Source organism: Shewanella sp. SM68 (assembly GCF_025653925.1).
Classification (GTDB): domain Bacteria; phylum Pseudomonadota; class Gammaproteobacteria; order Enterobacterales; family Shewanellaceae; genus Shewanella; species Shewanella oncorhynchi.
In genome coordinates this window covers 1-46753 of the sequence record NZ_JAKKRU010000020.1, presented here as the reverse complement: position 1 = coordinate 46753, position 46753 = coordinate 1, and the positions used below count along the sequence as shown (strand labels likewise).

Annotated in this window: 55 protein-coding genes and 3 pseudogenes; 34 read left to right on the top strand and 24 right to left on the bottom strand. The window is 46.2% G+C overall.

Features of this window, described 5'->3' with window-relative positions:
- Nucleotides 1-585, bottom strand: a 585-nt coding sequence (locus L5M40_RS21715) for a RepB family plasmid replication initiator protein (protein ID WP_263257238.1), incomplete at its 3' end; no start/stop codon positions are given.
- Nucleotides 586-2343: 1758 nt separating this feature from the next.
- Here L5M40_RS21715 and L5M40_RS21710 point away from each other — a divergent pair.
- Together L5M40_RS21710 and L5M40_RS21705 are read left to right on the top strand one after the other, a co-directional pair.
- A complete protein-coding gene (locus tag L5M40_RS21710) occupies nt 2344-3213 on the top strand; it encodes a phage integrase N-terminal domain-containing protein (protein WP_263257237.1) in 870 nt (289 codons plus the stop codon).
- Nucleotides 3214-3261: 48 nt separating this feature from the next.
- Nucleotides 3262-3402 (top strand): hypothetical protein, encoded by a 141-nt coding sequence (locus tag L5M40_RS21705; protein ID WP_242326490.1) that lies wholly within the window; start codon nt 3262-3264, stop codon nt 3400-3402.
- Here the strand turns inward: L5M40_RS21705 and L5M40_RS21700 are convergent.
- Nucleotides 3399-3596, bottom strand: a complete 198-nt coding sequence (locus tag L5M40_RS21700) for a hypothetical protein (RefSeq protein WP_263257236.1) — start codon at nt 3594-3596, stop codon at nt 3399-3401. The two genes, L5M40_RS21705 and L5M40_RS21700, sit on opposite strands and share 4 nt — an antisense overlap.
- A 117-nt stretch (nt 3597-3713) precedes the next feature.
- On the opposite strand from L5M40_RS21700, the gene L5M40_RS21695 reads away from it, so the two are divergent.
- The 6 genes from L5M40_RS21695 to tnpC all read left to right on the top strand — a co-directional run bounded on the left by L5M40_RS21695 (nt 3714) and on the right by tnpC (nt 10275).
- Complete coding sequence (locus L5M40_RS21695) at nt 3714-3968, top strand: hypothetical protein (RefSeq protein ID WP_259216245.1); 255 nt, start codon at nt 3714-3716, stop codon at nt 3966-3968.
- A 606-nt stretch (nt 3969-4574) separates the two neighbouring features.
- Nucleotides 4575-4835 carry a type II toxin-antitoxin system Phd/YefM family antitoxin gene (locus tag L5M40_RS21690; protein WP_011787805.1) on the top strand — a complete coding sequence of 87 codons (261 nt, stop codon included), beginning with the start codon at nt 4575-4577 and terminating at the stop codon, nt 4833-4835.
- Nucleotides 4835-5146 (top strand): type II toxin-antitoxin system RelE/ParE family toxin, encoded by a 312-nt coding sequence (locus L5M40_RS21685; protein WP_099458567.1) that lies wholly within the window; start codon nt 4835-4837, stop codon nt 5144-5146. The genes L5M40_RS21690 and L5M40_RS21685 overlap by 1 nt, the downstream gene beginning before the upstream one ends.
- 23 nt (nt 5147-5169) lie before the next feature.
- A complete protein-coding gene (locus L5M40_RS21680; protein WP_011787830.1) occupies nt 5170-8250 on the top strand; it encodes a Tn3 family transposase in 3081 nt (1026 codons plus the stop codon).
- 37 nt (nt 8251-8287) lie between these two features.
- Nucleotides 8288-8623, top strand: a complete 336-nt coding sequence (gene tnpB / locus L5M40_RS21675; protein ID WP_192937895.1) for an IS66 family insertion sequence element accessory protein TnpB — start codon at nt 8288-8290, stop codon at nt 8621-8623.
- A 92-nt stretch (nt 8624-8715) separates the two neighbouring features.
- Nucleotides 8716-10275: an IS66 family transposase gene (gene tnpC, locus L5M40_RS21670; protein WP_099458459.1), complete on the top strand. Its 1560-nt coding sequence runs from the start codon at nt 8716-8718 to the stop codon at nt 10273-10275.
- A gap of 465 nt (nt 10276-10740) precedes the next feature.
- Here the strand turns inward: tnpC and L5M40_RS21665 are convergent.
- The 7 genes and pseudogenes from L5M40_RS21665 to L5M40_RS21635 form a co-directional block, all read right to left on the bottom strand.
- Nucleotides 10741-11010, bottom strand: a pseudogene (locus tag L5M40_RS21665) (IS481 family transposase); the annotation flags it as partial.
- A 15-nt stretch (nt 11011-11025) separates the two neighbouring features.
- Nucleotides 11026-11565, bottom strand: coding sequence for a peptide-methionine (S)-S-oxide reductase (locus L5M40_RS21660; protein ID WP_041413416.1), 540 nt, complete (start codon nt 11563-11565; stop codon nt 11026-11028).
- A 29-nt stretch (nt 11566-11594) separates the two neighbouring features.
- On the bottom strand, nt 11595-12095 hold the full coding sequence (gene msrA / locus L5M40_RS21655; RefSeq protein WP_011711652.1) for a peptide-methionine (S)-S-oxide reductase MsrA: 501 nt from the start codon (nt 12093-12095) through the stop codon (nt 11595-11597).
- A 2-nt stretch (nt 12096-12097) separates the two neighbouring features.
- Complete coding sequence (gene msrB, locus L5M40_RS21650) at nt 12098-12544, bottom strand: peptide-methionine (R)-S-oxide reductase MsrB (protein ID WP_011711653.1); 447 nt, start codon at nt 12542-12544, stop codon at nt 12098-12100.
- Nucleotides 12545-12780: 236 nt separating this feature from the next.
- Nucleotides 12781-13296, bottom strand: coding sequence for a YkgB family protein (locus L5M40_RS21645; RefSeq protein ID WP_011711654.1), 516 nt, complete (start codon nt 13294-13296; stop codon nt 12781-12783).
- Nucleotides 13297-13433: 137 nt separating this feature from the next.
- A complete protein-coding gene (locus tag L5M40_RS21640) occupies nt 13434-13889 on the bottom strand; it encodes a carboxymuconolactone decarboxylase family protein (protein WP_258011845.1) in 456 nt (151 codons plus the stop codon).
- 157 nt (nt 13890-14046) lie between these two features.
- Nucleotides 14047-14208 (bottom strand): peptide-methionine (S)-S-oxide reductase, encoded by a 162-nt coding sequence (locus tag L5M40_RS21635; RefSeq protein ID WP_223290059.1) that lies wholly within the window; start codon nt 14206-14208, stop codon nt 14047-14049.
- An 868-nt stretch (nt 14209-15076) separates the two neighbouring features.
- Between L5M40_RS21635 and L5M40_RS21630 the strand changes: the two genes are divergently transcribed.
- The gene (locus tag L5M40_RS21630; protein ID WP_000257537.1) at nt 15077-16363 is read left to right on the top strand and encodes a GAF domain-containing protein; all 1287 of its coding nucleotides are present in this window, start codon (nt 15077-15079) and stop codon (nt 16361-16363) included.
- 617 nt (nt 16364-16980) lie between these two features.
- Nucleotides 16981-17958 carry a sensor domain-containing diguanylate cyclase gene (locus L5M40_RS21620; protein ID WP_002119794.1) on the top strand — a complete coding sequence of 326 codons (978 nt, stop codon included), beginning with the start codon at nt 16981-16983 and terminating at the stop codon, nt 17956-17958.
- Nucleotides 17959-18177: 219 nt separating this feature from the next.
- On the opposite strand, the gene L5M40_RS21615 is transcribed toward L5M40_RS21620, so the two are convergent.
- The 5 genes from L5M40_RS21615 to msrA (L5M40_RS21595) all read right to left on the bottom strand — a co-directional run bounded on the left by L5M40_RS21615 (nt 18178) and on the right by msrA (L5M40_RS21595) (nt 20570).
- Complete coding sequence (locus tag L5M40_RS21615; RefSeq protein WP_223846397.1) at nt 18178-18825, bottom strand: peptide-methionine (S)-S-oxide reductase MsrA; 648 nt, start codon at nt 18823-18825, stop codon at nt 18178-18180.
- Nucleotides 18826-19045: 220 nt separating this feature from the next.
- Nucleotides 19046-19291 carry a glutaredoxin family protein gene (locus L5M40_RS21610; protein WP_011711656.1) on the bottom strand — a complete coding sequence of 82 codons (246 nt, stop codon included), beginning with the start codon at nt 19289-19291 and terminating at the stop codon, nt 19046-19048.
- Between the two features lie 54 nt (nt 19292-19345).
- Complete coding sequence (gene msrB, locus L5M40_RS21605; protein ID WP_005403705.1) at nt 19346-19786, bottom strand: peptide-methionine (R)-S-oxide reductase MsrB; 441 nt, start codon at nt 19784-19786, stop codon at nt 19346-19348.
- 31 nt (nt 19787-19817) lie between these two features.
- Nucleotides 19818-20078: a glutaredoxin gene (locus tag L5M40_RS21600; RefSeq protein ID WP_005403706.1), complete on the bottom strand. Its 261-nt coding sequence runs from the start codon at nt 20076-20078 to the stop codon at nt 19818-19820.
- A 3-nt stretch (nt 20079-20081) separates the two neighbouring features.
- Nucleotides 20082-20570: a peptide-methionine (S)-S-oxide reductase MsrA gene (gene msrA, locus L5M40_RS21595; RefSeq protein WP_069785042.1), complete on the bottom strand. Its 489-nt coding sequence runs from the start codon at nt 20568-20570 to the stop codon at nt 20082-20084.
- Nucleotides 20571-20692: 122 nt separating this feature from the next.
- Here msrA (L5M40_RS21595) and L5M40_RS21590 point away from each other — a divergent pair, with 122 nt between their 5' ends.
- Both L5M40_RS21590 and L5M40_RS21585 read left to right on the top strand, forming a co-directional pair.
- A complete protein-coding gene (locus L5M40_RS21590) occupies nt 20693-21628 on the top strand; it encodes an AraC family transcriptional regulator (protein WP_002123001.1) in 936 nt (311 codons plus the stop codon).
- A gap of 2 nt (nt 21629-21630) precedes the next feature.
- A complete protein-coding gene (locus L5M40_RS21585; RefSeq protein WP_011711659.1) occupies nt 21631-22371 on the top strand; it encodes a hypothetical protein in 741 nt (246 codons plus the stop codon).
- A gap of 186 nt (nt 22372-22557) precedes the next feature.
- Here L5M40_RS21585 and L5M40_RS21580 read toward each other — a convergent pair whose 3' ends face one another.
- Nucleotides 22558-22845, bottom strand: a complete 288-nt coding sequence (locus tag L5M40_RS21580; protein ID WP_004911214.1) for a hypothetical protein — start codon at nt 22843-22845, stop codon at nt 22558-22560.
- Nucleotides 22846-23211: 366 nt separating this feature from the next.
- Between L5M40_RS21580 and L5M40_RS21575 the strand changes: the two genes are divergently transcribed.
- On the top strand, nt 23212-24240 hold the full coding sequence (locus L5M40_RS21575) for an IS30-like element ISShes10 family transposase (protein WP_011711660.1): 1029 nt from the start codon (nt 23212-23214) through the stop codon (nt 24238-24240).
- Between the two features lie 73 nt (nt 24241-24313).
- Nucleotides 24314-24790, top strand: coding sequence for a DM13 domain-containing protein (locus L5M40_RS21570; protein ID WP_011711661.1), 477 nt, complete (start codon nt 24314-24316; stop codon nt 24788-24790).
- Nucleotides 24791-25197: 407 nt separating this feature from the next.
- On the opposite strand, the gene merR is transcribed toward L5M40_RS21570, so the two are convergent.
- Together merR and L5M40_RS22655 are read right to left on the bottom strand one after the other, a co-directional pair.
- Nucleotides 25198-25653, bottom strand: a complete 456-nt coding sequence (gene merR / locus L5M40_RS21565) for an Hg(II)-responsive transcriptional regulator (protein ID WP_001166628.1) — start codon at nt 25651-25653, stop codon at nt 25198-25200.
- 40 nt (nt 25654-25693) lie between these two features.
- Nucleotides 25694-25840: a pentapeptide repeat-containing protein gene (locus tag L5M40_RS22655; protein ID WP_371131454.1), complete on the bottom strand. Its 147-nt coding sequence runs from the start codon at nt 25838-25840 to the stop codon at nt 25694-25696.
- Here L5M40_RS22655 and merT point away from each other — a divergent pair.
- The 13 genes and pseudogenes from merT to L5M40_RS21500 form a co-directional block, all read left to right on the top strand.
- Nucleotides 25788-26135: pseudogene (merT, locus tag L5M40_RS21560) on the top strand (mercuric ion transporter MerT); the annotation flags it as partial. The gene L5M40_RS22655 and the pseudogene merT sit on opposite strands and share 53 nt — an antisense overlap.
- 15 nt (nt 26136-26150) lie before the next feature.
- Nucleotides 26151-26426 carry a mercury resistance system periplasmic binding protein MerP gene (merP, locus tag L5M40_RS21555; protein WP_000732275.1) on the top strand — a complete coding sequence of 92 codons (276 nt, stop codon included), beginning with the start codon at nt 26151-26153 and terminating at the stop codon, nt 26424-26426.
- Nucleotides 26427-26453: 27 nt separating this feature from the next.
- Nucleotides 26454-26879 carry an organomercurial transporter MerC gene (gene merC / locus L5M40_RS21550; protein WP_000522996.1) on the top strand — a complete coding sequence of 142 codons (426 nt, stop codon included), beginning with the start codon at nt 26454-26456 and terminating at the stop codon, nt 26877-26879.
- 38 nt (nt 26880-26917) lie between these two features.
- On the top strand, nt 26918-28603 hold the full coding sequence (merA, locus tag L5M40_RS21545; protein ID WP_000209296.1) for a mercury(II) reductase: 1686 nt from the start codon (nt 26918-26920) through the stop codon (nt 28601-28603).
- A gap of 17 nt (nt 28604-28620) precedes the next feature.
- On the top strand, nt 28621-28986 hold the full coding sequence (gene merD, locus L5M40_RS21540) for a mercury resistance co-regulator MerD (RefSeq protein WP_001277466.1): 366 nt from the start codon (nt 28621-28623) through the stop codon (nt 28984-28986).
- Nucleotides 28983-29219 carry a broad-spectrum mercury transporter MerE gene (gene merE, locus L5M40_RS21535; RefSeq protein ID WP_001087807.1) on the top strand — a complete coding sequence of 79 codons (237 nt, stop codon included), beginning with the start codon at nt 28983-28985 and terminating at the stop codon, nt 29217-29219. The genes merD and merE overlap by 4 nt, the downstream gene beginning before the upstream one ends.
- 65 nt (nt 29220-29284) lie before the next feature.
- Nucleotides 29285-29497, top strand: a complete 213-nt coding sequence (locus L5M40_RS21530; protein ID WP_000993245.1) for a DUF3330 domain-containing protein — start codon at nt 29285-29287, stop codon at nt 29495-29497.
- Nucleotides 29498-29626: 129 nt separating this feature from the next.
- Nucleotides 29627-30184 (top strand): recombinase family protein, encoded by a 558-nt coding sequence (locus L5M40_RS21525; protein WP_008902871.1) that lies wholly within the window; start codon nt 29627-29629, stop codon nt 30182-30184.
- 2 nt (nt 30185-30186) lie between these two features.
- Nucleotides 30187-33159: a Tn3 family transposase gene (locus L5M40_RS21520; protein ID WP_248114727.1), complete on the top strand. Its 2973-nt coding sequence runs from the start codon at nt 30187-30189 to the stop codon at nt 33157-33159.
- Nucleotides 33160-33197: 38 nt separating this feature from the next.
- Nucleotides 33198-33521, top strand: a complete 324-nt coding sequence (locus tag L5M40_RS21515; protein ID WP_263257235.1) for a recombinase family protein — start codon at nt 33198-33200, stop codon at nt 33519-33521.
- A 1470-nt stretch (nt 33522-34991) separates the two neighbouring features.
- The gene (locus L5M40_RS21510; protein ID WP_263257234.1) at nt 34992-35288 is read left to right on the top strand and encodes a hypothetical protein; all 297 of its coding nucleotides are present in this window, start codon (nt 34992-34994) and stop codon (nt 35286-35288) included.
- A gap of 525 nt (nt 35289-35813) precedes the next feature.
- Nucleotides 35814-36071 (top strand): type II toxin-antitoxin system Phd/YefM family antitoxin, encoded by a 258-nt coding sequence (locus L5M40_RS21505; RefSeq protein ID WP_263257233.1) that lies wholly within the window; start codon nt 35814-35816, stop codon nt 36069-36071.
- Between the two features lies 1 nt (nt 36072).
- Nucleotides 36073-36420 (top strand): type II toxin-antitoxin system RelE/ParE family toxin, encoded by a 348-nt coding sequence (locus L5M40_RS21500; RefSeq protein ID WP_263257232.1) that lies wholly within the window; start codon nt 36073-36075, stop codon nt 36418-36420.
- A 186-nt stretch (nt 36421-36606) separates the two neighbouring features.
- On the opposite strand, the gene dcm is transcribed toward L5M40_RS21500, so the two are convergent.
- The gene (gene dcm, locus L5M40_RS21495; RefSeq protein ID WP_263257230.1) at nt 36607-37893 is read right to left on the bottom strand and encodes a DNA (cytosine-5-)-methyltransferase; all 1287 of its coding nucleotides are present in this window, start codon (nt 37891-37893) and stop codon (nt 36607-36609) included.
- 77 nt (nt 37894-37970) lie between these two features.
- Here dcm and L5M40_RS21490 point away from each other — a divergent pair, with 77 nt between their 5' ends.
- Together L5M40_RS21490 and L5M40_RS21485 are read left to right on the top strand one after the other, a co-directional pair.
- Nucleotides 37971-39467, top strand: a complete 1497-nt coding sequence (locus L5M40_RS21490; RefSeq protein WP_263257229.1) for an AAA family ATPase — start codon at nt 37971-37973, stop codon at nt 39465-39467.
- A 4-nt stretch (nt 39468-39471) separates the two neighbouring features.
- Nucleotides 39472-40761: an LlaJI family restriction endonuclease gene (locus L5M40_RS21485; protein WP_263257228.1), complete on the top strand. Its 1290-nt coding sequence runs from the start codon at nt 39472-39474 to the stop codon at nt 40759-40761.
- On the opposite strand, the gene L5M40_RS21480 is transcribed toward L5M40_RS21485, so the two are convergent.
- On the bottom strand, nt 40754-40957 hold the full coding sequence (locus L5M40_RS21480; RefSeq protein ID WP_263257227.1) for a hypothetical protein: 204 nt from the start codon (nt 40955-40957) through the stop codon (nt 40754-40756). The two genes, L5M40_RS21485 and L5M40_RS21480, sit on opposite strands and share 8 nt — an antisense overlap.
- A 73-nt stretch (nt 40958-41030) precedes the next feature.
- On the bottom strand, nt 41031-41384 hold the full coding sequence (locus L5M40_RS21475; RefSeq protein ID WP_263257225.1) for a hypothetical protein: 354 nt from the start codon (nt 41382-41384) through the stop codon (nt 41031-41033).
- A 455-nt stretch (nt 41385-41839) separates the two neighbouring features.
- On the opposite strand from L5M40_RS21475, the gene L5M40_RS21470 reads away from it, so the two are divergent.
- A complete protein-coding gene (locus L5M40_RS21470; RefSeq protein WP_263257224.1) occupies nt 41840-42400 on the top strand; it encodes a tetratricopeptide repeat protein in 561 nt (186 codons plus the stop codon).
- A gap of 87 nt (nt 42401-42487) precedes the next feature.
- On the opposite strand, the gene L5M40_RS21465 is transcribed toward L5M40_RS21470, so the two are convergent.
- Genes L5M40_RS21465 through L5M40_RS21455 form a run of 3 tightly spaced genes read right to left on the bottom strand, consistent with a single transcriptional unit; the run spans nt 42488 to nt 43489 of the window.
- On the bottom strand, nt 42488-42694 hold the full coding sequence (locus tag L5M40_RS21465) for a hypothetical protein (protein WP_263257223.1): 207 nt from the start codon (nt 42692-42694) through the stop codon (nt 42488-42490).
- 44 nt (nt 42695-42738) lie between these two features.
- Nucleotides 42739-43257: a metal-dependent hydrolase gene (locus L5M40_RS21460; RefSeq protein ID WP_263257222.1), complete on the bottom strand. Its 519-nt coding sequence runs from the start codon at nt 43255-43257 to the stop codon at nt 42739-42741.
- Nucleotides 43244-43489: a hypothetical protein gene (locus tag L5M40_RS21455; protein WP_263257221.1), complete on the bottom strand. Its 246-nt coding sequence runs from the start codon at nt 43487-43489 to the stop codon at nt 43244-43246. The genes L5M40_RS21460 and L5M40_RS21455 overlap by 14 nt, the downstream gene beginning before the upstream one ends.
- Before the next feature lie 490 nt (nt 43490-43979).
- Here L5M40_RS21455 and L5M40_RS21450 point away from each other — a divergent pair, with 490 nt between their 5' ends.
- From L5M40_RS21450 to L5M40_RS21435, 4 genes are all read left to right on the top strand, one after another.
- On the top strand, nt 43980-44378 hold the full coding sequence (locus L5M40_RS21450) for a hypothetical protein (protein WP_263257219.1): 399 nt from the start codon (nt 43980-43982) through the stop codon (nt 44376-44378).
- An 88-nt stretch (nt 44379-44466) separates the two neighbouring features.
- A complete protein-coding gene (locus L5M40_RS21445) occupies nt 44467-45243 on the top strand; it encodes a ParA family protein (protein WP_263257217.1) in 777 nt (258 codons plus the stop codon).
- 17 nt (nt 45244-45260) lie between these two features.
- Nucleotides 45261-45566: a hypothetical protein gene (locus L5M40_RS21440; RefSeq protein ID WP_263257215.1), complete on the top strand. Its 306-nt coding sequence runs from the start codon at nt 45261-45263 to the stop codon at nt 45564-45566.
- 186 nt (nt 45567-45752) lie between these two features.
- Complete coding sequence (locus L5M40_RS21435; RefSeq protein ID WP_263257214.1) at nt 45753-46112, top strand: hypothetical protein; 360 nt, start codon at nt 45753-45755, stop codon at nt 46110-46112.
- 226 nt (nt 46113-46338) lie between these two features.
- On the opposite strand, the pseudogene L5M40_RS21430 reads toward L5M40_RS21435, so the two are convergent.
- Nucleotides 46339-46753, bottom strand: a pseudogene (locus tag L5M40_RS21430) (replication protein RepA); the annotation flags it as partial.

Genomic DNA, 46753 nt, shown 5'->3' with positions numbered 1-46753 from the left:
CAACACTTGATAGTCCAAACGATATAGATCCCACAGGGTTTCATCGGCCATTAACTCAACCAGATCCGCGTCTCCATCGTACATGGCTCGCAATAACATCCCCGTATGCACCGCTTTTTCGGTGTTTTTGCGCCTAAATGACAAACTTTGGCTTTGGATGCGGCCGAGTGAATCACCGATCTGTTTACGCAGGTTTTTATCAAAGCGCCGGCTGGGATAACCACAGTATTTAGCAAACTCTGAAAACGACAGCTTTACCGTATTGGAAGAATAACCGTACTTACTGAAAACCAGCACAATACCGCACCACACCTTAAAATCGGTTTCGATATTCAGCCGTTGGCCCCTGACGGTAACCAGGTCGTAGCCTTCCTTTTGGCAGATATCGAGGCTCACCAGATCGTTACTGAGATCTTGTGCTTTGACATCACTGGCGTTAGTTCTGCGACCTACGGGCGTAAATACGCCTGTTCTGAGGAGAACATTAGGCTGCACACTGGTTGCGCTGCTGATAGTCAGGAGTTTACCGCGGTAAAGCGATTCGGTATCCGTGATGGGTAATAATGCGTTTTCTGATTGTTCCATGTGCGCTACTTATGCCTATAACCCAATTAGAGTACACCATGAAACCCATTTAGAATACACCTAATTGAGGTTTAGTATCGTCGTTTGATTTTTTGTAACGTACATCAAAGATTGCTTTGTAAATCCTTTCGAAACTTGAACTTAAATTCTTTTTGTTGGTGAAAATTTTACCCACTCGGCATACACCGCTGGTTATTTGTTGAACCCACTCGGCATACACCTAACCCCAAATTCACAACCCAATTAGAATACACTTTGGTAGTTTAGAGAGCAAAAAACAGGATATCGTGATCAGTTTTATTGAGCTGTGAGTAACTGCGGCATAGCCTGTGAAACGACCTATTTGTGATTTGCATATAAGTTATTGATTTTTTTATTTAATTTTTTGAAAACTTTGTTCTATGTAAAAAAGGGCTATTTACCCAATTAGCATACACCGCTTACCCAATTAGAATACACCACGAACCCAATTAGCATACACCGCTTACCCAATTAGAATACACCATTTACCCAATTAGAATACACCTACCTCTGCTGTAGCCCTTGGTGCCATTGGGCTATAGCGACTCTTGGATCTCTTTGGATCTTTTTGGATCTTAAAAGATGGATCTTATTGGATCTGAACTGTGCAAAACTTTTTAATTTTGCGGAGTAAAAACCCCTCCTGGGGGCTTCGCCCCCGCCGGCCCTTCCCCTCGCTTTGCTCGTTTCCGGCGTCCCCCAAAAGCAGCGGCTGCGCCGCGACCAAGGGCAAAGCCCTAGGTCGCCTAAAGGCTCCACCCTTACCCAAAAATGCCTCGCCATTTCCTGCCCTTGGCAGGGGCGAGATCTAAAAACACCGCTGTAAGTGAATTTTGTCTTCGACCATTTAACTATCTCAGTGCGGTTAACCCGTTACCCTGCGGGGCTAGTTCGCTACGCTCACGGTCTAGCAGAAAGATAAGGCGAAAGTCGACACTAAGCCTCCTAAATCAAGATTTGCGGCATTTTCCCTTTAAATGCCAATCGTTCTATAAATATCAAGATAACGATGCTTAAAACGCTTCCTAGGCGTTTTGGATGAGGCAGTTATGAAGCGAAAAAATAGGACGAAATCCCTTAAAACACTGCCATGTTTTTAGCGGAGGGTTTGTGATTTTTCTTTGCCGCTGAGTGAATGCCGGCTAGCGAAGTCTGCCGGTATGCGTGAAGTGGCCGGCTTGGGTAAGTTGAAAAAGTTACTAAATCAAATGCCATAAAGAAGCCAACGTAGAGGGGGTATGTCACTCCCTTTTAAGGGAGTGACATACCCCCAGGTGTGCTCCTCATGCGGGGGATGTTGGCTTCTTTTGGCATTTTAAGCGCGTGATAGCGGCCGCCGCTATTGCGTGCGAATTTGGCTTGCGGTAAAGTGACATTTCTTCCAGCGCATCTCTCGATGCTTCAATATTTCCCCTTAAGAAAAACCTTTTTTGCTCCCGTCCAACAGGACGTTTGTAGGATCACTGACTAGCACTCAGACTTGATGGCGGCGCTCAACAGAGACGCATCATTTGTGGCAATTGCCCTTAGCAACACTTGCTCAATACCCTCGTGGGTTCTTACCTGTTCTCGGCAGTAGGAACGAGCATTAACACTAAACTGACTTCCGAAATGGCCGCCTAGCGAATGCTGCAGGCCTATGTGTTGCTAATCCGCTAGAGCAAACTCTTTTCCATTGCTAATGCGCCTATTTGGCGCATTCCCCTTTTTGATTTTGTTACTTTTTCAAGGGGGTTTATGGCTTTCACTTTCTTTTTTCAGGCCAATAAATTTTTAAAGCAACACTGCGCCAGTTCATTCGCAACGAAATCGGAGCGGATTAAAACGATCCGTTTAGTCGATAAGCAATTGAGAGAATTAGGGTTTAAAAATCTGCAGTTGAAAGGGCTAAAGCCAAAACATATTGATGCACTGTTGCAAAAATGGCAGGCGGAAAACTTGTCTGCAGGGACAATTAAAAACCGGATGGTGCATATCCGTTGGCTAACAGAAAAAATAGGCAAAAAGGGCGTGATATCCCCGTCAAATTCGGATTTAGGGATCGATAAACGGGTGTATGTCACCAATGAAAATAAGGGAAAAACGCTTACCGAAGCCCAACTTAATGCGGTGTCAGATCCGTATATAAAAATGTCGCTACAGCTTCAAGCCGCGTTTGGCTTAAGGCGCGAGGAAGCGATGAAGATGATTGTTGATAAGGCCGTTCAAGGTGATCGTTTGCTGTTGGATGCGTCTTGGTGCAAAGGCGGTAGAGATCGCGCGATCCCAATTTTGACGGACGAACAGCGCCAACTATTAACACAAGCGAGCACGTTAACCCGTGGCCGTTCGCTCATTCCGCCGCAGTTAATGTATGTGCAGCAAATGAAACGCTACGAAAATACCTGCCTTAAGATTGGCCTCGATCGGGCGCATGGCTTGCGTCACCGCTACGCGCAGCAGCGCTATGTCGCGTTAACCGGTTTCGAATGTCACGCAGTATCTGGGGTCGCGGCAAGAAGGCTGTCAGAGGCGCACAGGGCGCTAGATAAAATGGCAAGGGCAATCATTACGCAGGAGTTAGGCCATGGCCGGTTGCCGGTCACGGCTGTTTATCTGGGTTCTTAGTGCTGCTACTATCAACTCAGTGCAATATCCAATTGGGAGGCGGGCGCCATGAGTACAATTCAGATTATCGGTTTTTTTCTTATTCTCGCGACCTTTGGCACGCTGATTTATTCGGGATACTTGTTATATACCCATAGCAGCTTACCTGATCAGTCTGGTAAGCCGCGTCTGCGTGGTAAAAAGCGTTAGTGCTTTTTTTCCTTCACTAACATATCGCTGGCGCTGTCATATACCCAATGCTCATTGGGGTCGAGTTGATGCTTTCCTAACATATTCGCAGCCCGAACGAGCCATTCCAGTACCTCGGGGGAATCCATTGTGTGATGACCTGGGAGCGCCAGTAACGCTGCTTTTAACGCTTGCTCTTCAGGAGTGAGTGCCATGTTAAATCCTCTTCATTTGGTCACGATATTATCTTCATCTCGTCACGGTAGTCGTCACTTGATTATGTTACGATTTCAATGTATATTGATTTTGTAACTTAATCAAGGGTGACATTTATGACAGAACAATCCAAGTCAAATAACCATGGTGGCGCTCGCCCTGGTGCGGGTCGTAAAACCAAGTATGAGAAGACGGTCGTGATGCGGGTGCCTGAGAAGTATCAAGAGGTGATCAAGGCGCTGATCACCCACTTAGACGATACCGCTTACCTCAATAGCCATTATAAAAATGGGCAGGGATCTGAGCCGGTGTATCTGCGTTCGCTCGATGACAATAAGCAGAATATTACCTTTAAAACCATGCCGTTCTAAGGAATGGCTGCACTTTTCTACCCCGTGAAACTGCGATGTTAATCGTCATCGATTTTTTGCAATGCAAAAATTTAGGGCTAAATGGGTGGGCAGTATTTGCCGTTTTTTAGCATCATTTTCGAGAGATAATTTTGCAATGCAAAAAACGTGAGCATGATTTCAGCATTAACGGTCATTCATGAGCGGCAAAATTACCCCTTTAGATAAGCATTTTTATCTTAGCGTAAGGGCAATTTGCATTGCTCCTTCATTGGGGGATTGTTAACATTAACAGCGCGGAAGAACATAAACTGCGCAGAGGTATATTATGAGTGAGCTACAACTATGGTCTATCTTGGCTAAATTTGCCCAACGCGCCAAAAGTGTAAAGTTAGATTTATGCACGAGGTAACAACTTGTTTTCAATATCAAATACACCTTAAACCTAAAAATTAAAAATTTGCCATAATCTCTTTAGAGATTTTGATAACCGACTTATGATAGTAGTTTTGATAGGTGATAAATTACTCTATCAAATTGTATACATTTTGATAGGGTGCATTTTTGACTTTTATCGCCCAACTGGTGTAAATTGAGCGAATCGAACGATTCGTTTAAAGGTGATAAATGAACACTCTTTCAGCCAATGAAGCAAAAATTCACTTTGGAGATTTGTTGCTCAAAGCTCAACAAGCTCCAATCCAAATTAATAAAAATGGCAAGCCTGTGGCCGTTGTTATTTCAGCTGATGCATACCAAAGTATCGAGACACTAAAATTACATTTGCTTCAATCCAAAGCGGTGAAAGCCATAACTGACATCAAAATGGGCAATTTGGTTGATGGTAATACCTTTTTTGATGAGCTGGCCGCAGGGCAGTATGACTAATGCCGGTAACTTATCATTTAACGCCCGATGCACAATCTGATCTGATAGGTATTCACCGCTTTACGTTAGCCCAATGGGGAACGACTCAGTCGAAGACCTATTTATCAGGACTTAGACAAACGATTCAACTGCTGGCTGAAACACCCACCCTTGGGAAAAATAGACCCGAGGTACGCATGAATGTGTTTAGCTTCCCTTATTCAAGTCATGTCATCTATTACATCCAACATGAGCATCAATTCGTTGTATTTGGGATCTTACATAAAAGTATGATTCCACTTGCACATCTCGCGGAGCGGGAAATTATTTGATGTAGTGAAATAGGGAGGGCACCATGAAAAATGATGTTCGGCGGCTATCTATTTTGTCAACTGATGAAATAGATGAACTGTTTGGATTACCTCATTTCTCAGATGATGATCGTCGATTATATTTTGACTTAAGTGCTAAAGAGCGCGAGCTATTCGACAATACCCGAACGTTTTCTGTGGCAGCCCATTTAGTATTGCAACTGGGCTATTTCAAAGCCAAACGGCAGTTTTTCAGTTATGAACAAGAATCGTCAGTACTAAATGACTTGGATTACATTGCCGCGCTGTACTTTCCCACCAAAACGCTTTCAAGACTGAAAAGTCCCTCAAGACCGATTAGGGCTGAACAACAACGAGCAATTCTTGATTTATTCCAGTATAAACAATGTGATAATGAGGTAAAAGTTGATTTGGAAGATAAAGCACAGCGGGTTGCGATGTTATCGACACAACCTATCTTTATCTTTCGTGAATTAACCCAATACTTAGCATTACACCGTATTGTCATGCCCAGTTATCGGTATATGCAAGAGATGATTGGTAGAGTGGTGGCTTATGAACGCACCCGTATTGCTCGATTACTTAGCACTTGCATGACTTCACTTATCGATCAGCAATTAGCGGCTTTGCTTCGGGCTGAGTCAGGAGTATTTCGCGTCAGCGCATTAAAACATGAAGCTAAAGATTTCAGTTATAAAGAATTGCGACATGAAGTCGCACGGCGGCAGTTTTTCCAGCCTCTACATGAGTTTGCCAAGCAGTTCCTCATAACAGCGGGGATCTCCAATGAAAGCGGCAAGTATTATGCTTCTATGGTTAAGTTTTATACCACTTATAAACTTCAACGCATGAAAAAAGAGACTGCTCAGTTATATCTGCTGTTTTTTGCTTTTCATCGGTTTCAGCAAATTAATGACAACTTAATTGAAGCATTGCTCCATTGGGTCGATCAATACGAGAAACAGGCCAAGCGTGCCGCTGAAGAAGCAATGAATAATGCGGTTACCAATGCAGCGAAAAATTTACAGGCTGCGGGTCATGTATTGAGCCTGTTTACGGATGACACCATCACCGATGACACACCTTTTTCCATTATTAAAGAAAAAGCCTATGCATTGCTTGAACAAGAGAGATTCCCATTAGTTGCTGATTACTTACGCAATATTGCTTTCGACAAAACGGCATTTGAATGGTCACATTACACAAAATTATCCGCCACATTCAAACGTAACTTAAGGCAACTTTTTACTGATCTGGATTTTGCCGGACGTGTAGAAGACTCTCCTTTGCTTGAAGCTATCGCGTTTTTACAAAACTTATTGCGCACAGAAAAATCACCAAGGCAAACTGACCCTAATTCATTTCCGACTGAGATTATTCCTAAAGGTTTACGCCGATATTTGTTTAGTAAAGAGGGCAAAACATTTAAAACGCTTGATGTAGATCGCTATGAGTTTTTGGTCTATCGCCTACTACGCAACTCACTGGAAGCGGGTGATGTGTACGTTAAACATAGTAATGAATTTCGCCGCTTTGAAGATGACTTAATAAGCGATCTTAGATGGCAGGATAAAGAACGAGTATTGCAAGATATTGGTGCACCCATTTTATTGGCCCCTATCCAAGATACTCTGGCTGTATTTCATACTATGCTAGCAGCACGTTATAGTGCGATTAACCAACATATTTCTGATGGGGTCAACAAACATATTAAAGTAATTGGGGCTGCCGAAAAGCGTCGTTGGAAGCTGCTTTATCCGAGCAGTGATGAATCCGTTAATAGCGATTTTTACAGCCAGTTACCAGGAATTGGTATTGCGGATCTACTGTGGTTTGTTGCGGGTAATACTGGATTTTTAAATGCATTTACCCATGTATTAGATCGTTATGTAAAGCATGAAGCTGATCCCCGTGAAATTTTCGCCTGTATTGTTGCGATGGGAACAAACATGGGGTTAGCAAAAATGGCTGAGGTTTCAGGCCTTAGCTCAGCATCAATGGCGGGGACATCAAGAAATTATCTACGCTTGGAGACATTACGAGCGGCTAATGATGCGATTAGTAATGCGACCAGCCAGCTACCCGCATTTCATCTCTATGATATTCAGGACACACTTCATTCAAGTAGCGATGGTCAGCGGATAGAAACGCAAATTAACACCCTTAACGCTCGATATTCTCCCAAGTATTTTGGTTTACAGAAAGGTGTCAGCGCCTACACGTTGGTTGCAAATCATGTTCCTATAAATGCAAAGATTATTGGGACTCACGAACATGAAAGCCATTACGTTTTCGATTTATTGCATAACAATACCTCTGATATAAAGCCAGAACGGCATTCCACTGACACCCATGGCACCAATCAGGTTAATTTTTGGATTTTGCATGCATTTGGATATCATTTTGCACCTCGTTATCGTGATTTGCATAAGAAAATGGATACGTTAGTCGGCTCACAACATCCCAATGAGTGTGGTGACTGGCTAATAAAGCCTGCCCGAAAAACCAACGATGAATTGATTGAACGTGAATGGCCCAATATTCAACGGATCATGGCATCGCTAGCTCAAAAAGATGTTACTCAAGCCACGATTGTTCGCAAACTCTCGAGCTATTCGCGTCAGAATCAGACCAAGAAAGCATTATGGGAGTTGGAAAACATATGCCGAACGCTATACATTCTCGACTTTGTCGACGATGTTGGCTTACGTCAATGTGTACAAAAAGCATTAAATCGTGGCGAAGCCTATCATCGTCTTAGACGAGCAGTTGCATTTGTTAACGGTGGAAAATTCAGAGTAAAAACAGAAGAGGAGCAGCAAATATGGAATGAATGCTCTCGGCTCATCACCAACGCGGTCATTTACTACAACACAGTGCTGCTATCTCGTGTCTATGAACAGAAGCAAACAGTAGGAGATCAAAATGCACTGGCTCAGCTTCACAGTATTTCGCCCGTTGCATGGCAGCACATCAATATGTATGGCAATTTTGAGTTTAGTCCATCAACCTCAAAAATAGATATCGATGCATTGGTTGCTCGATATGCTGAACCAGAATATTGGAAGCAAGCGCTGATTGAGAACGAGAATTCAAGTGAGTGATTTTAGAATTTAAAGCTAACTTTACATTTTTGGCGCGTTGGGCAAATTTAGCCATAAACAGCCGGTCGACTTTCGTAAATCCATTAATGGCTTATCGTTGCTGGTCGAGCAAGAGATGCAGCTCTCGCCATTTAGCGGCGCACTGTTTGTGTTTTGTAATCAGCAGCGTACCCGGTTAAAAGTACTGTACTGGGATAGCACCGGGTTTTGCCTGTGGTACAAACGGCTTGAAAAAGACAAGTTCCGCTGGCCACGGCAGATGCCTGGCAAAATACTGTCTATTAGCGAGCAGCAATGGCATTGGCTGTTGCAAGGTGTCGATATCCAAAAAATCACCGCCCATCAGCCACTGCATTACCAGAGTGTGGGCTGATATGACGATCGGCTATAAATCCTTATGATCGCATCCAAAACAATCTAAATCTTACCAAGCACTTAGCTAAATTGGCCGTTATAATGGCGGCCATGAAAAAGATACCAGACACCTTACCTGATGACGTTGCACTGCTCAAGAAAATGCTGCTTGAGCAGACGCAAAAGCTTGAGCGCAAACTGGCGCAAAAAGATAAACGCATCGCCAAATTAGAGCGGGTTAACCAGCAACTGTCGGACAAGTTGCAGCAGTTGCTGGAGCGTTACAACCTGAAGAAGTACCAGAAATTTAGCCCCAGCAGTGAAACCTATGAAGGTGAAGGCGAGGTGTTAAATGAGGCCGAACAGCTTATTGAAGACGAGTCAGTAGCGACAGAGCCAGATACTCAGACGACCGAGAGCGCTAAGAAAGCTGCTAAGCCACGCCGCCCACGGATTGCCCCTGAGCTGCCGCGCGTTGATGTTATCCATGACATTGACGATAAAACCTGTGCTTGCTGTGGCCATGCGCTACATCAAATGGGTGAGGAAGTCAGTGAGCAAATCGAGTTCGTACCGGCACAAATCCGGGTGCTCAGAAACGTGCGGCTGAAATACAGCTGCCGGCAGTGTGAAACCACGGACACCAAGGTCGACATTAAAATTGCCGATGTGCCACCGGCGGTTATCCCTAAGAGCATGACCACACCGAGTCTGCTTGCCCAAATCATCAGCAGCAAAATGCACTATGGCTTACCGCTTTATCGTCAGGAGCAGTTGTTTAATCAGGCCGGTATTGAGCTTAGCCGTCAAACGATGAGCCGCTGGCTGATAAGCTGTGCAGAGAAACTGAAACCGTTACTGGCGTTAATGAAAGCTGAGCTTCTGAAACAGCCCGTGCTGTGGGCAGATGAAACCACGGTTAATGTGCTGGATGTTGAGAAAAGCACCTGTTATATGTGGGTATATGGCTGTGGCTTAGAAAAAAGTACCGGCCCCAAGCTCGTGCTGTTTGATTATCAGGATAGTCGCAGCAGTAAACATCCCACCGACTTCCTGGCGGGGTTTAACGGTTATCTGCAGGTCGACGGTTATGCCGGATATGAGAAAACCCACGCAACCTTAGTCGGCTGCTGGGCGCATGCCAGACGCAAGTTCGTCGAAGCCCAAAAAGCGCAGGGCAAAGGCAAAACGGGTAAGGCCGATGTGGCCCTTAACCATATCCAGAAACTCTATGCGCTGGAGAGTAAATTAAAAACTGCGCCGCCTGATAAGAAATATGAAGCCAGGCAAACGCTAGCCAAGCCGTTGCTCGCGCAATTCAAAAGCTGGTTGGATAAATCAAGCGAGAGTGTCACGAAAGAAAGTTTACTGGGAGCGGCTATTACGTATAGCCTGAATCAGTGGCCCAAGCTTGTCCGCTATCTGGATGATGGCTGTCTGAATATCGACAACAATCGTGCGGAGCGCGCCATCAAACCGTTCGTGATTGGTCGCAAGGCGTGGTTGTTCGCTAATACCAAGACGGGAGCACAAGCCAGTGCGGCACTGTACAGCCTGGTCGAGACCTCAAAAATCAACGGACTGGAGCCGTATGATTACCTATGCCGCTTATTAACCGAGCTACCCAAAGCCAACACCCAAGAGAAACTACAGCAACTCCTGCCTTACTGATCACCAGCCACACCGCAAGGTGTGGTTGGCGTTACGCTTACCTCTGGTTGGTGATGATCCGCAGTAGTGCACTTTTCATAAAAATCGCCTGCAAAATATACATTAAATCAATATATATCAGATCAGTGCATATTGGTAGTGTCAAGGTTAAATAATAGGCAATTTTGTACTAGGTAGCGTTTTAATTTGATTATGGACTTTATGCTATACCGATAAATACACAGGAAATTTTTTTCACAAAAGTGTATGAATGTTGATAGAAGCAACAAGCTACCATCGAAGGGCGTTTCCAAAGATATTGGTATAACAGAGCATCGAACAGACTCAGTTGGAAAGGATCTCGCGTAGAAGCTCTATCATCTTCACGGATAACTCGCGTTTCCAACGATAAATTAGTTTGGGATTATGTAGGGTAACGTTGTTGTATCGTTATGTGATTTTACTCACTTAGCGCGGTGTACAGAACTACTGGATCAGATCAGTTTCAACTGACGTTCTGCCGTTGCACATTTTGCCCTGATGAGTTCGTTCATTGTTGTAAGACAGCCACTCATCCTGATCATTTTGCCGCGTCTCCAGCGTTTGATTAACTTGTTGCGAAAAGCCACCTGATAAAACTCGTTCAGGATCGCCTTATCAAACTGCTCGCAGATCCCATTCGTTTGCGGTGACATCGTTTTAGTTTTCGTGTGATCGATGCCACTACTAGAGTTGGTAATCATGACGCTCGAACTTGCAGAGTAGCACAGCCTATATCGATGTTAACTCTACACCTGACTCTGTCAATTTATGCGTATCAACATAGTGGCTGAAACGTGCTAATAAGAAGGTGAGTTTTGGATGAATGTACCTTTGACAAAATGGTCTGTTGGGTGCTGTATAAAAGTAGTCGATAAGCTCAGTTTTATTCGCTTTAAAATCCTTAAAAAAATAAACCTGAGTAATGACTGGCTGCTCAAAATCAGCTCTACAGGCATCTAATATGTTTACAGCCTGGTTATACTGAACCTCATCATAAGCGTATATCGCTGAACGATATTTACCACGCATTGAGTGGTTTGATGTGCTCGCGTGAGTATGTAAATGGATTTCGATCAAGGTTGATAAAGAAATAACAGTCGGATCAAAAACCACTTCAATGGCTTCGCTGAACTGAGCGTTGTCACCAATTGAGGCGATCCAACCTTGATTGACAGTAGCAATGCCAATAAGTGATGAAAATACGCCTTCGGTGCACCAGTGACAACCACCGCCTAAGCCGATTGTATTAAGGGTGGTTGTCGTATGCAAATTGCAAGTCTGTGTGGGCTGCTGCAAACTCATTGAGATGAGGGCAACTTCCAGTCTGGTCTGGGGAAGTGGCAGGTATAGCCATTTGGTCGGAGTTCCAAATAGTCCTGATGCATAGCCTCCGCTTCCCAAAAATCACTTGCAGGTTCGACTTCAGTCACTACTTTTCCAGGCCATAATCCCGAAGCATCCACGTCAGCAATGGTTTTTACTGCCTCAGCATGCTGTGCCTCAGAGGTATAATAAATGGCTGAGCGATAAGATGTGCCCTTGTCATTACCTTGTCTATTTACTGTACTAGGGTCATGAATCTGAAAGAAAAACTCTAAAATTTGTCGATAGCTGGTGATTTCATTATCGAACATTATTTCAATGCCTTCAGCATGGTTACCATGATTGCGGTAGGTAGCATTAGCCACTTCACCACCGGTATAACCTACTCGGGTTGAAGTGATACCGGGACGTTTGCGGATAAGATCCTGCATGCCCCAAAAGCAGCCACCGGCTAATACTGCGCGTTCAATTGCCATAATTAAATGTCCTCTACTTGGTCTAAATACTCTGCGTAACCTTTACTTGCCATTTCTTCCCTAGGAATAAAACGTAATGACGCTGAGTTAATACAATAACGTAGGCCACCCTGGTCTTTGGGACCGTCTGAAAATACATGGCCTAAGTGACTGTCGCCATGAGTTGAGCGCACTTCTGTGCGGGTCATGCCGTGCGACCTATCAGTGATTTCAATTACGTTGACAGAGTCTATCGCTTTGGTAAAGCTCGGCCAACCACACCCTGATTCATACTTGGCAGAAGACGCAAATAAAGGCTCACCTGACACGATATCCACGTAAATGCCGGGCTTGGTGTTCTTTAGCAATTCACCAGTCCCTGGACGCTCTGTACCATTTTCTTGCGTCACCCGATACTGCTCCTTAGTCAGAGCAGAAATCGCATTCATAGATTTTTGATAGGTATTCATAAATGTCCTCTTATAGAGTAGAGCCATGTGCCTTTCAGATTATAAGAGACCTTCTGTTTACAGAATTTATTTCACTTAGGCCGTTAACCCGAAAAAATGATCTGATCCAGTAGTTCTGTACACCGCGCTAAGTGAGTAAAATCACATAACGAGGTGCCTATGACAGCTAAAAAGAACTGCAAGACCTATACCGCAGAATTTAAGGCCCTCTAACTTATAGTTGTTTCGGATGCGGCTTATTTGTTTTTGTGCTCCAGTGCTGTAAGTGATGTGCCTACGATAAATATAGACACGACAAACAAGCCTAAATCTTTTAGCAAAAACTGGCCAGGAACCACAGAGATCGCAGGAAACCCAAGAGATGCCTCAAAAACACCGGGTGTAGTCAGCATGAACGACAATGTCGTAAAAAAGAGTCCGGTTGAAAGTACACCGCCCAAGATTGCGAGCTTAGGGGAGAAAACTCGTGCAGCGATTAACAGGCCAACTGAAATTTCAAGCACACCCAGAAAATTTGAGAATCCTTGAATGCTGAGGAAACTATACATCCATGAAAGCAGAGGGCTATTACTAACAAAACCATGTATACCGTTTGCTTCGTAGCTAGTGAATTTCATACCACCAAACCACAAATATATTATCGTCATGGCAACGTAGATGCCACCTATACCAAACTTAGTGACTTTTGCACCGAGATTATTACTAAGGATATTGGTAGTCTGGACACCATTTTCAATTTCGGGAATAGTCATCTTATATCTCCAATTATTTTTAGCCATGTGGACTCACTCTATGTAGCCCACTAAAATGATATGACTCTTGAGAAAAACTATATGTTTACTCGAGTCGAACCTAACTTAGGTAATTGCTGTAGTTGAGCACCAATGGATTAGACATCAATGCCTAGTGGTTGAACGGCCGGGAAGTCGACCTCGGTCTGTGTCACTTCGTTAACGTAGTTAGTGAAAGTGTTCAGGGCAACAGCCAACAGAATATCCACTACATGTGCATCACTGTAGCCAGCGTTCAGCACCGCTTGGACCTGGTCATTGCTGACTTGCCCGCGCTGGCGGACTACGGCGGCAGCAAAACGCACGGCTGCGTCGGCCTTAGGGTCATTTGATGCACCGCTGCGGTTGGCAGTGAGTTCAGCATCATCAAGCTTGGCCACCTTACGGCCTAGGAAGGAATGGCCAGCAAGGCAATAATCGCAGCCGTTGATCTCAGCGACGGCTAGGGCAATACGCTCAAGAGTCGCTGTACCCAAGCCGCCCTGTGCTGATGCTGCGCTCAATTGCAGGTAGCCAGTCAGCGCAGCAGGGCTGTTGGCAACGACGCGGAACATGTTAGGAACGCGGCCCAGTTGTTTTTCCACAGCCTTGAGTGAGGTATGGGTAGCAGTAGGCGCGGCGTCGATTGTGGTAGGGGTGTTCAAACGTGACATAAATTTCTCCTAGTGATTTGAAAGACAGCACGCTGTATTGGCGTGGAATAAATTGTATTTAAGAAGGTTCTGCTTGATAATCCGTTGCTATCAGACAGCTCATCTTCACGTCTTGCGCAGTCGCCATTTCAGTGCCACTACACACCTTCGTTGACGTCACGCCGTCCTGATTTCTAAGGAGGTCTTCGAGACTCCAAAAACACCCTCCGGCAACGATCACATTATTTATTTTTCATAAAGCCTCCTTGGTTTTTATCTATTTACTAATGGAACTGAATTTACAGCATGTAAAATAGATATAACATGCTCAATAGTTCGTATAATGTGACTTATTAGACAGTTTACGTAGGGGCTATGTATGGATGCAGACTTTGGATATCAGATTAAAAGAGTTGTGAAATTAAGGGTTCACGAAAAACTGCAAATATAGGGCAAATCAGATTGTCTATACCCATAATTTAGAGCGCCCGAGCATCAGGAACTCACTGAAAGCAGACGTTTCTGAAAATAAACAAGGCACAGCGCTTGAAAATTTCGAGACATCAACGTTTTGCCAAAAGGCTAAAAATGCGTGCACTACTCATTTCGCATTTAAAGAGAGCATCGGTTATTAGGCAATAACGATGTGGCCAAAATTTGTCGACCACTACACTATCTCGTAAACGAGTTTGATAGACGTCAACTAGTACGTATTTTTAGTGTAAGGTCATATTAATGCACGATGCTAAACTCTGCTGTGAGCTAGGTAGGATGTATAAATACCATAAATATTTCAATGCTTTACTTTTTAAAGCTCAAGTGAGTTACTCAGTTCCGACTGTTGGTGGCAGATTTGGAATCTCGCGATTTGTCTTAAATGTCAGCCAAGCAAGTCTCTCGCTAATAAAGTGTTGACTATCCCTGACAAAGTAACAATTTCTTGCCATAATCAGACTTAAGCACTTTACTTAGAGTGTATGTGCGCCGCTTAATGCATCAATGCTGCTAATTCCCTGATTGACATCAATCACTTTGTTTCCTGTTTGATACTCTGAGATAAACAAGATCGAATGATGCAAAAGGGGACTATTTAAATACTGAGGGAACAAATGGCAGTAGATTTGAGCATAGAAACCGCTCTGCTCCTAGAGCGCTGGCAAGGCATTGTAAACTCGATGGCTCAAGTCGCGGAAGTGCCTTGTGTGCTGATTAATCGATTAGATAAAAACGAAATTTGTCAGGCTGTTGGCAGTGTGTCAGTACCAACTTTTTATTGCGGTGAACCTGTTCCATTGGCACTTAACACTTATTGTTCCCAAGTCATTTCCAGTAACCAGCCATTACTAGTTGAAAATGCAATCGGTACCCGATATGAAAACAATAACCCAACATTTGCAGCAGGCTTTAGTTATTACTATGGCCTGCCATTGCTTTGGCCTAGCGGAAAAACTTTCGGTACTTTGTGTATGTTGGACTTTTCAAGCCCAGATCGGGCATCACAACACTGTTCCTTACTCACACTTTTTAAGCAGGCCATTGAATACGATTTACAGATGCTTCAACAACAGCAAGATCTGCTAAAGCGTGAGCAACAAGCAGACAAAAAATTTATACAACTATTCAATGAGATGTCAAATAGGATAAGACCGGTAACTAATAATAAGTTGCTTCAATCTGAGTTGTTTGTACTTTTGACAAGCCAATACCAATACTGGCATCAGGAACTGGATAAGCAGCTTAATCAAACCGTCCTGACTGATGAAAACTCCATTCATATAGCGGCACTGGTTCGAATTTGGTCAAATTTGTTGGCGATTGCCCATGAAACAGAATGGTTGAGAGCTACGGCAGTTCTAGAACCTTATAGTTGTGATGCTGTTGCGTCACTGGTCAATGCAACTCCATTATTAGAACAAGCAGTGTATAAAACAGCGCTGACCCTTGGTGCTGATCTCGTTTTGAGGAGTCATTTGCCTAATCCACTGTTACTAAGTGGGAAACCAGAGTTATGGTCTCTGATAGGACTAGCTATCACGAGCTTTTTAGTTGTTGGCGCCAGCGGTACAAGTATAACTATTTTTGTCAGTAACCGATTAAAAGGTAAGTACAGAGTTTTGGAATGGTCCCTTCTTGTAAAAGGCCAGACGATGCCGCTGCGTTTTACCCGCGATAATCAAGCGCTTTATGGTTTTGCAACAGTATGTGCCGAGTTAGCGGGTGCTGTTCTTGAATCTGGTGAGTGGCAATTAACTGAGAGTCTTCAGCAACAGAGTCGTTATCTCAACTCAAATCGTGATCACGTTGACGACATTGAAAGCAGGAATGCTTCAAGAACTGCTAATGGCATAACCAGGCTTATCTGCTTATCGATACCGGTGATGGGAGACGATTTATAAACACTCAGCGATGATCAGCGAAGTTGTGTTTTAGTTTTCTTGTTGGCACTACATCCGGTATGGCGGCCTTTAATCTGAGAGTGACACTTGGGATAACTGAAAAACTGGCTGTGATTCTGCTGAACGGAGCTTGGTGCTAAGCATGTTGGCGTCATTCAAAGCAAGGTCAACACTGCTATTAACGTTTACGATTATCTGACGGACGTGCTGCTGCGCGTCAACCAACATCCAGTAAGCAAGGTACATGAACTAATGCCGAAGTTACGGAAAGCTCAGTTCGAAAGCGCATTACAGCGTTCAGCTCTATTTAGCAATCCCGATGCTTCGGTAAAATAAGCCACGGAAAATGCTCCGGAGGCCGCATGCACACTAAATAGATGACGTTAGACGAAGAGTTGGATTTAAACGAGCAAATTATAGAGCCTGCGACCGGAAAAGCCAAAAGTTTATAAATACAGCTAAAACTCAAATCAAGCAGGCGAATATTGTACAAAACAATACCATTGCTACAGAGATAACTTCAAGTCTGACAGATCTATGCTAGAGTTAAATCAACGATTTAATTCATTTTTCTATGCAGGATCTTTGAAAAATGCAGTAGAAAAACGGAGAAGTACATGACCTTTAGTTTAGCTCAAACAGCTAGTGCAGAAACCACACTAAAAGCACCTGCTGAAGCAGATCAGAACCTGCGGGATATCACTGAACTGGCGTGTTATATCTGTGATGCACCAGTGGCTATGGTGACGCGAACCGATGACACAAAGCTGAATCTAATTGCAAAAGTTGGTATTTCGCGTACCTCTGTATTAATTAAAGAGTCCTTTTGCGTGTATGCAATGGAAACACCTGATGCGGTAATGGTGGTCCCTGACGCTACTTTAGATCACAGATTCAGTACCAATGCTATGGTGATTTCAGGACCTGGCTACCGATTTTATGCTGGCTCGCCGCTGATTGATCCCGAAGGTGCAGTGATTGGTACTATTTGTGTCTATGATCATGTTCCTAAGCAGCTGAACCAGCGGCAGATAAGCTCTTTGCAGGCTCTGTCCAGACAAGTGATCGCCATACTGGAGCTGAAAAAAGTCGGCGAACAATTACATAATACCAGCATGACGGATGCGCTGACAGGGGTGAACAACAGAAGAGCTTTTGACCTCAAGTTTGAAGCTGAATTTGCTCGCTGGCAAAGAACAGGACAATCTTTTGTACTGGCATTGATTGATATTGATCACTTTAAGAGTTTTAACGACAGCTATGGTCATGCCGCAGGAGATGAGGCACTGAGTCAAGTCGCGGCTCTGTTTCAGCGCCATAGCAGGAACTATGACTTTTTCGCCCGTTATGGTGGTGAAGAGTTTGTGCTGATCCTGCCAGGCACAGACACAGCGTCCGCAAATAAAACACTGGAAAAGTTAAGGCTGGTAGTGGCTAACCATGAGTGGTTATTACGACAATTAACGGTCAGCATAGGTTTGGCCAGCGCTGATTTATTTGACGACAAAAAGCAGTTGCTCGAAGTCGCCGATCAGATGTTATACAAAGCTAAAACCCAAGGCCGCAATCAAACCAGTGTGTTCGCCACACTGTAAGAGATCTGTTCATGCTGCGCTGATCTCAAGACCTCATAAAAACTGAGGTCTTGCTTCGGTCGATAAGCTGGTCTGATATTGGCATTATTTATTCCTTTCAAATACATGGGTAATGCGACTTACACAGATTTTTTATGCTCTCTTGGACTCCATGTGAAGGAGATCGTCACATTCTTTACATATAGAAAATAGAGTTCTTTAGCCAGCTGCAATTTCAGATTAACCGATTCGGTAAGCTTTCTGCATTTCCGGAGACAACTTTTTTAGCCAGCTTGAGAGACTGAAGCCTTTTCTATCGGTACTATTTAATTTAGTAAAATACAGATGTTCATCCCAGCGAGGACCGAAATCTACTTCTGCAAGACTTACAAGCTGTTTGTTTCTGCGAAGACGATGCTTTTGATGGTAATCTTCGGCGGGCCAAAAATAACCATTTTGTTCTCCGGCCTCAATCACCTCGGGAGATTTCTCCTTTCCAATCGCTTGAATCAGTTCTTCAGCTACTTGTTTTTGCTCCAGATCAAAAACAAAAAGTATCTGGCGATACTGGCCCTGCTTTCTACCATGAACAGACCATGATTCAAAACTTCCAAGAAGTTCCCTGTAGCTGATTTGGTCTTTATCGTAGATCACTCTGACGACTTCGGCGTGTCCGTTGATGTTGCGGTAACTCGGATCCAGAGTTGATGCTCCAGCGTAGCCAACACGTGTTTGCACTACTCCCTGCGTCCCTCCAAAATTAGAATCCGGTCCCCAAAAGCAACCCATGCCGAAAACCGTTTGACTAAGCTTCCCGATTTTCAATGCTTCTTCGATTGCTTCAGGGGTTGCAAATTCATAGCTTTCAACACCGTCTTCTTTATTCATTTTTAGATCCGACATATTTTTCACCTAACTTTCAAAAATTGAAGCCACTCCCATTCCTCACGCCGTGCAAACGACGATAAGACCACGTTTTCCAACACCAGCTTGATGAAGTATCTTTGCTAAAACTCCGCAGCATGTTTCTTGGTAACACAACTGCGGAAAATTGCTGTAATCATTGATCTTACTGCTTATTAAGTTATTAATAATTCTAAAAAACTCATTATTTCATTGAAGCTTCCAACCACCTGTCAAGGTCCTTGAACTTGGGGTTTCTCAGCTTCTTTGTCCCAACCACTATTGTCGGGAAATTCAGCTTTCCGTTCGAATAGAGGGAGCACAGTTCATCAGCAGCCGCGTCGTCTTCATGAACATCCAAAAAAACAAACTGGCTCCCTTTTTCTTGCAAGTACGAATGGTAAATCTTGGTTTTATGGCAGTCTTTATGACCGAACAGCTTAATCAACACGAACGGCTCCTTTTTTCAAAAGGTTCACTTTCATAAACCCCCTCGATTTAAAAATTATTCTACAAACTTCAATGACTCCGAGTTAATACAGAATCGGACCCCTGATGGCTCAGGACCGTCTGGAAAAGCGTGCCCCAGATGGGCTTCGCACACATTGCATAGCACTTCGATTCTGCGCCCGAAGGTCGTATCCAGTTCATATTGAATTACGTTGTCTGCGACTGGCTCAGAAAAACTCGGCCATCCCGTTCCCGAATCGAACTTTAGGTTCGAGTCAAAGAGTTCGGTGTCGCAGCCCACACAGGCGTACCTTCCAGCTTCATAAAATGAACAGAGTTCTCCGGTGTGCGCGCGTTCGGTGCCTTTCATCCGCATGACCCGAAATTGCGCTGGCGTCAGAATTTCTTTCCACTCTTCCTCGCTCTTTTCTACTTTTTTGGGAGGCGCGGGAGTGCCGTTATCCAGGTAGTTGTAAATGCTTTTCCAATTGAACATATATTTGCTCCTTTATTTTAGGGTTCACTCTTTAGCTATCAATCCACGAGAAGAAGTCTGTAGCACTACCAATGAATTCTCCATCCACAAAAACTTGCGGTACAGTTTGGAGATTTGTTCTTTCCTTCAACTCCAGGTAAGTCTTCGGATCGTCGTCTACGCGAATTTGTTTGAAATCGACCTTTTCAGCAGTTAGGTAATTCTTCACGCGTGCGCAAAATGGACAATGGTCTTTCGTATAAATAACAACATTCTTAAGTGCTTTCATTTTTTCCTCGTTCATTTGGTTCATGATTTAGTCTCTTTCAAAATGGCAAGAGTATCCGCTGGGATTCCTCTGCAAATAGTTTTGGTGATATGCCTCAGCGTCGTAGAATTCTTTTTCCAGGGTGACGGTCGTGACCACTTCATTCTCGAAGCGACCGATCTCATTGACCTCATCAATCACGTTTTCGATAATCGCTTTCTGTGCATCGTCACGATAGAACGCTGCCGAGCGATACGAAGTGCCAACATCATTTCCTTGGCGATTCTTCGTAGTCGGATCATGGATTTTGAAAAAGTAATGTAGAATCTCTTCGAGAGATATTTCGTCTTGGTCGTATTCCACGCGAACCGCTTCGGCGTGCCCCGTTTTCCCTGTTATAATATCGGCGTAGGTAGGATCATCAAAATCTCCGCCAGAGTAGCCCACCTTCGTTGACGTCACACCGTCCAGACTCCTAAGGAGGTCTTCGAGACCCCAAAAACACCCTCCGGCAACGATCACATAATCTAGTTTCATAAAGCCTCCTTAGTTTTCATCCACTTACTGATTAGACTGACTTTACAGCATGTAAAATAGATATAATATGTTCAATAGTTCGTATAACATGACCTATTGGACAGTTTACGTAGGAGCTATATATGGATGTTCTCAGTGAAATTTTAGATAAGGTAGAGCTTACTAGCAGCTACTGGTATAGAACCTCATTTGCGGGAGACTGGGGCATCAGCCTCCCGCAGGAAGAGAATCTAGCGAGATTTCACATCGTGACTCATGGCGAGTTTTGGTATGAGGTGCCAAAACTTAAACTTAAAGCATTGGCGGAGCAGGGCGATATTTTGATCTTTTTCAAAGGGATGGAGCACACCATGGCCAGTGCACCAAAAATCAAGGCCGAGCCTGCGGTCGAATTTAGAGCTAAAGCCAACCTCACCGAAGCTCAAGTTTTGGAATACGGTGATCAGAGCAAGCTCAAAGCCAACGTCGTTTGCGGACATTTTTGTTTTAATGGCGGACCCGATCATCCATTCTTAAATTCGCTGCCAAATGTCGTGCATATCAAGAGTGCTGATAACTCCCACTCGCCTTGGCTTGCCATGCTTTTAAGTATTATAGAGCAGGAAGCAAAATCAGGGCTTCCTGGAAGCAACACGTTAGTCAGAAAGCTGACCGAAATTATCTTCGTGCAAGCGTTAAGAATCCACATGTACAAATCCAATAAAAATGCTGGATTCTTCAAACTGATCGAAAATCCGCAACTCAGCAAAACCTTGGAAGCTATTCATCATAGTCTCGATAAAAAATGGGGTCTTGACGATCTCGCCGGGATTGCGGGGATGTCGCGTACGAACTACAGCGTCAAATTTAAGGAGCTGTCAGGCATGACACCTCTTGATTATTTAACCTATTGTCGGCTTGAAAAAGCAAAGCAGCTGCTTAAAGAATCCGGTAAGTCTGTTCCCGAAGTGAGTGAAGCCATTGGGTATCCGGCACATGAACACTTTCAAAAGTTGTTTAAGAAAAAAATTGGCAAAACTCCTAGCGCGTACAGAAAAGAAAATTCTGAAAAGGTGTAAAAATGAATATCTATAACTCTCCTGTTACCAAAATAGCTTTCTGGGTCATAGTCATTGGTGGTGCGGCTTGCCTGCTTATCCCTTTGTTTGCACCTCTTCTTCCGCTGCAATATTTGAAAGGTTATGGCGAAATAGGAGATGTTCTTGGAGGTATTTCAAGCCCATTTGTACAAATTCTGGGTTCAGTGCTTCTCTTTCTGGTGTTAAAAGCTCAGATTGACGCTAATGGCATCCTCCATCAGCAAATCGAAAAGGAATATACGAAGGAGCAACTGAGGCACGAGTTGAATCAGCTTCACGAACTTTATATGTTCGTCGAAAGAAACATTAAAAATTTTAGCTACGATCAGGAAAAGATGATTGATGGCAAGTCGCAAATGATCCTTTTGCATTCCCGGCGAGCGATTAAATGTTTCATTGAGGATCTAGAGAGCTTAGATGTTGATATTCACAAAGATGACGACATTTTAAGGTTCGACGGGGTTAAAGAAATTATGAGCATTTTGAACAGCGTTGACCTATATTTCGACAAAATCAAAGACAGCGAGATTGCACCTTATCATAAGAGTTTTTATAAAACGCTTATGCAGCACGAACTTCTCTTCAGCGTTTTTCCTTATCAAGATCTCGACAATCAAGCGTACCTAAAACAAGAGCATTGCCCAGAGTGTGGTGAATATCATGCAAATTATCCGCCACTGATTTATGACCGGTTACAGAAAATTAAAAAAAGTTTCTCCTGATGTATTATGGATATTTATTCGGTATCGGTCCTACCAAAAAGCTATTTGTAGTATCTCGAGTACGTGCTGTGGTGTAGTAATTCCAATCTTAGAAAACTCAAAGCTTATTCTGAAACTATCGGAATTGTCGGTTGGGTGAGACTTAGTCGCCCCGTAAAGCCTTATCGGGGCGGCAAAGATAACTTTTTATATCACTGCTATTGATGACGTCCTTTGTTTACTAAAGTTGTAAGCCCTTATTCTTTGTTTTAGACCTTCAACCACTCCGGGCTTGTCACTAGGAGAGTCCCCTTGGCTAACCTTAGCCGTCAGATCGTATTCAGCGATTTCTAGCCGGTCCCCCTGAATCATTTTACGCCAACCGTTCCACAACTTAGGGTCAAGCTCTTCGGTACGCCAACCATCGGTCGGTTCGCTCCGACTCGCTAAAGCCAGATCCCTGATTTGGTTCTGGAGCGTTAGATCGTCAATCATTGTTCAGCGCCGTACAAAAATGCTATTTTGTTCATACTCAATGCGTTTGTGGGTTTGGTTTGTTTGGCGACTGATCTGATCGCGCAAACTGCATTGAGTTCCCTTACCTGAGTGATCTACTATTTCGCACAGTTATTTAGCTTTATCGTAACGCTCAAGAAATTGGGCTTAATGCCGAATACAATAAAATAAAACAGCCAACCCTTGAGGCTCTTATGCGCCAGAATTTACCAGTGACGGGTCGAAACTTAGAACTCCCAAAAGATACCAATATTCTTTCGACTACCTCCCCTCAAAGCCATATCACGCACGGCGGCCGCAAAAACTGAGTGCAACACCTGACCTTTCCGGTACGGTGCTGCCACTATGTCCTATCACGAACTCAGTATCCCCGAACGTGCGACCCTTCAACTCGGCCTTGCCCAAGGTTTCAGCCAGCGGCGAATTGCCCGGATGCTCGGCCGCTCCCCCTCGACCATCAGCCGGGAGCTGCGCCGCAACCGGGCCCCTGGCACCCGCTACCAGGCCTGTGCTGCCCAGCAGCAGATGCAGGTCCGCCGCCAGGTCTGCAGGCCTCAGTGCAAGCTGCTGCCGGGCAGTGAGCGCTTCGAGCTGGTCGTCCATATGCTGCGTGAGGGTTTGTCTCCCGAGCAGATTGCCGGCAAGCTGCGCAGCATGAACATACCCAGCCTCAGAGAGGCCTACGTCTGCCGCGAGACGATCTATAACGCGATCTACGCCCTGCCGGTCGGTGGCCTGCGCAAGGAGCTGATCATCTGCCTGCGCCAGGGCAAGACGAGTCGCAGGCCGCGCTCTGGCGGCGTCGATCGGCGCGGCCAGATCCCTGAAATGCTCAGCATCCACGTGCGCCCGCCGGAGGTCGAAGACCGGCTGATGCCAGGCCATTGGGAGGGCGACCTGATCAAGGGCAAGGCCAATGCCTCGGCGGTGGGCACCTTGGTGGAGCGTACCAGCGGCTACCTGATGCTGATCAAGATGGCCGACGCGACGGCGACCTCGGCGCTGGAGGGCTTCAGTGCGGCGCTCAATGGCATGCCGCTGGCGGTGCGCAAGAGCATGACCTACGACCAGGGCCGGGAGATGGCGCGGCACGCCGAGATCACCCAGCGGACCGGGGTGGCGATCTACTTCTGCGACCCGCACAGCCCCTGGCAACGCGGCAGCAATGAGAACATCAATGGACTGATCCGCCAGTACCTGCCCAAGGGCACGGACTTGTCGGTGCATAGTCAGGAAGCCCTGGACGCCATCGCTTTGCAACTGAATATGCGACCGCGCAAACGCTTCGACTTCAAATGCCCGATCGAGGTGATGGGCGAAGTGATGCAAGAAGCCGTGGTGATGCGGCATGATGCTCCCGCTTCAATTCAATAACCGTGTTGCACTCAGATCCTGCAACCAGCTATTATGATGGACACACCAAATAACTCACTGCATGAGGCAACCCATGAAAAAGCAATTAAAAATAATTCTGCTCGCGTCCCACCTGGCTCTGTTTGGCGCGGGAGTTGGGCTAGGGATCTATATACTTCCGATTTTGACAGCACAAGAAAACGCCACCATCGCCGAAATTGAAGAAGTGCAAAAGGTGGCAAAGTATAGCGGAGAGTTCAAGAAAGATCAGAAAGGCAGCGACGCCCTTCACTGGGCGAATGGACAACTTTTTGTTACGGATAACGAAATTGTATTTAAAGGTGATGTAGCACCTGGTCCAGACTACAAAATTTACCTGACAAAGAAACAAGCCACCGACAAAGAATCGTTTTTGGACATAAAGAAAGAAGCAATTCTGATTGGCGAATTGAAAAACTTCGGGAATTTCAAGAAAACCATTCCTGCAAGCGTCAACGTCAACGAGTTTACAACGGTCCAAATATGGTGCGAGCATTTCTCTAAGTTCATCGGCTCCGCAAAATATCAGTAAACAAGCTTAAACTTGGATCTTGCCTGTTCACGAATAACATGCGCCTCATGCCAATGGAAATTAAAGTCTTGCCGGGCATGAGGCCTCCCCTCCACGTCTAGATTCTTGAAGTCAAAATTGACCTCAACCGACCCTCAGACACTGACTACGATGCCTGCATACCCTGAAGCGGTTCACCAGATGGGCTTGCGACAGAGATAAGTACGCGCCAACCTCAGATGCCGCTAAGGCTCTATACGCCGCCTTATCGGAATGGGTGGAATTTTGCGCGCGAGCGTCTAATGTTATCCAAGAGCGAGGGCTCTGATTAGTCCCGTCTCCCATGAAGATTCGCAGACTAAGACCCCTATTAAATCTGTAACATTTCGCTAGTTGGGGTCGTCTCAGAATTCGGAAAATAAAGCACGCTAAGGCGTAGTCACCCCGTGACTCCCCCGCGCCGATGCAGCGAGCTTCGTTCCGTCTTGCAGTGACGCAATCAGCGGGCAGGAAACGTTCCCTTTCCGCGCATGGCAGGCGCACACCAGTTCAGACAGCACGGCCTCCATGCGTGCCAAGTCGGCCATCTTCTCGCGCACATCCTTGAGCTTGTGCTCGGCCAGGCCGCTGGCTTCCTCGCAATGGGTGCCATCCTCCAGCCGCAGTAGCTCGGCGATTTCGTCCAGGCTAAAGCCCAGCCGCTGGGCCGATTTCACGAACCGCACTCGTGTTACATCCGCCTCGCCATAGCGGCGAATGCTGCCATAGGGCTTGTCTGGCTCCGGCAGCAGGCCCTTGCGCTGGTAGAACCGGATGGTCTCCACATTGACCCCGGCCGCCTTGGCAAAAACGCCAATGGTCAGATTCTCAAAATTAATTTGCATATCGCTTGACTCCGTACATAACTACGGAAGTAAGCTTAAGCTATCCAAACCAAATTTGAAAGGACAAGCGTATGTCTGAACCACAAAAGTCTGAACCACAAAAGTCTGAACCACAAAAGTCTGAACCACAAAAGTCTGAACCACAAAACGGGCGCGGCGCGCTCTTCGCCGGTGGGCTGGCCGCCATTCTTGCGTCGGCCTGCTGCCTGGGGCCGCTGGTTTTGATCGCCTTGGGGTTCAGCGGGGCATGGATCGGCAACCTGACGGTGCTGGAACCCTATCGCCCGATCTTCATCGGCGCAGCGCTGGTCGCGCTGTTTTTCGCCTGGCGGCGCATCTACCGCCCGGCGCAAGCCTGCAAACCGGGTGAGGTCTGCGCGATTCCCCAAGTGCGAGCTACTTACAAGCTCATTTTCTGGATCGTGGCCGCGCTGGTCCTGGTCTCGCTCGGATTTCCCTACGTCATGCCATTTTTCTATTAATCACAGGAGTTCATCATGAAAAAACTGTTTGCCGCCCTCGCCCTCGCTGCCGTTGTTGCCCCCGTGTGGGCCGCCACCCAGACCGTCACGCTGTCCGTGCCTGGCATGACCTGCGCCTCTTGCCCGATCACTGTCAAGCACGCGCTTTCCAAGGTTGAGGGCGTGAGCAAGACCGACGTAAGTTTCGACAAGCGCCAGGCCGTCGTCACCTTCGACGATGCCAAGACCAACGTCCAGAAGTTGACCAAGGCGACCGAGGACGCGGGCTATCCGTCCAGCCTCAAACGCTGATCCGTTAACCGAACTCGGGAGCGACACATGGGACTCATCACGCGCATCGCTGGCAAAACCGGCGCGCTCGGCAGCGTCGTTTCCGCGATGGGCTGCGCCGCCTGTTTTCCTGCCATCGCCAGCTTTGGCGCGGCCATCGGACTGGGCTTCTTGAGCCAGTACGAGGGGCTATTCATTGGCATCCTGCTGCCGATGTTCGCCGGCATCGCGTTACTCGCCAATGCTATCGCTTGGCTCAATCATCGACAGTGGCGACGCACGGCGCTCGGCACGATAGGCCCGATCTTGGTGCTGGCAGCGGTGTTTTTAATGCGGGCTTACGGCTGGCAGAGCGGTGGACTGCTCTATGTCGGCCTGGCCTTGATGGTTGGGGTGTCGGTCTGGGATTTCATCTCGCCAGCACATCGCCGCTGCGGGCCGGACAGCTGTGAATTGCCAGAACAACGTGGCTGACGGCAACAGCCGTAGCCACCACAGAAAAGGAAAAATACATGACCACCCTGAAAATCACCGGGATGACCTGCGACTCGTGCGCGGCTCACGTCAAGGAAGCCTTGGAGAAAGTGCCCGGCGTGCAATCGGCGCTGGTGTCCTATCCGAAGGGCACAGCGCAACTCGCCATTGAGGCGGGCACGTCATCGGATGCGCTGACTACCGCCGTGGCCGGACTGGGCTACGAGGCAACGCTTGCCGATGCGCCACCGACGGACAACCGCGCCGGCCTGCTCGACAAGATGCGCGGCTGGATAGGGGCCGCTGATAAGCCCAGTGGCAACGAACGCCCGTTGCAGGTCGTCGTCATTGGTAGCGGTGGAGCCGCGATGGCGGCAGCACTGAAGGCCGTCGAGCAAGGCGCGCAGGTCACGCTGATTGAGCGCGGCACCATCGGCGGCACCTGCGTCAACGTCGGTTGTGTGCCGTCCAAGATCATGATCCGCGCCGCCCACATCGCCCATCTGCGCCGGGAAAGCCCATTCGACGGCGGCATGCCACCCACACCGCCGACGATCTTGCGCGAGCGGCTGCTGGCCCAGCAGCAGGCCCGTGTCGAAGAACTCCGTCATGCCAAGTACGAAGGCATCCTGGACGGCAATTCAGCCATCACCGTTCTGCACGGTGAAGCGCGTTTCAAGGACGACCAGAGCCTTATCGTTAGTTTGAACGAGGGTGGCGAGCGCGTCGTGATGTTCGACCGCTGCCTGGTCGCCACGGGTGCCAGCCCGGCGGTCCCGCCGATTCCGGGCTTGAAAGAGTCACCCTACTGGACTTCCACCGAGGCCCTGGCGAGCGACACCATTCCCGAACGCCTTGCCGTAATCGGCTCGTCGGTGGTGGCGCTGGAGCTGGCGCAAGCCTTTGCCCGGCTGGGCAGCAAGGTCACGGCCCTGGCGCGCAATACCTTGTTCTTCCGTGAAGACCCGGCCATCGGCGAGGCGGTGACAGCCGCTTTCCGTGCCGAGGGCATCGAGGTGCTGGAGCACACGCAAGCCAGCCAGGTCGCCCATATGGACGGTGAATTCGTGCTGACCACCACGCACGGTGAATTGCGCGCCGACAAGCTGCTGGTCGCCACCGGCCGGACACCGAACACGCGCAGCCTGGCATTGGAAGCGGCGGGGGTAGCCGTCAATGCGCAGGGGGCCATCGTCATCGACAAGGGCATGCGCACCAGTAGCCCGAACATCTACGCGGCCGGCGACTGCACCGACCAGCCGCAGTTCGTCTATGTGGCGGCAGCGGCCGGCACTCGTGCGGCGATCAACATGACTGGCGGCGATGCGGCCCTGGACCTGACCGCAATGCCGGCCGTGGTGTTCACCGACCCGCAGGTCGCCACCGTGGGCTACAGCGAGGCGGAAGCACATCACGACGGGATCGAGACCGACAGTCGCCTGCTAACACTGGATAACGTGCCGCGTGCGCTTGCCAACTTCGACACACGCGGCTTCATCAAGCTGGTCATCGAGGAAGGTAGCGGACGGCTCATCGGCGTGCAAGCGGTGGCCCCGGAAGCGGGTGAACTGATCCAGACGGCGGTGCTCGCCATTCGCAACCGTATGACCGTGCAGGAACTGGCCGACCAATTGTTCCCCTACCTGACCATGGTCGAAGGGCTGAAGCTCGCGGCGCAGACCTTCAGCAAGGACGTGAAGCAGCTTTCGTGCTGCGCCGGATGAGGAAAAGGAGGTGTTCAATGAGCGCCTACACAGTGTCCCGGCTGGCCCTTGATGCCGGGGTGAGCGTGCATATCGTGCGCGACTACCTGCTGCGCGGATTGCTACGGCCGGTCGCGTACACCACGGGCGGCTACGGCTTGTTCGATGACACCGCGTTGCAACGGCTGCGCTTTGTACGGGCTGCCTTCGAAGCGGGTATCGGCCTGGACGCACTGGCGCGGCTGTGCCGGGCGCTGGATGCTGCGGACGGTGACGGTGCGTCTGCGCAGCTTGCCGTGTTGCGGCAACTCGTCGAGCGTCGGCGCGAGGCCCTGGCCAGCCTCGAAATGCAACTGGCCGCCATGCCAACCGAACCGGCACAGCACGCGGAGAGTCTGCCATGAACAGCCCAGAGCACTTGCCGTCTGAGACGCACAAACCGATCACCGGCTACTTGTGGGGCGCGCTGGCCGTGCTCACCTGTCCCTGCCATTTGCCGATTCTCGCCATTGTGCTAGCCGGCACGACGGCCGGCGCGTTCATCGGGGAGCACTGGGGTATTGCAGCCCTCACGCTGACCGGCTTGTTTGTCCTGTCTGTGACGCGGCTGCTGCGGGCCTTCAAGGGAAGATCATGACCGCTTCCCAGCCAGCCGAGAGTGGGCAGCTTTGAGCTTCGCTACCAATCTGGAGGAGTACCACCATGAACGCAAACGCCCCGAACACTGCCAGTTGCACCACCTGCTGCGTATGCTGCAAAGAAATTCCGCTCGATGCCGCCTTCACCCCGGAAGGCGCGGAATACGTCGAACATTTCTGCGGGCTGGATTGCTATGAACGCTTCCAGGCACGCGCCAAGGCCGCGACAGAATCTGACATTGCGCCTGTCCCTGGCGGTTCGCAGCCGTCAGATTGAGGCATACCCTAACCTGATGTCAGATGTTGAGCACAAACAACGTCAGAGTAGAGTATGAATTTATATTTATTGACACATTCAGCCAAGGGTAATAGATTTCATCCTGACATTTTTACCTTTGGAGGCATCTTGCAAGGTCAACGTATCGGCTACGTCCGCGTCAGCAGCTTCGACCAGAATCCTGATCGACAACTGGAACAAATAGAAGTCGGCAAGGTATTCACCGATAAGGCTTCAGGCAAGGACACACAACGTCCCGAACTTGAAAGGCTGCTGGCCTTCGTCCGCGAGGGCGACACCGTGGTGGTGCATAGCATGGACAGGTTGGCACGCAACCTTGATGACCTGCGCCGCATCGTCCAAGGGCTGACACAACGAGGCGTGCGCATGGAGTTCGTCAAAGAAGGGCTGACGTTTACCGGCGAGGACTCACCGATGGCCAATCTGATGCTGTCGGTCATGGGAGCCTTTGCTGAGTTCGAGCGCGCCCTGATCCGCGAACGTCAGCGCGAGGGAATCGTGCTGGCCAAGCAGCGCGGTGCCTACCGGGGACGAAAGAAATCGCTGAACAGCGAACAAATTGCCGAGTTGAAACGGCGAGTTGCAGCAGGCGACCAAAAAACTTTGGTGGCCCGTGACTTCGGCATCAGCCGCGAAACTTTGTACCAGTACCTGCGGGCGGACTGACCATGCCACGCCGCTCAATCCTGTCCGCCACCGAGCGCGAAAGTCTGCTGGCACTGCCAGATGCCAAAGACGAACTGATACGGCACTACACGTTCAACGAAACCGACCTGTCGGTGATCCGTCAGCGTCGCGGTGCCGCGAATCGATTGGGCTTCGCCGTGCAGCTTTGCTACTTGCGATTCCCTGGCATCTTCTTGGGCGTCGATGAACCTCCATTTCCGCCCCTGCTGCGCATGGTGGCCGCACAACTCAAGGTGCCGGTGGAAAGCTGGAACGATTACGGCCAGCGCGAGCAGACACGGCGGGAGCACTTGGTCGAGCTGCAAACGGTGTTTGGATTCAAGCCCTTCACCATGAGTCACTACCGGCAAGCCGTGCATACATTGACCGAACTGGCCTTGCAAACAGACAAAGGCATTGTGCTGGCCAGCACCCTTGTTGAAAACCTGCGGCGGCAGAGCATCATCCTACCCGCCATGAATGCCATCGAGCGCGCAAGCGCCGAGGCCATTACCCGTGCCAACCGGAGCATCCATGCGGCATTGGCCGATTCCTTGATACCTGTCCATCGCCAGCGCCTGGACGAACTGCTCAAGCGCAAGGATGGTAGCAAAATGACGTGGCTAGCGTGGCTGCGCCAATCGCCCGCCAAGCCTAACTCGCGCCACATGCTTGAACACATCGAACGCCTCAAAGCCTGGCAAGCGCTTGACCTACCTGCTGGCATCGAACGGCAGGTACACCAAAACCGCTTGCTCAAGATCGCCCGCGAGGGCGGCCAGATGACGCCCGCCGACCTGGCCAAGTTCGAGTCGCAGCGGCGTTACGCCACCTTGGTAGCACTGGCCATCGAAGGCATGGCCACCGTCACTGATGAAATCATCGACCTTCACGACCGCATCATCGGCAAGCTGTTCAATGCGGCCAAGAACAAGCATCAACAGCAGTTCCAGGCTTCCGGCAAGGCGATCAACGACAAGGTGCGGATGTATGGGCGCATCGGTCAGGCGCTGATTGAAGCCAAACAAAACGGCGGCGATCCGTTCGCCGCCATCGAAGCGGTCATGCCGTGGGACACCTTCGCCGCCAGCGTCACCGAGGCGCAAACGCTGGCGCGGCCTGCAGATTTTGATTTCCTGCACCATATCGGCGAGAGTTACGCCACGCTGCGCCGCTATGCGCCGCAGTTCCTGGACGTGCTCAAACTGCGCGCCGCGCCCACCGCCAAGGGTGTGCTCGATGCCATCGACGTGCTGCGCGGCATGAACAGCGACAGCGCGCGCAAGGTGCCCGCCGATGCGCCAACCGCATTCATCAAGCCGCGCTGGGCAAAGCTGGTTCTGACCGACGAGGGTATTGACCGGCGTTACTACGAATTATGCGCCCTGTCGGAGCTGAAGAACGCACTGCGCTCTGGTGATGTTTGGGTGCAGGGTTCGCGTCAGTTCAAGGACTTCGACGAATACCTGGTGCCGATCGAGAAGTTCGCCACCTTGAAGCTGGCCAGCGAATTGCCACTGGCCGTGGCCACCGACTGCGACCAATATCTGCATGACCGACTGGAATTATTGGAGGCGCAACTCGCCACAGTCAACCGCATGGCGGCGACCAACGACTTACCGGACGCCATCATCACCACTGCATCGGGCCTGAAGATAACGCCGCTGGACGCAGCGGTGCCAGACGCCGCGCAAGCCTTGATTGACCAGTCGGCGATGTTGCTGCCGCACCTCAAGATCACCGAGTTGCTGATGGAGGTCGATGAATGGACGGGCTTCACGCGCCACTTCACACACCTGAAGACCGGCGACACGGCCAAGGACAAAACCTTGCTGATGACGACGATTCTGGCTGATGGTATCAATCTTGGGCTCACCAAGATGGCCGAGTCCTGCCCTGGCACCACCTACGCCAAGCTGTCTTGGCTGCAAGCCTGGCACGTTCGCGACGAAACCTATTCGACGGCGCTGGCCGAGCTGGTGAACGCACAGTATCGACAACCCTTCGCCGGAAACTGGGGCGACGGCACCACGTCATCGTCGGACGGCCAGAACTTCCGAACCGGCAGCAAGGCAGAGAGCACCGGGCATATCAATCCGAAGTATGGAAGTAGCCCTGGGCGGACGTTCTATACCCATATCTCCGACCAATACGCGCCCTTCAGCGCCAAGGTGGTCAACGTCGGCTTGCGCGACTCGACTTATGTGCTCGATGGCCTGCTGTACCACGAGTCTGACTTGCGTATCGAGGAACACTACACCGACACGGCGGGCTTCACCGATCATGTGTTCGGCCTGATGCACTTTCTGGGATTCCGGTTCGCGCCGCGCATCCGCGACCTGGGCGACACCAAGCTGTTCATTCCCAAGGGCGATACTGCCTACGATGCACTCAAGCCGATGATTAGCAGCGACAGGCTGAACATCAAGGCTATTCGCGCTCATTGGGATGAAATCCTACGGCTGGCCACTTCGATCAAGCAGGGCACGGTGACGGCCTCGCTGATGCTGCGCAAGCTCGGCAGCTATCCGCGCCAAAACGGCTTGGCCGTCGCCCTGCGCGAGCTGGGGCGCATCGAGCGCACGCTGTTCATTCTGGATTGGCTGCAAAGCGTGGAGCTGCGCCGCCGCGTCCATGCGGGGCTGAATAAGGGCGAGGCGCGCAACGCGCTGGCCAGGGCGGTCTTCTTCTACCGATTGGGTGAAATCCGCGACCGCAGTTTTGAGCAGCAGCGCTACCGGGCCAGCGGCCTCAATCTGGTGACGGCGGCCATCGTGTTGTGGAACACGGTCTATCTGGAGCGTGCCACCAGTGCTTTGCGTGCCCACGGCATGGCGCTGGACGACACGTTGCTGCAATATCTGTCCCCGCTGGGGTGGGAGCATATCAACCTGACCGGCGATTACCTATGGCGCAGCAGTGCCAAGGTCGGTGCGGGGAAGTTCAGGCCATTGCGACCGCTGCCACCGGCTTAGCGTGCTTTATTTTCCGTTTTCTGAGACGACCCCAAAAAATGATCCTCGATGACTCTATGCAGAGTCGGATCACCGCAACCGTGTTAGGTTTGGCGGCAGAGATTGAGCGCGAGTTTATTTCCCTACGTACCAAAGAGGCATTAGCCGCTCGTAAGGCTGCAGGTATGAAACTGGGCCGCCCTACCGGCCAGGCAGAAAAGACCAAGTTAGATAAGCATCGAAAAGCGATTGAAAGCTATTTAGATAAGGGCTTGAGTATCCGTTCTATTGCCAAGTTGATCGATGAACCGTCAACGACTGTGAATGATTACATCAAGCGCCACAGTTTACGCGAACGCGACCAGCTAGAAATGCGGATCTGACAGTTAACAGGCAGTGATCCTTCATCTTGGTTAGGCGTTAGGATTAATGCGAAGTTGTCTAAATACTAAAAAGTTGGCGATAAATATTACTTGTCAAATCGCATAAATATTAACCGTATCCATATGAACTCTTTAAGTGATTAATTCTACAGGTTAGCCATTACTAACAGTAAGGATTAATCACAAGATATCCACAAGATTTCCCCTGAAACCAGGACTTGCAAATGGTAATAAACCACACTATCTTGTTGTTTGAGTAAGAGCAAGTCACTAGATATAGTGTTCTTACTTGCTAATGGATAGCGACTAAGGAGCATAAACACTGCAATGTTAATGAACCTTAGTCACAGGGATGTACATCGCAAGGCGATTTACTTGTTTTACTTAGAAGGTTAACGGGATCCCGTTGCAGGTACTATAGAATATAGCTTTAGTATCGGCAACACCCTGAACAAGTAATTTGCCTCATAATTATGAATACTAAAATTTATGAGGTATCTGAAATGACTACAATTAAGCCTGGTCAAAACCCTGGTAACAATGGTGGTATTTATCAAGAAATCGGCCCTAGAGGCGGAAGACAAGAAAATTACGCTACCATACCTGATAATCGTATAGCTCCTCCAACAAGCAAACCAGGGCATTCTTGGGAAATAGTTTCTAGAACTCCTAACAGTAAGCGGTAATTGGAATTATTAAGGGACGTATCCCTTAATGCCAAGCGCTCTAAATTGAGCGCTTTTTTTGCTCAATTATTTTATTCAGCTAGACTCTTTTATTCATTTTTGATTTGCAAAGAGTTTTCCGTCGGTAACATCTGAACATCAGCCGCGGGGCTCTCCCATCCTTGAATGCGTATGCCACACCCGAAGCCGGTGGGGCGGCTACCTTCAGCTCTGCATTTCTCTGTTTGTATATTTGATTTTGTAATTTTTTCAAGTGATTTTGACGCAGGTTTTCGCGTTTGCGGTGTGGATCTGTTCGGATCGATGGTCTTGTTCGGGGAAAAGGTGTTTTTTGCTTTTTTTCGTTTTTTGGCGTTCGGAATAAACCTATTTTAAATCGTTTGTTTTGTTCGGGTTATATGGTGGTTTATTTCGTTCGTTTATTGCGGTTTTAAACTGGCGGTAGATCTAGGCCCTCAAAACGTCCCAACCGTTGTAAGGTAGCACCGCCAGCGCGTAAAGCAGCTCGCGCGGGGCAAAAGCTTGGCTTTTGATCCCTTCTTCACCCTCAACACTGTGCCTTTAAAGCAGTGGCAAAGGCTTTGCGGGCTCATACAGTTTTTAACAAAGCAATTAAGAGCCATTCTCAACGTTTGGAATTTCCTGTTCAACGTTGAGTTTCGTGTTTATTAGGTGTGCGTTGCCTACACCTTTATTCAGCATTATCCATAAATTTCCTAATGGTTGTTAAGCTAGAACTCGTGCCCGTTAATCACTCTACATCAGTCTGTTATGGCGGATGATATTGCTTGGTGATGTTGAAACGCAATCAATAGGTAAAGAGCTACAGCATGGTTTTGGGGTGGCAATGGTCACGGCGAATCCTCCGGTACCGCCACATGTAATCAGTCAACTCATGGGGCACACTGACAGCAAGACCACGGAAATCTATCTGCAGGTGCTGAGTGAGGAACGACATAGCTTAGTGATGAATGCTTGGGATGAGTCGTTATTTTTTGCAATGCAAAATTTTTCTGACTGTTTTAGGTTCAATTCGGTGTATATCGATTGGTTTTTTTTGAGTGAAAAGGTGGTGTTTTAGCGATCCCGTTTGACAGAGTTTATTGCTTCAATTTGTACAATGAAATCTGAACAATGAAAGCGTTACAAAGCTTGATGTTTCGCGCTCTAGGTGAAGTTTTTAATTTCACCTAGAGCGCAAGGCGCGGGGGGGGGTTAACAGGGGAGTGCTCGTGATGCGGAGAACCCCCGTGCCGTTGTCTCACCCGAGTGGAAAATAACAGCAAAAAAGGAAAAGAGGACTTGCCACGCATCAACGCCTTGTTTTGAGATGTAATAATGGTGCTTGTTATTGGAATTAACCTGAAACATTTGAACGGGCACTTTTTTGCATTGCAAAAATGCCCGTTCAAAATTTACTATCTAAAAAATAGCGCAATGCTATTAAATTAATTTGAAAGAAGTAACAGTTTCAAGTTGTTCGACTATTTTATATAAACAAAGTCTATATTTGGTCTATATTTAGTCTTTTTGTTTGTCTGTGATATGATTATGACCTAGTCAATATGGCTATCTTATTCCCTGTCAATCAGCCCGGTACAAACCTATGAACATAGAAACTATCAGTTTTTTGAAGAAAAATGCTGCGAGCTTGCCACTCGATGAGCCGATGATTATTACTCAAAATGGTGTCCCTGCTTATGTTATCGAGTCGGTAGCAGATAGAAATCGACGCGATGAAGCGATTGCTTTACTCAAGCTGGTCAGTTTTGCGAAAAGTGACCAACAAAATGGTCGCACAATGTCATCAAGTACTTTCAAGGGACGCTTGGCGGATCGTAAACTCGCTTTAAAGGATAAGTAGTATGTCTATGGTGAAACTTGAATATACCAAGACATTTGAAGACACCGTAGATAGTGCTATATCTCACTATTCTCAATGGAATGAAGAGATTGCGGTTATCGAGAGAATTGAGGCCGTTATTGATGCCTTTGAAGCATCCGTTACGCAAAATCCTCTGAGCCATTCACTATGCCAAGAGTTAGTTGAGCTTGGCGTTACTCACGTAAGACATGCGATAAAAGAGGACTTTAGAATACTGTACGAGGTTAGCTACGTTAGTGGTGAAGCCCTGATTACAGTGTTACTTTTTTTGAGCCAACGACAAAGTATACAGAATCAGTTGATCAATCATTGCTTGGTTTATAAGTAATATTCACTTATTTGTGTATTTCAAATGTAATACTTTTTTATTGAAAAGTATTACATTATTTCGTTTATCTATGGAGTTTTTTAAGAAGAATAATATAAGTATCTTACAATCATTGAAAGAAAAAAGCCTTTTGCAGTCCTCCTCTAAAAGCCTTTTAAGTGGGTGGCAGCAAGACGTGTCGCGGTGTTAATTACCTTCGCACTCAGTCATTGTCTTAACCATCTGCTCTGCGACAGCCTCGATTACTTTCATACAAACAGAGTTACCAAACTGCTTATAAATTTGTCCCTGTGATACAGCATCAACGATAAAGTTTTCAGGGAAGCCTTGTAATCGTGCACACTCCCTTGGTGTTAATTTTCGTGGATTTTTTCCTAAAGTGCTTTGATCTATAAGAATTTCTGAGCCGTCTTTATAGTATCTTGCGCTTATTGTACTGGTATATTCACTTTTATCATTAAACAGTGAATAACCAAATCCATTACCTTTGATTTTATGTTCTTCTTTGCGCTTTTGATGACCAGCCCATAATCTATCTGAAATAGTAAACTTGTCTTGTGATTCGGGTAATTGACTTAAATCTTCAAGAATCTCACCTAATCTTGTCGGTGATTTGGGCGGTGTTGGCCAAGTAAAGGCTTTATCAAAATCGATATGCTTGTAATGATTTTTGTCGAAGCCTACGATAAAAACACGCTCCCTATTTTGTGGGACGCCAAAATCAGCAGCTCTTAATACTCTTACATCAACCCAATAGTTTAATTTTTCAGCTAATGCATGACGGGCATCTGCACTCATAGGTATATCTGTTGGTATATCTTGTGAGTGTTCCCCTCTCAATATTGCCAGGATCGTTTTTAATGTTCTGCCTTTGTCATGTCCTTTAAGTTGCTTCACATTTTCAAGTAGAAATGCTTTAGGTTTTTTGTCCGCAAGTATTCGTTGAATTTCAAAGAACATGGTGCCTCGAGTGTCACTAAATCCTTTTTTTAATCCGGCTTGTGAAAAAGTCTGACAGGGGAAACCACCTAATAAAATATCATGATCAGGAATGTCTTTTGTCGGTATTTGGGTGATATCGCCTTTGGGCATTTCACCGTAGTTGGCTAGATAGGTTTTTTGGGCAAATTTATCCCACTCTGACGTGAACACGCATTTGCCGCCTAATTTTTGAAATGGGAGCCGTATACCGCCAATACCTGCAAAGAGGTCAATAAATTTAAATTTTACCTTTGTTAGGGGATCATGACTGAAAGGGGCTGAATTTAGTTTTTCGTTCATTTTTTGCTCAAGCATTGTGATGTCGAGCCATTTCTTAGGGCTTGGGTTGTGTTCTCCTGATTCCCAGCCTCTTACCGTTCTTTCGCCTGTTGCATTCATTCCCAGTAAATTTGCAAATTCTATTGGATCTAAACCAAGGTTTTTTCTGGTTTTCTTGATATATTCTGCAGTATTAGTTGTATGTTCGTTCATTAGATTTAATTGAGTTATCCGGTTTTATACCCGGATACTAGCAGTATATATGATTACAAACAAGTAATGGAGTCACTATGGCCATGAATGCCACTGAATATATGGATTTTAAAAATAAAGTATTAGCTGCAAATGCTGTTTCAAAATTTAATGTTAAACTTTTTGATTCAGGTGCTTATGCACAGTTGACAAACTCAACAGGTAAAGTACATGACATTGGTTTTGAGTCTTTAAAAAATTTCTTAATTGATTTAAATGATAATGCCAAAGTTAAGAACTATATTGAAATATGTAACAAATTACCGCGTAAGGTGCTGAAAGATAGTTCTGAAACAGTACGTATGAATCGTATTATACATGATACTGAAAATGCGGACTTGTTATTGCCAAGTAAGTGGGTTTATTTTGAAAAGGCTGTACGTGCAATTTGTGATATGCATGTAAAAGATGTTAGAGCGCAAGTATTAGGTTCAGAACAGTCTAAATTATTTTTTAATATTTTATCTAGGTTAAGTCATTATGCTAATAATATTGAAATGAAACCTTCATTAGATGATTCTATGCCATTTAGTGATGGCAATATATTAAAAACAATTAATCTTTTAAGTGATTTGATAAAATATTTTGATGTTGGATATAAAGAATTTAATAGTTTTGTACCTAGTGGATTAGGGATTAATAAAATTTACTATGGTGCGCCAGGTACGGGTAAAAGCCATAAAATTGATGAATTAGCGCCTGAGGAAAACAGTATTAGGACAGTTTTTCATTCCGAAACGCAATATAGTGATTTTGTAGGTTGTTTAAAACCTTGTATGAATGGTAGTGACATTAGTTATCAATTTAGACCTGGTCCATTTACGTTGGCGTTAGTTAAAGCTGTTAGTGATACAGAAGCACATTTTTATCTCATCATCGAAGAAATTAATCGTGCCGCAGCCGCTGCTGTATTTGGCGATATTTTCCAACTTTTAGATCGTAGAGATGATGGCAGAAGTCAGTATGCAATCGATGTAGTGGATATGGACTTTAAGCACTATTTAGAAAATAACTGCCCATCTTTATTGGACAGAGGAAGGTTAATTTTACCAAGTAATCTATCACTGTTAGCCACGATGAACAGCAGTGATCAAGCTGTGATGCCGATGGATTCTGCATTTAAGCGTCGTTGGCAGTTTGAGTATGTCAGTATCGAAAGTGATACATACCCTCGTGGTCATTTTAATCTTAATGCTGGTGCTGATACTTTGACAGTGTCATGGGAAAACCTTTCTAAAGTCATTAATAATCAGCTTGCAGGGGTACAAATACCGGAAGATAGACTGTTAGGTCCTTGGTTCGTTAATGAAAATGAACTTCAAAATTCACAGGCTACCCTTGCTGGTAAGTTGGCTATGTATCTTTGGGAGGATGTATTAAGGCATGCCCATCGTGAAAGTATTTTCAATACTGATAAATATCCAACATTATATCAACTTATTAAAGGTATTAATGCTAACGAAATGGTCTTTAGTGACTCCATTATCATTGAATTACATAAATTAGTTGAGCCTTTAACCCCTGCTGAGGCTTAAGCAGATGGAACACCAATTACGCGTATATCATGACCGGTCGTATCTTGGCTCTCTGCCTGCAAAGATTAAGCTGGAGCTAAGTAAGCACTTCTTACTTTCTGATAAAGATAAAAGCGTGAAGTTTTGTGGGTTGATAGTTGCTGATGGCATTGCGCATGTGTTTTCACCCCGCAACGCTACACTCAACAACAGCGATGAAAAATCGCTTAAATCTCAGGCTTCACAACTCATACAGGCTATTTACCGTTACTCACTAATATCCAATAGCATAAAAAATGCGAATGATGAAGGTAGTGAGCTTATCGGCGATTCACAATTAGGCCTGATTATTGAGTTGGTAACGGATTTCCAAAAAAATGGGTTGTATACTCATAAGTATTCTGTAAGTGTAAAAAATACAGGCAAACCTGACTGGAAAAAAACGATATCTAATTCGATAGCATTTTTGAGCAACCGAGGTCCGGTTTACTTTGATATACATGGGAAAAAACAGCATTTTAATCAAGACAATGAAATTTCTAAAATTCACGCAGAGATATTAACGATATTGTTTGAAAGGTTTGGCTGGTTATTCTCTAATGCGTCAAATTCATTACTTCAATTGAAGCTGGTTGATCGTTGTAAGTTAAGTAAAAATAATCAACTTAGCCTTATTGCAAAAGAAATGAATAATGTTTACTCAGATCGTGACATTAGATTGCTCTCAAACTTAAGACGCTTTATTGCAAGTGAAATAGGTCGAGATTCATCGGTTGAAATCATGGGAATTCGTTCATTTCATGTAATGTGGGAACACATGCTAAGTAAGGTTTTAGATCATGTAATTGATGTAAATAAGCTCTTACCTAAACCGTGCTATAAGATGTTAGACAACCATGGCCATGTTAAAGTCGTCGAGGCCAATCGAAATGGGCAACGTACTGATATCGTTGTTAAGCAACCTGAACATGAGCATTACTGTGTAATTGATGCAAAGTATTACGGTGCTCATTCAATTGAATCAGTACCGAAATGGGAGGATTTGGTTAAGCAGTTTTTCTATGTCACAGCGTTAAAATCAATCATACCGTCAGGGGCTTTGGTCAATAACGCTTTTATTTTCCCTGGTGAGCAAGGGCCAATAAAATCTATTCATATGCGTAAACAAAGTGATAGCACTTTGCTAGATGCTACCTATCCGCCCATAACGTGTTATTACATCTGTCCAAATGACGTTATTAGTACATATATAAAGGGCCAAAAGCTTAAAAATCAACCTCTTTGGTACTCGCCTGTCGAGTCAGCTGTTAGCTAGCGACAGCTGTTCCTTGTCGCAAATCTACAGCCTTCTGTGCCGCCTTTAGCGCTTCTTCGATGGAGTACTCAAGGCCGCCATCCCATTCCGAACCGTCTTTACAGATAGCCCATTCAAAACCTTCATTGTTTGGATCTGGATTAGGTTCGATATAAATTTGATAGTCGAGATATTCTTCTTCATAGGTGGTTTGCATAACTAAGTCCTAGGTGTTTAACCATTCAATTATCAACGAATTTACTTGTGATATCTACGGTCGATAAGTCTCATTAATGATTGATTTGTACTGCACTAAATCGGCTTTTAAGCTCATTAAGGTAAAGCACAATATCGGCCACGGCTTCTAGTTCGACTAGCGCGGGGCCCGCTTTCGTCTGTAGCTCAGGATATTCGTCATCACCCAAGTTCTCCGCTTCAACCACGGTATAGCGACAATTGCTTTCATCTTCGCGCTTTTCGACTGCGCAGTGGTCAACCCACAAAATGTAATAGGCGCTATCAAGCTCAAAATGGAAACTTGGGCACATATCGTTGTCATCACTCTGATCAACTAAAAACGGGTATTCGCTCAGCTTAAAGCCGAGTTCAAAAAGGTTTCCAAATGCTTTGAGATAGCTATTCATGGGACTTATCACCAGTAGAAATTTTGTTCATTATAAAATGATTTCGTTACTAAATCAAATTTATTGTATTTCAAATGAAGTTCATTTGTATTACATTTAAGTGATTTTTAAATATTAAACATAGTTTTTTCATGGAGTTATTTTTGATTTTTGTTTTTGTCACACGAGGGACGTCTTAGTGTGACAGATCGTCATTTTTGAATAACAGAATCAAGTTATTTGACTAGCAGTATCGAGATCCGCTCTAATTGCATCGGTAAGAATATGGGGAAATCCGCTTCACGTTTCACCGAATAACGGCAACCGCATAGCAAATCTAAAAGCGCGCAATCTCAGCGCCTAATTAACCGAACAATAAGACGGTAAAGTGGGGATCGGCAAAAGCACTAACGGGAACACAAACATTCTTCGTCAAATCAACGACAATGTTAACCAAATTACTGATCTGGATTGATATGAAAACGAAATGGAGTTTTATCGCAGTGGCATTAACTGCCTTGCTAAGCGTGACGCCAGTGGCTGTGCAAGCCAAGGATTGGGCGAAGGTGCCTTTAGTGGAGGTTAAAAAATCCGCTGAGCAGGGCGATGCCGCTGCGCAGAGCTTCCTCGGGAGTCTGTACCGCTACAGCTTGCCGATGGACTACAAGCAAGCGTTCCACTGGTATCGAAAAGCCGCTGAGCAGGGCCATGCCGATGGCCAGTTCGGCCTCGGGAATATGTACCGCCTAGGCGACGGCGTGCCGAGGGACTACAAGCAAGCGTTGCACTGGTATACAAAAGCCGCCGAGCAGGGCTATGCCATGGCTCAGTACTTCCTCGCACGTATGTACCGCCAAGCCAACGGCGTGCCGCGGGACTACAAGCAAGCCTATGCGTGGTACTCAGCCGCGGCCGCTAACGGATACGAAATCGCGCTCTCCTCCCGCGATGACATGGCTAATCTTCTCTCGCCAGACGATTTAATTTCTGCGCAGGAATTAGCAACGCAATATTTTGAGAAGTATCAGCCAAAATAACGACTTTACGTTTGAGCATGTGCGGCAATCCCGCGCCTGTTCGCTCCACGTTTCACCAATGTCATTTGATAACGTAACAGAATCAAGTTATTTGGCTAGCAGTATCGAGATCCGTTCTAGTTTGTGATGGTCGTTGATATCGATTTCGGCTACTGGATGGTTTAAATCTTGATGGCAAAGTTGCCAGAATTTGCCACGTTCGACGAGGTAATAACCCCTTGGGTTAAGATCCAATATACATAAATTCATGCACACGGAATCATTCACTAAAGCGCAAATCTGGTGGCAAGTCATACACAATCCTTGTGGTGATGTATTTCAAACGTAATACATTTTATTTATAACATCCTGAATCTATTCTGTTTCCACTCATAAGTATCAATAATTCCTTTATCGTAAAAACCCGCCCAATCATAAAAAAATGGGATAAATCCACTATCACCGATCAGTTTCATTAACAGAATACACAGCACGACTACCATAAAACTGATGGCATATTCGACCGGATCACCAGTGCGAAAGCGGCCACCGAACAAGTGAAAACGTCGGTCGCTGTAAGGGGAAAAAGGCACGCCGGTGACTGTCATGGCATCGGTGATGATGTGGGAAAATCCACCCCAGGCAAAAGCGGTTAACATGCCGTAAAAATCGAATAGAAATGTGGTCGCTAGCGCTGCGATAAGCCAGTGAGTGAGGATGTGCGTTGGCCCTCGGTGTTTTATATGGCGGCCAGTGAGTTTCACCACCCATTCCATCCAATCGGGCGCGGTGGCACCAATGACCACAGGCGCAACATGGATCGGTGAAATTACCGCACAAATACTGCCAGCGATAAGTGTGTGGTTAATCCACTTCATCGAAATAGCACCATTGCTGGGTTTCGTCGTTGAAGTACATATCTTTAGTGAATGTCGTTGTCCTTCCTTCTCGGTATTCTTGTTCTGCTATAGCGGCAAGTTCGCTCAAGTCATTCATGCAATGCATGGGGAGTTCTGGCTGTAACCAAAAATAGGCAAAAGCGGTAATGTAAAATACAGCGCTAGTGATTGAGCTATAGATGATGACTCGTTTCCAACGAATGGTTTTCATAGCGTTCCCTCGCTTATTAGGATTTTGGTAAAAAGGCTATTTTTTTAAATAATCGTTAAGTACAGGGGCTTTTTGATCGTCACACATAGCAATGATGGCGAGGCGCATCAACAATAAGAGTATGCTTATAAGCGGCACGAGGTGCAGTGCTTTTCAGTTTCAGAAAGCGCATAGGCTGCGTCCTTGCATGTTCGGGTGTCCCGTGTTTATTTTCGGTCAAAAATGATAAATTTTTGCGAAGCATAAGGGGGGACAAAAAACACCTTCTATAAGGTTAGAGCAGGATCGGAAACTGTGCTAAAAAAACGTTCGTTAATCTCGGGTAGTTAGATGACGATTTGTAGGGATCTCAAGTGTTTTAAAAGGTTTATGTATTTCAAATGTAATACATTTTCACTCTGTGTGGCTGTGGGCGTTAAAGTGGTTGATAGTTGGCTCAAAGATCACGGTATGAGGTTATATTTTTGATTAAAAATATCGGAAAAGTATAATGAATTTTTTATTTTATAATCATAGTATTATGCGAAAAGTTCTCACTAGCATCTTCATCATTCTATCTCTACTTTCTTGCAATTATGCAATTGCTAAAGCTGACATTGTCACCACATCAAAGGTACTCGGCTGTACTTCTATCATGCGCCTAGCTAAAGACTATCCAAATGCAGATAAAGTATTCAGTAAAGCAGCAAATGTACTTGTTGCTAATGGGTATGCAACTGCACAGATCGCAGCAATAGCGGCTAACGAAGCGATATATTTAACACATGAAGCAGTCCTTACCAGAGCTGTGAAAATTGATAATGATACATCAGGAGTTGACATTGCTAAGCAGTCATTAACGTACTCTGGTTGCGAAAGAGCAATCTCGGATTTTCTATTAAAAAATTAGATTATTCATTATATTGGTGTTTTTATTAGCTATACATAATCACTTAAATGTATTACATTTGTCCTACATTTTTAGTCGAGGGTGTGCAGTGAAAACACTAGCAGTGATTAATCAGAAGGGTGGCGTAGGTAAAACCACCACAGTGATCAACCTATCCGCGCAATTAGCGCATGAAGGTAAACGGGTTCTGGTGATTGATTTAGATCCCCAGGCAAATTTAACAGTCGTGATGACAGGCGGCCAATACGAATTTGAACACTCGATCACCGATGTATTCGAGTCCTCGAAAAAGTGTCCTATTCAACAGGCCATCATGCCGGCTCAATCTAACGGTGAAGCTATCGCTAATCTGTGTATTTGCCCAACGGATATTCGCCTAAGCCGCGTGATTGAACAGAGCCTCACCAAAGTCCACCGCGAACGCATTTTATCCAAGCAGCTTGAAGCCATAGCAAACGACTTTGACATAGTTATCTTAGATTGCCCGCCTAACCTTAGCCTGACATCGGTTAACGCCATGATGGCCGCTGATATGTTCCTGATCCCCGTTGATGGAGGTTCATTCTCACTCAATGGTTTGGCTGATCTTCTCGATGCTTTAGAAGAAGTGAAAGAAACCGATCAAGTAAACTATGCGGTCTTTCGTAACGAGTTCGCCAAGGCCAATAAGCTGATTAATAACTTCCTCGATGAGCAATTAGCCTCACTCGAAGGCAAAGTATTAGCGACCACGATTCGCCGTTCGGAAGATATTGGACAGGCCAGTGTGAGCGGCCAAACCTTGCTGAGCTACAAGCCAAGCAGCCTCACGCTAACGGATTACAAGAGCCTGGCTAAAGAAGTCATGCAACGCCTTAATGTATAACAAGTGTAATACATAATATGAAAAAATTAGCTGGTGTGACTGGGTTAGATAGACGTAAGTCTGTTAAAGAACCCCAAGAAAGCCCAAAGCCACAAGAGAAAATCACCACGGTTTCAACCCGCCGTAATATCACCACGGGTACGTCACCCATGCCGTTGCGATTAACGGAAAATGATAGAGCAGAACTGAATTTATGGCTGGAAGCCTTAGAGGCAGAATCGGGTAAGAATGTGACTGCGGCAAAGCTATTTCGTGGCCTGATCAGTATGCGAGATAAGATCAATACCAAGGCGTTGGTCCGTTCAATCAATGATGTGACTTGATCTATTTTTTGAATGAAATTAGAACTATATTTCTATGCTCAATCTAGATGAAATTCATAATGTTTTACTACTGGCTAAATTGTTGATTGTTTGTTGTTGCAAACTGACGGATATTGTTGGTTACGATGGAGTTAAACTTAGATATTTTGATAGGCAATATTAACACCCAAGGAAAGGAGATTATTGATGGCCATTAGCAATGAAGCAGATTTAGGGCAAGCTCTAAAGAATAATCAGGATACCATTGAGATAGAAGGTGACTTAATACGTAAGATTGTGAAAATAAAAGCAACTGGTAAAGTTGCTTGGGTGATAGCATTTGGTGCGATAGGTGTTGCTGTAACTATATTAATTACAACTGGTGGTACCGGCGCCCCAGTAAGTGGTTTAGTGGGAGCTAGTGCTCTTGGTATATTGGGGGTGTCAGCAACGACTTCAGCAATATCTATAGCACTTGCTGCTGGCAGTGTAGCTGTTCTAACTACTCTTAGAAACTACAGTATTGTTGAGCAGTCAGAAGATAGATTAGTCCTAAAAAGGAAGTAGTCATGTCTACATTTTTCCCAGGGCCACCATATTTTTTTATCTGTAAAAGTTGTAAAAATAAGTTCTGTAGAAAGATAAAGCTTGGAATTATGTGTCCACAATGTAAATCATTAAAAGTAGTTAGTGATCCAACGATATGTAAATAATTTCATCTGTAAAATCGATGAAATTAAAACCTATAATATAAGACCGGAGCTAAGATTTGATAAAGTTACATTATCAAAATTTAGCTCATTAAAGTAGCTTCCAGTTTCTTATAACGGCGATCAATCAGATAGTATTGCTTGCCGTTCTTTATGGCGAAGCTGCCAGACAGGTAGCCAATTGATTCCAACTTCTTAATACCGGTCTTAATCTTCCTATTTGCTTCTTTTTTGGACGTTTCAAGCCTTAAACGCTCTCTAAGGCGCTCAAATGAAACGGGGTGAGGATTCTCGGGTAAAGACGTGAAATACAAATACAGACACTGTGCGACCTCTGCACGGGGCAATTTTTCCAGTACTCGCAGACTGACCAACACTTGATAGTCCAAACGATATAGATCCCACAGGGTTTCATCGGCCATTAACTCAACCAGATCCGCGTCTCCATCGTACATGGCTCGCAATAACATCCCCGTATGCACCGCTTTTTCGGTGTTT

Coding starts and splice junctions, on each gene's coding strand:
- L5M40_RS21710 (WP_263257237.1), top strand. CDS start 2,344: ATGGCTTTCACTTTCTTTTTTCAGGCCAATAAATTTTTAAAGCAACAC.
- L5M40_RS21705 (WP_242326490.1), top strand. CDS start 3,262: ATGAGTACAATTCAGATTATCGGTTTTTTTCTTATTCTCGCGACCTTT.
- L5M40_RS21700 (WP_263257236.1), bottom strand. CDS start 3,596: ATGGCACTCACTCCTGAAGAGCAAGCGTTAAAAGCAGCGTTACTGGCG.
- L5M40_RS21695 (WP_259216245.1), top strand. CDS start 3,714: ATGACAGAACAATCCAAGTCAAATAACCATGGTGGCGCTCGCCCTGGT.
- L5M40_RS21690 (WP_011787805.1), top strand. CDS start 4,575: ATGAACACTCTTTCAGCCAATGAAGCAAAAATTCACTTTGGAGATTTG.
- L5M40_RS21685 (WP_099458567.1), top strand. CDS start 4,835: ATGCCGGTAACTTATCATTTAACGCCCGATGCACAATCTGATCTGATA.
- L5M40_RS21680 (WP_011787830.1), top strand. CDS start 5,170: ATGAAAAATGATGTTCGGCGGCTATCTATTTTGTCAACTGATGAAATA.
- tnpC (WP_099458459.1), top strand. CDS start 8,716: ATGAAAAAGATACCAGACACCTTACCTGATGACGTTGCACTGCTCAAG.
- msrA (WP_011711652.1), bottom strand. CDS start 12,095: ATGGCAATTGAACGCGCAGTATTAGCCGGTGGCTGCTTTTGGGGCATG.
- msrB (WP_011711653.1), bottom strand. CDS start 12,544: ATGAATACCTATCAAAAATCTATGAATGCGATTTCTGCTCTGACTAAG.
- L5M40_RS21645 (WP_011711654.1), bottom strand. CDS start 13,296: ATGACTATTCCCGAAATTGAAAATGGTGTCCAGACTACCAATATCCTT.
- L5M40_RS21640 (WP_258011845.1), bottom strand. CDS start 13,889: ATGTTCCGCGTCGTTGCCAACAGCCCTGCTGCGCTGACTGGCTACCTG.
- L5M40_RS21630 (WP_000257537.1), top strand. CDS start 15,077: ATGGCAGTAGATTTGAGCATAGAAACCGCTCTGCTCCTAGAGCGCTGG.
- L5M40_RS21620 (WP_002119794.1), top strand. CDS start 16,981: ATGACCTTTAGTTTAGCTCAAACAGCTAGTGCAGAAACCACACTAAAA.
- L5M40_RS21615 (WP_223846397.1), bottom strand. CDS start 18,825: ATGAATAAAGAAGACGGTGTTGAAAGCTATGAATTTGCAACCCCTGAA.
- msrB (WP_005403705.1), bottom strand. CDS start 19,786: ATGTTCAATTGGAAAAGCATTTACAACTACCTGGATAACGGCACTCCC.
- L5M40_RS21600 (WP_005403706.1), bottom strand. CDS start 20,078: ATGAACCAAATGAACGAGGAAAAAATGAAAGCACTTAAGAATGTTGTT.
- msrA (WP_069785042.1), bottom strand. CDS start 20,570: ATGAAACTAGATTATGTGATCGTTGCCGGAGGGTGTTTTTGGGGTCTC.
- L5M40_RS21590 (WP_002123001.1), top strand. CDS start 20,693: ATGGATGTTCTCAGTGAAATTTTAGATAAGGTAGAGCTTACTAGCAGC.
- L5M40_RS21585 (WP_011711659.1), top strand. CDS start 21,631: ATGAATATCTATAACTCTCCTGTTACCAAAATAGCTTTCTGGGTCATA.
- L5M40_RS21580 (WP_004911214.1), bottom strand. CDS start 22,845: ATGATTGACGATCTAACGCTCCAGAACCAAATCAGGGATCTGGCTTTA.
- L5M40_RS21575 (WP_011711660.1), top strand. CDS start 23,212: ATGTCCTATCACGAACTCAGTATCCCCGAACGTGCGACCCTTCAACTC.
- L5M40_RS21570 (WP_011711661.1), top strand. CDS start 24,314: ATGAAAAAGCAATTAAAAATAATTCTGCTCGCGTCCCACCTGGCTCTG.
- merR (WP_001166628.1), bottom strand. CDS start 25,653: ATGCAAATTAATTTTGAGAATCTGACCATTGGCGTTTTTGCCAAGGCG.
- L5M40_RS22655 (WP_371131454.1), bottom strand. CDS start 25,840: ATGGCGGCCAGCCCACCGGCGAAGAGCGCGCCGCGCCCGTTTTGTGGT.
- merP (WP_000732275.1), top strand. CDS start 26,151: ATGAAAAAACTGTTTGCCGCCCTCGCCCTCGCTGCCGTTGTTGCCCCC.
- merC (WP_000522996.1), top strand. CDS start 26,454: ATGGGACTCATCACGCGCATCGCTGGCAAAACCGGCGCGCTCGGCAGC.
- merA (WP_000209296.1), top strand. CDS start 26,918: ATGACCACCCTGAAAATCACCGGGATGACCTGCGACTCGTGCGCGGCT.
- merD (WP_001277466.1), top strand. CDS start 28,621: ATGAGCGCCTACACAGTGTCCCGGCTGGCCCTTGATGCCGGGGTGAGC.
- merE (WP_001087807.1), top strand. CDS start 28,983: ATGAACAGCCCAGAGCACTTGCCGTCTGAGACGCACAAACCGATCACC.
- L5M40_RS21530 (WP_000993245.1), top strand. CDS start 29,285: ATGAACGCAAACGCCCCGAACACTGCCAGTTGCACCACCTGCTGCGTA.
- L5M40_RS21520 (WP_248114727.1), top strand. CDS start 30,187: ATGCCACGCCGCTCAATCCTGTCCGCCACCGAGCGCGAAAGTCTGCTG.
- L5M40_RS21515 (WP_263257235.1), top strand. CDS start 33,198: ATGATCCTCGATGACTCTATGCAGAGTCGGATCACCGCAACCGTGTTA.
- L5M40_RS21505 (WP_263257233.1), top strand. CDS start 35,814: ATGAACATAGAAACTATCAGTTTTTTGAAGAAAAATGCTGCGAGCTTG.
- L5M40_RS21500 (WP_263257232.1), top strand. CDS start 36,073: ATGTCTATGGTGAAACTTGAATATACCAAGACATTTGAAGACACCGTA.
- dcm (WP_263257230.1), bottom strand. CDS start 37,893: ATGAACGAACATACAACTAATACTGCAGAATATATCAAGAAAACCAGA.
- L5M40_RS21490 (WP_263257229.1), top strand. CDS start 37,971: ATGGCCATGAATGCCACTGAATATATGGATTTTAAAAATAAAGTATTA.
- L5M40_RS21485 (WP_263257228.1), top strand. CDS start 39,472: ATGGAACACCAATTACGCGTATATCATGACCGGTCGTATCTTGGCTCT.
- L5M40_RS21480 (WP_263257227.1), bottom strand. CDS start 40,957: ATGCAAACCACCTATGAAGAAGAATATCTCGACTATCAAATTTATATC.
- L5M40_RS21475 (WP_263257225.1), bottom strand. CDS start 41,384: ATGAATAGCTATCTCAAAGCATTTGGAAACCTTTTTGAACTCGGCTTT.
- L5M40_RS21470 (WP_263257224.1), top strand. CDS start 41,840: ATGAAAACGAAATGGAGTTTTATCGCAGTGGCATTAACTGCCTTGCTA.
- L5M40_RS21465 (WP_263257223.1), bottom strand. CDS start 42,694: ATGACTTGCCACCAGATTTGCGCTTTAGTGAATGATTCCGTGTGCATG.
- L5M40_RS21460 (WP_263257222.1), bottom strand. CDS start 43,257: ATGAAGTGGATTAACCACACACTTATCGCTGGCAGTATTTGTGCGGTA.
- L5M40_RS21455 (WP_263257221.1), bottom strand. CDS start 43,489: ATGAAAACCATTCGTTGGAAACGAGTCATCATCTATAGCTCAATCACT.
- L5M40_RS21450 (WP_263257219.1), top strand. CDS start 43,980: ATGAATTTTTTATTTTATAATCATAGTATTATGCGAAAAGTTCTCACT.
- L5M40_RS21440 (WP_263257215.1), top strand. CDS start 45,261: ATGAAAAAATTAGCTGGTGTGACTGGGTTAGATAGACGTAAGTCTGTT.
- L5M40_RS21435 (WP_263257214.1), top strand. CDS start 45,753: ATGGCCATTAGCAATGAAGCAGATTTAGGGCAAGCTCTAAAGAATAAT.